The organism is Bacteroides sp. AF25-38AC (assembly GCF_003602995.1).
Taxonomy (GTDB): domain Bacteria; phylum Bacteroidota; class Bacteroidia; order Bacteroidales; family Bacteroidaceae; genus Bacteroides; species Bacteroides uniformis.
In genome coordinates this window covers 1-41,918 of the sequence record NZ_QTMD01000034.1, presented here as the reverse complement: position 1 = coordinate 41,918, position 41,918 = coordinate 1, and the positions used below count along the sequence as shown (strand labels likewise).

The 41,918-nt window shown below is 46.6% G+C and carries 35 protein-coding genes; 27 read left to right on the top strand and 8 right to left on the bottom strand.

The window, feature by feature from the left end; translation table 11 throughout:
- The first annotated feature begins 101 nt into the window (after nt 1-101).
- The 13 genes from DWY55_RS18370 to DWY55_RS18315 all read left to right on the top strand — a co-directional run bounded on the left by DWY55_RS18370 (nt 102) and on the right by DWY55_RS18315 (nt 19,243).
- Complete coding sequence (locus DWY55_RS18370) at nt 102-1,253, top strand: glycoside hydrolase family 172 protein (RefSeq protein ID WP_064774935.1); 1,152 nt, start codon at nt 102-104, stop codon at nt 1,251-1,253.
- Nucleotides 1,254-1,427: 174 nt separating this feature from the next.
- On the top strand, nt 1,428-4,433 hold the full coding sequence (locus DWY55_RS18365) for a SusC/RagA family TonB-linked outer membrane protein (RefSeq protein ID WP_057256704.1): 3,006 nt from the start codon (nt 1,428-1,430) through the stop codon (nt 4,431-4,433).
- 25 nt (nt 4,434-4,458) lie between these two features.
- Nucleotides 4,459-5,967, top strand: a complete 1,509-nt coding sequence (locus tag DWY55_RS18360; protein ID WP_227239046.1) for a RagB/SusD family nutrient uptake outer membrane protein — start codon at nt 4,459-4,461, stop codon at nt 5,965-5,967.
- Nucleotides 5,968-6,034: 67 nt separating this feature from the next.
- Nucleotides 6,035-7,366 carry a glucoamylase family protein gene (locus tag DWY55_RS18355; protein ID WP_057256703.1) on the top strand — a complete coding sequence of 444 codons (1,332 nt, stop codon included), beginning with the start codon at nt 6,035-6,037 and terminating at the stop codon, nt 7,364-7,366.
- 62 nt (nt 7,367-7,428) lie between these two features.
- The gene (locus DWY55_RS18350; protein WP_117879152.1) at nt 7,429-8,280 is read left to right on the top strand and encodes an endonuclease/exonuclease/phosphatase family protein; all 852 of its coding nucleotides are present in this window, start codon (nt 7,429-7,431) and stop codon (nt 8,278-8,280) included.
- 11 nt (nt 8,281-8,291) lie between these two features.
- Entirely contained in the window at nt 8,292-10,562 is a 2,271-nt protein-coding gene (locus tag DWY55_RS18345; protein ID WP_057256701.1) for a glycoside hydrolase family 3 N-terminal domain-containing protein, read from the top strand.
- A gap of 33 nt (nt 10,563-10,595) precedes the next feature.
- Nucleotides 10,596-12,161 (top strand): sulfatase, encoded by a 1,566-nt coding sequence (locus tag DWY55_RS18340; RefSeq protein WP_034532747.1) that lies wholly within the window; start codon nt 10,596-10,598, stop codon nt 12,159-12,161.
- Nucleotides 12,162-12,217: 56 nt separating this feature from the next.
- Nucleotides 12,218-13,951 (top strand): family 43 glycosylhydrolase, encoded by a 1,734-nt coding sequence (locus DWY55_RS18335; RefSeq protein WP_117680951.1) that lies wholly within the window; start codon nt 12,218-12,220, stop codon nt 13,949-13,951.
- 84 nt (nt 13,952-14,035) lie between these two features.
- On the top strand, nt 14,036-15,772 hold the full coding sequence (locus DWY55_RS18330) for a family 43 glycosylhydrolase (protein WP_117680950.1): 1,737 nt from the start codon (nt 14,036-14,038) through the stop codon (nt 15,770-15,772).
- 19 nt (nt 15,773-15,791) lie between these two features.
- Nucleotides 15,792-16,898 carry a sulfatase gene (locus tag DWY55_RS18325; RefSeq protein WP_243633677.1) on the top strand — a complete coding sequence of 369 codons (1,107 nt, stop codon included), beginning with the start codon at nt 15,792-15,794 and terminating at the stop codon, nt 16,896-16,898.
- A complete protein-coding gene (locus DWY55_RS22415; protein WP_243633676.1) occupies nt 16,849-17,454 on the top strand; it encodes a hypothetical protein in 606 nt (201 codons plus the stop codon). The genes DWY55_RS18325 and DWY55_RS22415 overlap by 50 nt, the downstream gene beginning before the upstream one ends.
- A 47-nt stretch (nt 17,455-17,501) precedes the next feature.
- Nucleotides 17,502-18,245, top strand: a complete 744-nt coding sequence (locus DWY55_RS18320) for a prolyl oligopeptidase family serine peptidase (RefSeq protein ID WP_373153247.1) — start codon at nt 17,502-17,504, stop codon at nt 18,243-18,245.
- Nucleotides 18,242-19,243: a metallophosphoesterase gene (locus DWY55_RS18315; protein ID WP_117680948.1), complete on the top strand. Its 1,002-nt coding sequence runs from the start codon at nt 18,242-18,244 to the stop codon at nt 19,241-19,243. The genes DWY55_RS18320 and DWY55_RS18315 overlap by 4 nt, the downstream gene beginning before the upstream one ends.
- Before the next feature lie 3 nt (nt 19,244-19,246).
- On the opposite strand, the gene DWY55_RS18310 is transcribed toward DWY55_RS18315, so the two are convergent.
- The 5 genes from DWY55_RS18310 to rpoN all read right to left on the bottom strand — a co-directional run bounded on the left by DWY55_RS18310 (nt 19,247) and on the right by rpoN (nt 24,551).
- Nucleotides 19,247-21,115 (bottom strand): 4-hydroxy-3-methylbut-2-en-1-yl diphosphate synthase, encoded by a 1,869-nt coding sequence (locus DWY55_RS18310; protein WP_117879153.1) that lies wholly within the window; start codon nt 21,113-21,115, stop codon nt 19,247-19,249.
- 114 nt (nt 21,116-21,229) lie between these two features.
- Nucleotides 21,230-21,739: a 5-(carboxyamino)imidazole ribonucleotide mutase gene (gene purE / locus DWY55_RS18305; RefSeq protein ID WP_117879154.1), complete on the bottom strand. Its 510-nt coding sequence runs from the start codon at nt 21,737-21,739 to the stop codon at nt 21,230-21,232.
- A gap of 116 nt (nt 21,740-21,855) precedes the next feature.
- The gene (gene gcvH, locus DWY55_RS18300) at nt 21,856-22,236 is read right to left on the bottom strand and encodes a glycine cleavage system protein GcvH (RefSeq protein ID WP_005834498.1); all 381 of its coding nucleotides are present in this window, start codon (nt 22,234-22,236) and stop codon (nt 21,856-21,858) included.
- Between the two features lie 68 nt (nt 22,237-22,304).
- Nucleotides 22,305-22,967: a hypothetical protein gene (locus tag DWY55_RS18295; protein ID WP_117879155.1), complete on the bottom strand. Its 663-nt coding sequence runs from the start codon at nt 22,965-22,967 to the stop codon at nt 22,305-22,307.
- A 93-nt stretch (nt 22,968-23,060) separates the two neighbouring features.
- Nucleotides 23,061-24,551, bottom strand: a complete 1,491-nt coding sequence (gene rpoN / locus DWY55_RS18290) for an RNA polymerase factor sigma-54 (protein WP_120178237.1) — start codon at nt 24,549-24,551, stop codon at nt 23,061-23,063.
- A 327-nt stretch (nt 24,552-24,878) separates the two neighbouring features.
- Between rpoN and DWY55_RS18285 the strand changes: the two genes are divergently transcribed.
- Nucleotides 24,879-26,252, top strand: coding sequence for an aminopeptidase P family protein (locus tag DWY55_RS18285; protein WP_005830557.1), 1,374 nt, complete (start codon nt 24,879-24,881; stop codon nt 26,250-26,252).
- 95 nt (nt 26,253-26,347) lie between these two features.
- On the opposite strand, the gene DWY55_RS18280 is transcribed toward DWY55_RS18285, so the two are convergent.
- Together DWY55_RS18280 and DWY55_RS18275 are read right to left on the bottom strand one after the other, a co-directional pair.
- Nucleotides 26,348-27,853 carry a sensor histidine kinase gene (locus DWY55_RS18280; protein WP_005830555.1) on the bottom strand — a complete coding sequence of 502 codons (1,506 nt, stop codon included), beginning with the start codon at nt 27,851-27,853 and terminating at the stop codon, nt 26,348-26,350.
- 42 nt (nt 27,854-27,895) lie between these two features.
- A complete protein-coding gene (locus DWY55_RS18275) occupies nt 27,896-29,569 on the bottom strand; it encodes a nucleoside kinase (protein WP_117680946.1) in 1,674 nt (557 codons plus the stop codon).
- 83 nt (nt 29,570-29,652) lie between these two features.
- On the opposite strand from DWY55_RS18275, the gene DWY55_RS18270 reads away from it, so the two are divergent.
- Nucleotides 29,653-31,350: a Na/Pi cotransporter family protein gene (locus DWY55_RS18270; RefSeq protein WP_005834507.1), complete on the top strand. Its 1,698-nt coding sequence runs from the start codon at nt 29,653-29,655 to the stop codon at nt 31,348-31,350.
- On the opposite strand, the gene rd is transcribed toward DWY55_RS18270, so the two are convergent.
- A complete protein-coding gene (gene rd, locus DWY55_RS18265) occupies nt 31,347-31,508 on the bottom strand; it encodes a rubredoxin (RefSeq protein ID WP_005830549.1) in 162 nt (53 codons plus the stop codon). The two genes, DWY55_RS18270 and rd, sit on opposite strands and share 4 nt — an antisense overlap.
- A 107-nt stretch (nt 31,509-31,615) precedes the next feature.
- Here rd and DWY55_RS18260 point away from each other — a divergent pair, with 107 nt between their 5' ends.
- The 12 genes from DWY55_RS18260 to DWY55_RS18205 all read left to right on the top strand — a co-directional run bounded on the left by DWY55_RS18260 (nt 31,616) and on the right by DWY55_RS18205 (nt 41,701).
- Nucleotides 31,616-32,782 carry a sensor histidine kinase gene (locus DWY55_RS18260; protein WP_098031790.1) on the top strand — a complete coding sequence of 389 codons (1,167 nt, stop codon included), beginning with the start codon at nt 31,616-31,618 and terminating at the stop codon, nt 32,780-32,782.
- Between the two features lie 90 nt (nt 32,783-32,872).
- Nucleotides 32,873-35,557, top strand: a complete 2,685-nt coding sequence (locus DWY55_RS18255; RefSeq protein WP_117704106.1) for a calcium-translocating P-type ATPase, PMCA-type — start codon at nt 32,873-32,875, stop codon at nt 35,555-35,557.
- A gap of 2 nt (nt 35,558-35,559) precedes the next feature.
- On the top strand, nt 35,560-36,180 hold the full coding sequence (locus DWY55_RS18250; protein WP_057259167.1) for an HAD family hydrolase: 621 nt from the start codon (nt 35,560-35,562) through the stop codon (nt 36,178-36,180).
- Nucleotides 36,164-37,105 carry a bifunctional riboflavin kinase/FAD synthetase gene (locus DWY55_RS18245; protein ID WP_117879156.1) on the top strand — a complete coding sequence of 314 codons (942 nt, stop codon included), beginning with the start codon at nt 36,164-36,166 and terminating at the stop codon, nt 37,103-37,105. Before DWY55_RS18250 ends, DWY55_RS18245 begins: the two co-directional genes overlap by 17 nt.
- A gap of 225 nt (nt 37,106-37,330) precedes the next feature.
- The gene (locus DWY55_RS18240) at nt 37,331-37,816 is read left to right on the top strand and encodes a DUF3836 domain-containing protein (protein ID WP_117704104.1); all 486 of its coding nucleotides are present in this window, start codon (nt 37,331-37,333) and stop codon (nt 37,814-37,816) included.
- Between the two features lie 181 nt (nt 37,817-37,997).
- Nucleotides 37,998-38,789 (top strand): CPBP family intramembrane glutamic endopeptidase, encoded by a 792-nt coding sequence (locus DWY55_RS18235; RefSeq protein ID WP_117879157.1) that lies wholly within the window; start codon nt 37,998-38,000, stop codon nt 38,787-38,789.
- On the top strand, nt 38,786-39,454 hold the full coding sequence (locus DWY55_RS18230; RefSeq protein ID WP_005830532.1) for a DUF2975 domain-containing protein: 669 nt from the start codon (nt 38,786-38,788) through the stop codon (nt 39,452-39,454). Before DWY55_RS18235 ends, DWY55_RS18230 begins: the two co-directional genes overlap by 4 nt.
- Nucleotides 39,455-39,477: 23 nt before the next feature.
- Nucleotides 39,478-40,083, top strand: a complete 606-nt coding sequence (locus DWY55_RS18225) for a DUF2975 domain-containing protein (RefSeq protein WP_005830530.1) — start codon at nt 39,478-39,480, stop codon at nt 40,081-40,083.
- A gap of 15 nt (nt 40,084-40,098) precedes the next feature.
- Nucleotides 40,099-40,740, top strand: a complete 642-nt coding sequence (locus DWY55_RS18220; RefSeq protein ID WP_005830526.1) for a DUF2975 domain-containing protein — start codon at nt 40,099-40,101, stop codon at nt 40,738-40,740.
- 35 nt (nt 40,741-40,775) lie between these two features.
- A complete protein-coding gene (locus DWY55_RS18215; protein WP_034525973.1) occupies nt 40,776-41,240 on the top strand; it encodes a DUF2975 domain-containing protein in 465 nt (154 codons plus the stop codon).
- A 20-nt stretch (nt 41,241-41,260) separates the two neighbouring features.
- Nucleotides 41,261-41,479 carry a hypothetical protein gene (locus DWY55_RS18210; RefSeq protein ID WP_005830523.1) on the top strand — a complete coding sequence of 73 codons (219 nt, stop codon included), beginning with the start codon at nt 41,261-41,263 and terminating at the stop codon, nt 41,477-41,479.
- Between the two features lie 18 nt (nt 41,480-41,497).
- A complete protein-coding gene (locus DWY55_RS18205; RefSeq protein ID WP_005830522.1) occupies nt 41,498-41,701 on the top strand; it encodes a helix-turn-helix domain-containing protein in 204 nt (67 codons plus the stop codon).
- Nucleotides 41,702-41,918 lie beyond the last annotated feature (217 nt).

Below are 41,918 nucleotides of genomic sequence, written 5' to 3'. Positions count from 1 at the left end.
TAAACAATGTGATGATGCACAAATGGCGTCATGAATGGAGAAAGAACAAGGGGAACAAAGCGGACCTTTGGGGAAATGAATAAATTGCTGGAGGATATGAAATGAAGACATTATTAGTTATATCTGTTTTATTAGCATTTACTCTTTTGGGGCATGCCCAAATATGGAAAGTGCCTGAAGGTCATGAAACGCGGTGGACAAGTTTTGAAAATCCTACCGGTGCCAAGGGAACGGCAGCTCAAGTCAATAAAGGTGCAAAAGGAAGTGCTTTCGGCAGAATCATGGCGGGAGACAGCTGTGTTTTGTTGTCTCAGCAAGGACCCGGGATCATTAACCGTATTTGGCTGACAGTCAGCAAACGTAACCCTAAGATGCTTCGTGCGTTGCGTATCAAGTTTTATTGGGATAATTCTGTTGTTCCGGCAGTGGATGTCCCATTGGGAGATTTTTTTGGGAATCCGCTGTCACGTACATCTCGTTTTGAGAACTGTTTCTTTTCTAATCCGGAGAAGCGTTCTTTTAACTGTTCTATTCCGATGCCTTACCGCACCGGTGCCAAAGTGGTGTTTGTGAATACCTCGGATGAGGACCTGACACACTTGTTTTATGATATTAACTTTACTAAATTGCCGGAATGGGATTCGGAGATGAGCTATTTTCATGCTGTCTGGCGTGAAGACAAATCCACCAAGTTGGGAGTGGATTATACTGTTCTTCCCCAACTATCGGGCAGGGGGCGCTTTTTGGGGGTAAGCTTGGGTATCTTTGCCAATAAGGCGTATGAAACTACTTGGTGGGGAGAAGGTGAAATCAAGTTCTACATTGACGGAGATAAGGAATTTCCCACATTGAGTGGTACGGGAGTTGAAGACTATATTGGTACGGCTTGGGGGCAGGGCGAGTATTCCCACCGTTATCAAGGTTGTCCGATTGCAAATGCGGACAGTTGTTGGTGGAGTATGTATCGTTTCCACGTGCAGGACCCGATTTATTTTCATCATGATATAAGAGTTACATTGCAGCAGATTGGAGGTGCTCCATATCAAAAGGTACTCGAACTGTACAAGGCGAAGGTTCCTCTTGTACCGGTTACTATAGATAGAAGCGGTAAACTGAAATTCTATCGTTTATTAGATGAAAATTCAGACCTACATATCACGGATAAAGACTTTCCGCCAGGATTTGTTAATTTCTACCGCCAAGATCATGTAACTTCAACAGCATATTTCTATTTGGATAGGCCTGCAGTCTGAATAATTTTTTAAATAACTTCCTAGTGTATATTATTGGAAATTAGTATTTTATACAATGCTGTAGTAGTTACGTTGTAGTGCTTGAGCAGGTTGTGGTAATCTTGTGATAGTTTGTTTTTTGACATACATCAATTGCTCCTATACTTTTGCAAAAGAATTTTAAATCAATACAAAATGAAGAAAAATTTATTAATTACATGTGTGATGTTGCTGTTTGCCGTTGTTTCGATGGCGCAGAACAAAATTACGGTTTCGGGTGTCGTTTCCGACAAGACGGGAATGACTGTTATTGGTGCTACAGTTTCGGTAAAGGGGGCTCCTCAGCAAGGAGTCGTTACTGGACTTGATGGTGATTATAAGATTACCAATGTTCCCAGTAACGCTGTCTTGCTTTATAGCTATATTGGTATGAAAGACCAAGAAATAGCAGTGAATGGTCGTACTACTATTAATGTAGTAATGCAAGAAGACAATATGTTGATCGATGAAGTTGTAGTTGTAGGCTATGGTGTACAGCGTAAATCAGACTTGACCGGTGCTGTTGGTTCTATCAAGAGCGATGATTTGAAAAAGATTTCTACACCTAATGTGGCTAACGCGTTGCAAGGTCGTGTGTCCGGTGTATTTATCTCTGCAAGCGGTGCTCCGGGTAGCTCTCCTGAAGTGCGCATTCGTGGTATCGGTACTACTAATAATAGCAATCCGCTCTATGTGGTTGATGGAATGTTTATGGACGATATATCATTCCTGAGTAACCATGATATTGAGTCCATGGAGGTATTGAAGGATGCTTCTGCTACTGCCATGTATGGTTCTCGCGGTGCTAACGGTGTAATCATTGTTACCACCAAGCAAGGTGCTGAAGGTAAAGCACAGGTGAACATTACTGCCAGTGAAGGATTTCAGTTCCAAAATAGCGGTAAATTTGAGATGTGTACGGCTTCTGAATATGCTATGCTGCAAAATGAAGCTAACTTGAATATTAATCCAGATGGCGGTCTTGTTTATGATGACCCGGCTTCTTTCGGAAAAGGGACCAATTGGTTCGATGAGATTTTCCGAGTAGCGTCTGTCCGTGATTATCAAGTTGCTGTTAGTGGCGGAACAGAAAAGGTACGTTATAATTTGAGTGCCGGATATTTCCAACAGGATGGTATCATAAAGGAAAATTCTTATGACCGTTTTACTTTGCGTGCCAATAATTCATATAAAATAAACAAACATTTGACTATCGGGCATAACTTATCGGCTTCTTTCAGTCATACAAAAAATGAAAATAAGGGAGTTGTAAAATCCGCTTATAAACTGAGCCCTATCATTACTCCTTATGATGAGAATGGTAATTTCTCCGATCCTCAGGTGGCATCTACTGCTAATCCGCTTGCTACCCTCCATTATATGAATAGTGATAATTGGAAAGATAGAATTGTGGGTAGTGCATTCTTGAATTGGGAAGTTATTAAAGGGTTGAATTTTAAGACCAGCTTGGGCATTGATTATATTAATGGTAGAAGTCGTAATTTTACTCCTAAGTATTATATCTCGGAGTATCAAAAGGTAGATGAGAACAGCTTGTCTAAAACATGGACTAGAGATTTTACTTGGCTGTGGGAGAATATCTTGACTTATGATTGGCAAATCAATGATAAAAATCGTCTGAATCTTTTGGGTGGTATTACTGCTCAAAAATACACTAATGAAAAGTTAGGCGGGTCAGGACGTAATTTCTTCTCAGAAGTGGAAGACTATTGGTATTTGGATCAGTCTTCAAGCGATACACGTGGACTTGAGAATAATGGAAAACATGAAGCCATGATGTCTTACTTGTTCCGTGCCAACTATGCTTTAATGGACAGATATTTGTTGACGGCTTCTATACGTGCCGATGGCTCTTCGAAGTTTGGACCGGATAACCGTTGGGGATATTTTCCGTCAGTAGCTGCCGGATGGAGGATTTCTGAAGAAGCTTTTATTAAAGATAATGTTGAATGGTTGAGTAACTTGAAGATTAGAGGTAGCTGGGGGCAAATTGGTAATGATAAGATTGGTAATGACAAATATTATGCATTGGCTAATGTAGACCCTACTTATGATGCTGTATTTGGTGGTGATTATTATTCTGGTGGTACTGTAACTTCTCTTTATAATACACAAATCCATTGGGAACGTTCAGAGCAGTTGGATCTTGGTTTTGATTTAGGCTTGTTCAATAATCGCTTTTCTTTAGAGTTTGACTATTACAGAAGAGATACAAAAGAAATGTTGGTAAATGTGGATGTTCCTGCTTCTGTAGGACTTGCCTCTGTAGAAACAAACGTGGGATCAGTACGTAACTCTGGACTTGATTTTACGGTGAAATGGGAAGACTCGTTTAAGGATTTTCGTTATGGCATCCGCTTGACTGGAACTACAATTAAGAATGAGGTGACTAATTTGGGAGGTAAACGTATCACCAGTGGGGATATAGGTTCCGGAAAAAGTGTTCATATGACAGAAGAAGGAATGCCAATCAAGTATTTTTATGGTTACAAGACTATTGGTATTTTCCAAAGTAATGAGGAGATTGAGCAGTATAATGCGATGGCTGCGGCTGCTTCCGGTGATGCGAAGAAGAAGTATCAGGCAAATGTAGCTCCGGGTGATCTGATTTATGCAGATACGGATGGCAATGGATATATAACTGCTGAAGACCGTACGGATTTAGGCTCTCCTACTCCGAAGTTTATCGGTGGTTTGGGCATAACTGCCGCTTGGAAAGGCTTTGATTTGTCAATTGATTTGCAGGGTAATTTTGGTAATAAGATTTATAATGCCAAACAAGCTGAAAGAAATGCTGGTGTTGATAACTGGGATCGTTCGTTCTTGGATAGATGGACTGAAAACAATAGGAATACTTCCATTCCGCGCATGACATTTGAGGGTAACAATTATTTTGTTTCCGACCGTTATGTTGAGAGTGGCAACTATGTGAAGTTACAGACTGTGGAATTTGGATATACATTCCCAAAAAACTTGATGCAAAAAGTGCATATCCAGAATTTGAGATTGTACTTCTCAGGTAATAACCTGCTTTATTTTACGAATTATAACGGATTTACTCCTGAAATCTTAGGGGGGCTTGACCGTGATATTTATCCGATTACCGCTACCTGCCGTTTTGGCTTGAATCTTACATTCTAATGGAAAATAAAAATAGGAAATGATTATGAAAAAGATATATTCACTTTTATTAGCTTCAGCATTGGTTTTTACCTCTTGTTCTGATTTTTTGGATACAAAGCCGCAAGGGAAATTGACGCAAGATATTTTCTTCGGGGAAGAAGAAGGTGCTTTGATGGGAATTAATGCTATATATTCTCAAATGAAAAGTTGGGACTTGATCGGCTTTTCTTGGTTTGGCATTATGGAGGTGCCGAGTGACAATTCTGATACAGGAAGTTCACCGGCAGATGGTAGTTATGCTCGCGTGAATTCATTGAATGATTTTACTTATGATGTTTATACTTCTGAATTGAACGGCTGGTGGACCGGAAATTATAAAGGAATCGGATTCTGTAACGTAGCATTGGATAACTTGGATGTGTTGAAAGATGAGCAGTTAAAGATTAGAAGCATTGCACAGGCACGTTTTTTCCGTGGTTTCTTTTACTTTAACTTGGTGAGAACTTACGGTGGCGTACCTTTGGTTACTAAAGTTCAGAATCCCGATGAATATGATCAGCCATGCGCTTCTGAAGAAGCTATTTATCAGCAGATTATTGATGACTTGTCCTATGCGGCAATGAATTTGCCAACCCGTGATGAATGGGGGATTGCTGAGAGAGGAAGAGTTACGAAAGGAACTGCAGAAGGCTTGTTGGCTAAAGTTTATTTGTTCCGTCAAGATTATGCAAGTGTAAAACAATATGCAGGGCAGGTAATAAGTAGGGGAGAATATAACCTGCATCACAATTACCGTGATTTGTTTAGCCCGGATTCTTATTATTCTGATGAAGTGATGCTGGCCGACCAGTATTTGTGGGGATCAGACAAGACGAGAGATAAGGCTTCCGAATATGTGAAGTGGCAAGGTGTCAGAGGTTTCAAAGGTTGGGGATTCTGTTCTCCGTCAGAATCTTTGGATAAGGCTTATGAATCAGGTGATCCGAGACGGGAGGCTACTATCATTTACGATGGCGAAAATATGGAAGGAGTTGGGGTTATAAACTTCAAGGACGAACCGGGAGTACAACCGCGTGCCAATAAAAAGACAATGTGGCCTACAACTTATTGGAATGCCAATAATTTTGCTAAACAAAATTGCCACTTGTATTTTCTGCGTTATGCGGATGTACTGTTAATGTATGCTGAGGCCTGCAATGAGTTGGCAAATGGTGAAAGCGACCCATTAGTAGATGACGCCCTGGCTAAATTGGAATTGGTCAGAGACCGTGCTCGTAAGTCCGGTGATGATCCCACTGTATTACCTAAAATAACAGAGAGGGATAAGGCAAAGTTGCGTGAAATCATATGGAATGAGCGCCGCATTGAATTAGCAATGGAAGGACACCGTTTCTTTGATTTGATTCGGGCTGATAAAGTTGTTCCCGGATATGCAGAAAAGATGCTGAAGGCCCATGGAAAGACAAACTTCAATATGAGCCAGCATTCCACATTCTACATTCCACAGAAGCAGATTGATATTTCTCAAGGAATATTGAAGCAAAATAAATAAGGTGTGTGAGGAGTAGCCTAAGGCTACTCCTACTTCTTATGTGATTAAAATGTTTAAAATAGGTATTATGAAAAATATATTTCTTTTTTTCTTGTTTTTTGGGGTTTGTTCGTGCTCGGTAAATGCCATAAATCCACCATCTGGTGTGACAGAAAAGCAACTCTCCGATGATGAACTCATGACCCTTGTCCAGAAGCAAACTTTCCGTTACTTTTGGGATTTTGCCCATCCCGAATCAGGATTGGCGCATGAACGGAGCAACGGAGGTGCCGAGACAGCTACCATCGGTGGCTCGGGTTTCGGAGTGATGGCTATCATTGTCGGTATAGAGCGTGGTTTTGTCACTCGCGAACAGGGCGCTGAACGTATGTTGAAGATAGTCCGCTTTCTGAGCGACAAGAATACCGACAGCTATCACGGCATGTGGGCACATTGGATGAACGGTAAAACCGGCAAGACCATTCCTTTCAGTCGTAAGGACGATGGAGCGGATATTGTAGAATCCGCTTTCATGTTCGAAGGCTTGTTGGCTGCCCATCAGTATTTTACAAAGGATAATCCAACGGAAAACCGTATCCGCGGGATAATCAATAATCTGTGGCGTCAAGCAGAATGGAACTTTTTTACTCAGGGACAAGATGTGATGTATTGGCATTGGTCGCCAAACAACGGATGGGCGATGAATCATCAGATTAAAGGTCATAACGAGTGTCACATTGTTTACATTTTGGGCGCGTCTTCCCCTACTTATCCGATTGCCGAGAGCGTTTATCATAAAGGCTGGGCCAATGCGAATACTTTTCTGAACGGTCGGGAGTATTACGGCATCAAGCTTCCTCTTGGAAACAACCACGGAAAGGGAGGTCCTCTCTTCTTCACTCATTATTCTTACATGGGGCTTGACCCACGTGGCTTGAAAGATCGTTATGCCGATTACGAGGAACAGATGAAGGCTCATACCTTGATTAACCGTGCCTACTGCATTGACAATCCGAAGGGTTACAAGGGTTACGGCGAAAAATGTTGGGGATTGACTGCCAGTGACGGTGACAAAGGTTATTCTGCCCATAGTCCCGGTAATGACCGTGGTGTGATTACACCTACCGCTGCTCTTTCCTCTATTCCATATGCACCTGAATATTCTTTGGAAGCCATGCGTTATTTCTATGAAGAGTTGGGTGACCGTCTTTGGGGTGAATATGGTTTCAAGGATGCGTTCAATTTGACGGAGAATTGGTTTGCACCTTCGTATCTTGCCATTGACCAAGGGCCGATTATTGTGATGATAGAGAACTATCGTACCGGTTTGATTTGGAAACTTTTCATGAGTCATCCCGATGTCCAGAAGGGTTTGAGGAGATTAGGCTTTACTTCTCCTTATTTGAACAAGGTCGATTAGGTTGTTTGATAGGATTCTTTGATTCTGATTAGGTTTTACATAGATTAAAAAGGTTTGTAACCATGAAAAACGTGTTTGTCAATAGTGTATTGGTTGTTTTCGCATTGCTTGTCGCCTCGTGCGGCAGGCAACCGGAAGCCAAAGTAGAGGTGATGTCGTTCAACATCCGTTTGGATCATGTGGCGGACAGTATGAACAATTGGAAATACCGCAAGGACCATGCGGCACAAATGATTGCTTATTATGCTCCGGACATTATAGGCATGCAAGAGGTGGTGAAGAACCAACTCGATGACTTGAAGGAGCGTCTTCCGCAATATACCGCTCTCGGTGTAGGTCGTGCAGATGGAGAAGAGAAAGGTGAGTATTGCTCTCTTTTCTATAAGACAGACCGTTTCGAACTATTGAAGAGTGGAAATTTTGGGCTGAGTGAAACTCCTGATTCCATCGGAAAGAAAGGCTGGGATGCGGCTTGCGAGCGTATTGTGACTTGGGCGGTACTGAAAGACAAGGTGAGTGGTAGGGAAATAGCTGCTTTCAATACTCATTTCGATCATGTAGGTAAAGTGGCACGTCGCGAAAGTGCCGTGCTGATACTTGAGAAGATAAAACAAATAGTGGGTGACCTTCCGGTAATTGTTACCGGAGACTTTAATGGAACGGTAGATTCCGAGCCGGTCACTGTATTGACGGAAGGTGGAATGAAGAATGCTTGCGTTACGGCGAAAGTCGCTTACGGACCGACATGGAGTTTCCATGACTTCGGGCGCATCCCGGTAGAGAAACGTAGGTTGATAGATTTTATTTTTATAAAAGGTGCTGTAGAGGTGGAGCGTTACCGAACCATTGATGATAAGCCGGACAACAGCTATCTCTCCGATCATGCTCCCGTAATGGCTATCTTAAAACTATAAAAGCATTTACTATGAAAAAGAAATTATTGATTGGAGCTGCCCTAATACTTTCTGTGGGTACGGCATGTACTTCAGGAGCCGGTGATTGGCAGAGTTACAGCGGTGACAAACGGATAGAAGAGCGTGTCGATTCTGTACTTGCCTTGATGACACTTGAAGAGAAAATAGGTCAGATGACCCAATATTCTGCCAAGAGCGATATTGTGACCGGTCCGCAAGTAAATACGGACATTGAACCTCTATTGAAGAAAGGATACATAGGCAGTCTTTTCCATGCCACTTCTTCTGCCGCCATCCGCAAGACACAAGAGACGGCACTAGCGGAATCCCGGTTGAAGATTCCAGTGCTTTTTGCTTTCGATGTGATACACGGTTTTAAAACGATATTCCCTATTCCTTTGGCCGAGTCGTGTGCCTGGGACGCTGAACTGGCAGAAAGAAGTGCGTCCATTGCCGCTGCCGAAGCTTCGGCAGTGGGTGTTAACTGGACTTTTGCCCCCATGGTGGACATTTCACGTGATGCACGTTGGGGACGGGTAATGGAAGGCTCTGGTGAGGATCCTTATCTGGGTTCATTGCTCTCTGCCGCACGTGTACGCGGTTTCCAGGGTGAGAAGCCCGAAGACTTGATGCGGCTGGACAAGATGCTGGCTTGCGCCAAACACTTCTGTGCATATGGTGCTGCTGAAGCTGGTCGTGATTATAATACGACTGATGTGTCCGAGCGCTCTTTGCGCGATATTTATTTCCCACCTTTCAAGGCTGCCAAAGATGCGGGTGTGGCTACTTTCATGACTGCCTTCAATGAGATTTCCGGTGTGCCTTGCACTTCCAGTAAGTTCCTTTATCAGGATGTGCTTCGCGATGAGTGGAGGTTCAACGGTTTTGTAGTGACGGATTATACGGCTATCAATGAGCTTGTTCCCCACGGCGTGGCACGCGACGAGGCTCATGCCGCCGAGTTGGCTGCCAATGCGGGCATCGAGATGGATATGACCGGAGGTGTGTTTCATGCACATCTGCTGCAAGCCGTGAAAGAGGGCAAGGTGAACGAAGAAACCATTGATAATGCCGTACGCCGCATTCTGGAGATGAAATTCCTTTTAGGCATTATGGACGATCCTTACCGCTATCTGAATGAGGAGCGTGAGAAGGCTACTATCATGAAACCCGAGTTCTTGGAAGCAGCGCGCGATGCTGCTCGTAAGTCGGTAGTATTGTTGAAGAATGAGAATGACTTTTTCCCGATACAACCCTCCGAACGTAAGACTGTAGCTTTGATAGGCCCTATGGTGAAAGAACGTAACAGTGTGAACGGTGGTTGGGGTGGACGGGGAGACCGTCAACGGAGTGTCACTCTTTTTGAAGGGTTGGAAAAAAAGTACGGAAACTCGAACGTACGTTTTCTTTATGCCGAAGGCTGCGATCTTCGTAAGCCTGGAACTGCAGGATTTGCACAAGCTGTGTCCGTGGCTCGTCAGGCAGATGTCATTCTGGTTGCTGCCGGTGAAGACCAGAACTGGAGTGCCGAGGCTGCTTGCCGCACGGACATCACCCTGCCTGCTTCGCAGCGCGACTTGCTGAAGGAACTTAAGAAAACGGGTAAGCCCATCGGATTGGTATTGATGAACGGTCGTCCGCTGGAACTTACTTGGGAGGACGAGAATATGGATGCTATTCTCGAAGCCTGGTATCCGGGCACGATGGGTGGTCATGCCATTGCCGATGTCATCGCAGGCGACTATAATCCTGCCGGAAAGCTGACAATGAGTTTTCCACGTTCGGTGGGGCAGCTCCCGCTTTACTATAACCACAAGAACACCGGACGACCGCTTCCTCCGGACAATCCGAAGATGGATTACAAGTCTTCTTATATTGACTGTCCCAATTCTCCGCTTTATCCTTTTGGATATGGCTTAAGTTATACTAGCTTTGAGGTGGATAACTTGAAGTTGGACAAGGAGGAGCTGAAAAAGGGGGAAACACTTACCGTTACAGTGGATGTAGCCAATATCGGTAAAGTCGGTGGTGAAGAGGTGGTACAGCTTTATATTCGCGACCTTGTGGGAAGTGTGACTCGTCCGGTGAAAGAATTGAAGGGTTTTCAAAAGCTGTATCTCAAGGCTGGCGAGAAGAAGTCGCTGACATTTGTGCTGACTGAAGAAGACCTTGCCTTTTGTGGTGCTGATATGAAGATGCAGGTGGAACCGGGGGAATTCCGGCTCTGGGTAGGAACATCGTCGGCAGATGAGCGGAATGAATCTGTTTTTACGTTGATATGATAAATTGAAAAATCTTATAAATCATTGAAGATGATGAATCATAAACTATCTTTAGGACTTGCCATGCTTCCATTGGTTCCTGCTGTTCAGGCTCAGGAACAAGGCAGGCAAGACGGTGAACGTCCTAACATTATTTTTATCATGAGTGATGACCATGCACAGCAGGCTATGAGTATCTATGGTCATCCTATAGGTAAAGTGGCACCTACTCCTAATATTGACCGTATCGGGCAGGAAGGAGCTGTGTTCTGGAATAATTATTGCTGTAATTCTATTTCAGGCCCCAGTCGCGCCGCGATACTTACTGGCAAGCATAGCCATAAGAACGGCTTCATGAAGAATTGGGCACTAGGTTTCGACGGCTCTCAGCAGACGTTGCCTAAACTGTTGCAACAAGGCGGCTATGAGACTGCCGTCATCGGTAAATGGCATCTTATTTCCAAGCCGACGGGATTTGACCATTGGATGATTCTCAATGACCAAGGCGAATACTGTAACCCACAGTTCATTACCGAGGGGGACACTACTATTCATAAAGGATATGTGACCGACCTCATTACTCAATATTGTGAGGAATGGATGGACAACGGTCGTGACAAGAACAAGCCGTTCTTCTTGATGATGCACCACAAAGCCATTCACCGCAATTGGGTACCTGCCGAACGGCATTATCGTTTGTATGAACACGCCAAGTTCCCGCTTCCCGATAATTATTACGATGCCTATGAGGGACGTTACGCAGCACAGATGCAGAAGATGAATATATACCGTGACATGTACGAAGGTCACGATTTGAAGATGGTTGCGGGTATCGATAGCGACAGCCTGCTCTTTGACCCTTGGCCGCACGCTTTCATGGGAACAATGACACCGGAAGAACGCCGCCGTTTCCTTGATGCTTACCGCGATCGAAATAATGAGTTCTATTCCAAGCCACGTTCATTTAAGGAAGTGGCTGAATGGAAATACCAACGTTACCTGCAAGACTACATGGCTTGTGTAGCAAGTGTGGACGAGAGTGTGGGCGAGATACTGGACTATCTCAAACGTACGGGGTTGGACAAGAATACGATTGTAGTCTATACCACCGATCAAGGCTTCTACTTGGGCGAACATGGCTGGTTTGACAAGCGTTTCATGTACGAAGAGTCTTTTGGTATGCCGATGGTGATGCGCTGGCCGGGACATATCAAACCGGGTACGCAAGTTACAGGTCTGACCCAGAACATCGACTTTGCTCCTACTTTCCTTGATATGTGCGGCATCTCCATTCCGCAGGACATGCAGGGCGTTTCGTTCAAGGAACTGGTGGAAAAAGGCAAGACACCGCGCGACTGGCGTAAGTCCTTGTACTATCACTATTATGAGTTTCCCGGCTTCCACAGCGTGCGTGCCCATTACGGTGTGAAGATGGAACGCTACAAGCTGATGCACTTCTACGTGGATGACAATTGGGAACTTTATGATCTCAAGACAGACCCTGAAGAGATGCACAATCTTTATGGGAAGAAGGGAATGGAGAAGATTACCACCGAACTGAAGGCTGAACTGGCACGCTTGCAAAAAGAATACGATGTGCCGCAGGAGTTATGCCGCTGAAAAGCTACCGGAAGACATATTGAACATTAATAACCTGATAATAAAGATAAAAGATAATGAGAAGACTGATTACTAATCTGCTGCTGGCATTATTATGCTTGGCGTCTCCCCTTTTGGCGCAGGACATGCGCATGGATACTTATTGTAATCCGCTGAATGTAGACTATACCTATATGATATACAATTCTTCGAAAGATATCTCCTACCGCTCGGGTGCCGACCCTGCCGTAGTAGAGTTTCGTGGAGAATATTATATGTTCGTTACCCGTACGCACGGCTACTGGCATTCTACGGATTTGCAAAACTGGAATTTTATCAATCCGGGGGAAAACTGGTATCCACAAGGTTGTAACGCTCCGGCGGCACATAACTACAAGGATTCAGTACTTTATGTCTGTGGCGATCCTTCGGGTGTGATGAGTGTGCTTTATACCGACAACCCCAAGTCGGGTAACTGGAAAGCCACTCCTGCCATCATCACCAACTTGCAAGACCCTGACCTTTTTCTTGATGATGACGGCAGTGCTTACATGTTCTGGGGCTCTTCCAACAAGTGGCCCATTCGCGGCATGAAGCTCAACAAGAACCATCGTTTCATACAAGAAGGCGAGAAGCTGGAACTTTTCAATCTCGACCCAGAGAAACATGGTTGGGAACGTTTTGGAGAAAATCATGCCGATACCGTGCTGGGCGGCTATATCGAAGGACCGTGGTTGACAAAGCACAACGGGAGGTATTACATGCAATATGCCGCTCCGGGCACTCAGTTCAATGTATATGCCGATGGTGTATATGTGGCCGACCATCCGATGGGACCTTATACCTATCAGAAACATAACCCCATTTCCTATAAGCCTGGCGGTTATATCAACGGTGCCGGTCATGGAAGTACGGTGCTCGGACCGGGTGGGCAATACTGGCATTTCGGTTCCATGGCTCTGCCCATTAATATGCACTGGGAACGCCGTCTCTGCATGTTCCCTACTTATTTTGACGAAGACGGCATCATGTATTGCGACACCCGTTTTGGTGATTATCCCCGTTATGCGCCTACTGTGCCTGGAAAGAAGGGTGAGTTCCGCGGCTGGATGCTTCTTTCTTACAACAAGCCTGCCAGATGTTCTTCGGCTGTAGAAGGTCATACTGCTGCCGGATTGACGGACGAGAATTGCAAGACTTATTGGCTGGCTTCTTCCAACGATGAAACACAGTGGGTGGAGATAGACCTTCAGGCACCTGCCACTGTAAACGCTATTCAGGTGAATTACAACGATTATAAGAGTGACATGTATGGCCGTTATCCCGGCCTACGCCACCGTTATACCATCGAAGGTTCCGTAGATGGCGTCAACTGGATACGTCTTGTCAACCGTAGCAACAGTTTCAAAGACACTCCGCACGATTATGTGGAACTGGAAATCCCTGCCCGGGTACGTTATGTACGTTACAAAAACATCCATGTTCCCACACCGCACCTTTCCATTTCTGCCATCCGTATTTTCGGTCTGGGCGAAGGTAAGGCGCCTGCTCAAGTGAAGACATTTGACCCTCGCCGTCACGAAGATCGCCGTGACATCACGCTGACTTGGAAACCGGTGAAAGGTGCACAAGGATACAACATCCTTTGGGGTATTGCGCCGGACAAGCTTTACAGTTCTTGGATGGTGTATGGTGACGAGTGTAGGCATCTGATGAAATGTCTTTCTACCGACCAGAAATATTATTTTGCTATCGAAGCTTTCAATGAAAACGGTGTATCTCAAATTTCTGTCGTTAAAGAAGTGAAATAATGTGTTGTAAAATGAGGGTGTGCCATCAACCGTTTTGACACACCCTTATTTGTCGTTTTATGTGTATTTTGTTTATTGTCAGCTATGGATAAAAAGTCGTATTGCATCGCTTGGTTGATGTTGTTGTTCGTCGGTTCATTACATGCACAATATCGTACTACTACCTACTGTAACCCTCTTAATCTGGACTATACTTATCCTTTTCACAATTCCCATTTGGGCAAGTCCTATCGTTCGGGTGCCGACCCTGCCGTAGTGGAGTTTCGGGGGGAGTATTATATGTTCGTTACCCGTTCCTGGGGTTATTGGCATTCCAAGGACTTGCTGAATTGGGACTTTATTACTCCCGAAAAATGGTATTTCGAAGGTTGCAATGCTCCTGCTGCCCATAATTATAAAGATTCCGTACTCTATGTTTGTGGGAATCCATCCGGAGCCATGAGCATACTGTATACCGATAATCCCAAACGGGGGGACTGGAAGGCAGTGCCATCGGTGCTCCACGACCTTCAGGATCCTGCCCTTTTCATTGATGATGATGAACGTGCTTATATGTATTGGGGGTCTTCCAACCGTTGGCCTATCCGTGGTAAGGAACTTGATATGAAGAATAAATTCCTGCCGATAGCGAAAAAGCCGGATTCACTGCTCTTTCTCCGTCCTGACATTCATGGGTGGGAACGTTTTGGCGAAAATCATACCAGTGACATCAAACCATTCATCGAGGGTGCGTGGATGACGAAACACAATGGGAAATATTATTTGCAATATGCCGCTCCGGGCACTCAGTTCAATGTGTATGGTGACGGTGTTTATGTAGGAAAATCTCCTTTGGGGCCTTTCGAGTATGCGGCTCATAATCCGTTTTGTTACAAGCCGGGAGGATTTGCTACCGGTGCCGGGCATGGAAGTACGGTTTGTGGTCCCGGAGGAATTTACTGGCATTTCGGTACGATTCATCTGTCCATTAATTATAAGTTTGAGCGTAGGCTTTGTATGTTTCCTACATTTTTTGACGAAGACGGTGCGATGTACTCCGACACTTACTTTGGCGATTATCCTCATTATTCTCCCGACCAGGTTTCGCGACAGACGACAAGCGGTGGTTTCCGGGGCTGGATGTTGCTTTCTTATGGCAAACCCGTGAAGGCTTCTTCGCAATTAGAAAGTTATCCGGTGGAAAATGTGACGGACGAGAACTTGAAAACCTTCTGGGTGGCCGAAAAAAATGACGATAAGCAATGGGTGGAGATAGACCTTGAAGAAGTGAGTGACGTGTATGCCTTGCAACTGAATTTCTTTGACTATGAGGAAACTGGATTTTGGGGACGTATGCCAAACCTCCGGCAACGCTATCTTGTAGAAGCTTCGGTGGATGGTGCCCGTTGGCGGGTATTGGTGGACTATCGCAACAGTTTCCGTGATGCCCCTCATAATTACATAGAACTGGATCAACCGATAGAAGCACGCTATATTCGTTATCGCCACCATTACGTGCCGGGCAAGAATCTGGCAATGGGGGATATTCGCGTGTTCGGTTTGGGACGTGGGAAAAAACCGGCTACGGTAAAAGGTTTTACGGTAGTGCGTGAAGCGGACGAACGTAATGCCCGCATTTCTTGGAAAGCGGTGAAGGGTGCGCAAGGCTATAATGTATTGTGGGGTGTTGCTCTTGATAAATTGTATAGTTCGTGGATGGTATATGGCGATAATTCATTAGACTTACGTGCCCTCACGGTGGGACAAAAATATTATTTTGCCATCGAGGCATTCAATGAAAATGGTATTTCGCAACGTGTCTTTCTTCGAGAGGCGCACTGATTGTATAAAATGAACAGTAATGAAACAGATAATACACTCTTTTTTATATGGTAGTGCCGTTTGGGCTGCTTGTACTGTATCGCAGGAGGTCAAGGCCGGTGGGATTCCTGTCTCTACCACAGAGGATGGAGATGCTGTTAGCCCAAACATTGTTTGTGTGGTATGTGAAGACATCGGTCCTTGGCTGCACTGTTTCGGTGACAGTGTGGCAGTGACTCCGACTATTGACGCCCTTGCGGCAGAGGGTATACGCTATACCAGCATTTATGGGACAGTGGGTGTTAGTGCTCCTTCGCGTGCGGCACTTATTACGGGAATGTATCCCACGCATATCAATGCCAACTATATGCATACGCAAGGGGGGCAGATTGCACGTCCACCGGCGGTAACCGGTTACGATATTGTGTTACCCGAGGGAATAAAGTGCTATACCGAGCTGTTACGTGCCGCTGGCTATTATTGTACGAACAACCCGAAAACCGACTATCAGTTTCTTCCGCCTTTGACCGCTTGGGACGAATGTGGCAGGCAGGCGCATTGGCGCAACCGTCCTAAAGGGATGCCTTTTTTCGCTATATTCAATACCCTTGCCTCGCATGAGCAAAAGGTGTGGGAAAGTGCGAAAGATACGCTTTACGTCTCTCCCGACGATGTGGTGTTGCCACCCTATTATCCTGAGGACAGCATTGTGCGCCGCGATATTGCTGTCATGTACAGCAATATTTACCGCGTGGATTGTTTTGTCCGCCAGATGATTGATGAATTGAAAGCGGCAGGCGAGTGGGATAATACCATTCTTATCTTTTATTCGGATAATGGTGGACCGCTTCCTCGGCAGAAACGTGAAATAACAGAGGTTGGTACCCATATTCCTCTCATTATCCGTTATCCGGACGGACGGTTGGCCGGCAGTATTGATGATGGACTTCGCAGTATCATTGACATTCCACCCACGATTCTTTCATTGGCGGGCATCAAGCCTCCTGCCTATATGGATGGCAAGGCGTTTGCAGGAAAATATGCTTCGCCATCGCGGCACTATGTTTTTGCTGCACGCGACCGTATGGATAAGTGCTATGACCAGCAGGGGGGGCGTGCGCGATTGCCGTTATCGTTATATCTGTAATTATACTCCCAATCAGCCCGGCTATCAGCCGGTAGGATTTCGTCTGAACATGCCGATGATGCGCTGTATGCTTCAACTCCATGAAGAAGGCGCGCTCGATGAGAATCAGGAAAGCTGGTTTGTTTGGCCCCGTCCGCGTGAAGAGTTCTATGATTTGGAGAAAGACCCTCATGAGATCTGCAATCTGATTAATGATCCGGCTTACCGGAAAGACATTAACCGTTTGCGGAAGGTGTATCGGCAGTGGGAAAGGAAATATTGGCAATGTCGTCCGCTGACAGAACCGGAAATAGTACAAACTATGTGGCCGGACGGTGTACAGCCGCTCGTGTCAGCTCCGCAGATTGTACAAAAGGGGGGGCAGGTTAAGCTGGAGTGTTCCACTCCTGGAGTCTCTTATGCCTATCAGTTGAATGGTCGGGGACGGAATGGAGAGAAACATTGGAATCTATATGTTGAGCCGTTTGTTGTCCATAAGGGAGACCGGGTGGCAGTGCAGGCTTTCCGGGTGGGATATAAGAAGAGTGAGATAGTAGACTTTTTAATTGAACATTAATTTTGTAGGATATGAAGAATACAGTTTGTACAGCCTTGATGCTGTTGATGTCTGTGTGTATGTATGCGCAGGAGTTGTATGGAGAGTATGAAAAGAAAGTGTATGTCTCTTCGCAGGGAGATTCGTTGAAGTACCGTTTGCTGCGTCCCGAAGCAGAAAAGGCAGGGAAGAAATATCCGTTGGTGCTTTTTCTGCATGGTGCGGGCGAACGAGGAGATGATAATCAGAAGCAATTGGTGCATGGTGGGCAGATGTGGCTCAATCCGGTGAACAGAGAGGAATATCCGGCTTTTGTATTGGCTCCCCAGTGTCCTAAGGAAGATTATTGGGCTTATGTGGGTCGTCCCAAGTCGTTTGTACCTGGAGAAATGCCCGAGGTACAGGAGCCTACGCGTATATTCCGCACATTGAAGGAGTTGCTGGATACCTATTTGGTTATGCCCCAGGTGGATAAAGACCGGATTTATGTGATGGGACTTTCCATGGGCGGTATGGGGACGTTTGATTTGGCGATACGTTATCCTGAAGTTTTTGCCGCAGCCGTTCCCATCTGTGGTATTGTGAATCCGGCAAGGCTTTCTGCCGCCAAAGACGTGAAGTTCCGTATTTATCACGGAGATGCCGATAACATTGTTCCGGTAGAAGGTTCGCGTCAGGCTTACAAGGCCTTGAAGGCTGCTGGTGCCGATGTTGAGTATATCGAATTCCCCGGAGTCAATCATGGCAGCTGGACACCGGCGTTCAATGATTCTGAGTTTATGGGTTGGCTGTTTAATCAGAAGAAAAAATGATGAGAATATTGTCTGTTATCGGAGCGTTCTTTTTAGGGGGCGCTTTTTTAACTTCTTGTACCACTTCCGGTCGGGTAAGTACTTTTGTGGTATTGCCGGATACGCAGACTTATCTGGAACAATGTCCGGAGGTCTTCGAGTCGCAAGTGGACTGGTTGGTTGCCAACCGTAAGAAAATAGATGCCGTGTTCCAAGTGGGAGATTTGACACAAGATAATTCTCCGGTGGAATGGGCGTATATGCAGAAAGCTTTTCATCGTATCAGCCAAGCGGGAATACCTTATTCTGTCGTGTGGGGAAATCATGATATTGGCAGTAAGCCCGGCAAGTTTTCGGACGTGCATAACACTGCAATGGCCAACAAGTATTTTCCTCTTTCCGATTATATGCAGAAGAACTATTGGGGAGGCAGTGCGGATGGAAAGACATTGGATAACTATTACATAAATTTCAGGTCGGGTGATACCGATTGGCTGGTCTTGAATCTGGAATTCGGACCTTCTGATGAGGCTCTGCAATGGGCCGATTCCATAGTGGGTATTCATCCGGATAAGCTTGTCATATTGAATACACACGCCTATTTGTATTGTGACAGTACGTTGCATGACGGGAAAGACTGGTGGCGTCCTCAAGGATATGGCATCGGCAAAGAGCTCGGGCGCACAGTGAACGATGGCGCTGGAATCTGGAAGAAATTGCTTCTCAGACATCGCAATGTGATAGCTGTCTTTTGTGGGCATGTCTTGAAAAGCGGAGTTGGCACGCTGGTCTCTATAGGGAAAGAGGGGAATAAAGTGTATCAGATGCTGGCAAACTATCAGCGTGGTGTGGAAGGCAGTAGATTGGGAGGTGAGGGCTACTTACGCATTGTAACTTTTAACCGGAAGACAAGGGAGATAGATGTGAAGACCTATTCGACTTGGAATAAAGCCTATCACCCCTCCGAACATCATAACTTTAAGTTCAGAGAGGTGGACTTTGACGAATATCTGCGCTGAGACTTAAGTCCTTTCAGCGTAATCTCCGTTACTTTTTATCAGTTCTATCAGCTTTTCTACCGCCTCTTCTTCGGGAATGTTCTTTTCGATGCACTCCTTCTTCTTGTAGAGGCTGATTTTGCCTCGTCCGGCGCCTACATAGCCATAATCAGCATCGGCCATTTCTCCGGGGCCGTTGACAATGCATCCCATGATTCCTATCTTGAGTCCTTTCAGATGGCCGGTGGCTGCCTTGATACGGGCAATGGTACTTTCCAGGTCGTAGAGGGTGCGTCCGCAGCCGGGACAAGAGATGTATTCGGTCTTGCTGGTACGTACACGTCCGGCTTGCAGGATACCGAAAGCAGTGGCATCCACTACTTTGCCGCTTATGGTTTCTCCTTGGTTGAAGAGAAGGATACCGTCACACAGACCGTCGAAGATGAGTGCTCCCATGTCTGCCGCCGCTTTGATTTGCAGATTCTCTAATTCATTTTCTGCGTAGTGTTCAAAGAAGACTACCGGATTTTTCAGGCCCTCCTTCATCATCTGGTGTACCAGAGCGCGTTGTTCTCCCAATCGGTTGGGATGATTGCTTTGCGAAACCAATACGACTTCCGGATGATACTTCAGGCAGGCGATGGCTTCGTCATTCAATCCCATATACGTGATGAAGAGGAATTTCAAGGAAGCGCCGCAGCTGCTTAGGAAAGGAAGCTGGTCTCCTTTAAAGGCAGGCCAGGCATTGTCCGGTTCCGTTCTGCCGTTACTGTGCTCCATCCAGACATCGGCATCGATGATACATTGCATGCCTTCCGGAAGTTGTTCGGGGATGGAACGTCCCGTATAGATATAGTCCGGCACGAATTGCGGATTGAAGTCCATGTCCCCGTCCAGGCGTGCGGCAATGACCACGGGCAGATTGTCTCCGCCGATATTGTGTACGGCGGCAGTCTCGCGGCGGGTGGGAGAGAGATAATTGAATTCCGGCACATCTGCTCCGGGGATATAAGGATGGTCGTGGCGCTGCACGATATAGTCCACCAATTTGCGGGCTACGGGGATTTCCGCCTCCGGAGCTTCGCTCAGGGAAACCCGGATGGTGTCACCCAAGCCGTCTGCCAGCAGGGCGCCGATGCCCAAGGCCGATTTGATGCGTCCGTCTTCTCCGTCTCCGGCTTCCGTTACACCGAGATGCAGCGGGAATCGCATACCTTCCTGCTCCATGACGGCTGCCAGCAAGCGTACTGTCTTTACCATGACCACTGTATTGGATGCCTTGATGGAAATGACTACATCCGTGAAATTCTCTTGCACGCAGATGCGCAGAAACTCCATACAAGATTCCACCATGCCTTCCGGTGTATCGCCATAGCGCGACATGATGCGGTCGGATAATGAACCGTGGTTTACGCCGATGCGGATGGCAGTATGGTTCTCTTTGCAGATATTAAGGAAGGGTACAAAGCGGTCGTGTATCTTCTGCAACTCCTGGGCATACTCTTCATCGGTATACTCCAAATGTTTGAAAGTACGTGCTGCATCCACATAGTTTCCCGGATTGATGCGGACTTTTTCTACATACTGTGCTGCTACGTCCGCTACCTTCGGATTGAAGTGAATGTCGGCGACAAGCGGCACCATATATCCGTCCTGGCGTAGGCCTATGTTGATATTCATCAGGTTTTCAGCCTCTTTGATGCCTTGGGCCGTGAGGCGTACATACTCTCCTCCGGCGTCGACAATACGTTTGGTTTGCGCCACACTGGCTTCTGTGTCCTGCGTAGCGGTGTTCGTCATACTTTGTATGCGGATAGGATTGGAGCCGCCCATAGGGGTGGCTCCGATGTTTACTTCTGATGTTTCCCGTCGGGAATAGTTAAATAGATCCACGATGATATTTACAGTTAAAGGATTAAAAGATTTACGATTGGACGATTTACGATGTACGATTGAAGATACCAAGAAGTAATTTCAATCGTACATCGTAAATCGTCCAATCGTAAATCAATTGGTTTTGTATTCGTACTTCACCTCCTTCAAGTCCTCATTTGCCTTGACTATTTTCTTTTTCAGCCCTTCTTTATAGGTGGCGAATGTTTCAGCCAATGAGGAATCGCTCAGTGCCAGCATCTGTACGGCAAGGATGGCAGCGTTCATGGCACCATTAATGGCAACGGTGGCTACCGGTATGCCCGGAGGCATCTGGATGATAGAGTAGAGGGCGTCTACGCCATCGAGTACAGACCCTTTTACGGGAACCCCGATTACCGGCAGTGTGGTATTGGCAGCAATGACGCCGGGCAGGGCGGCAGCCATACCGGCAGCGGCAATAATCACTTTAATGCCGCGTTGGCGGGCATTCTTGGCAAATTCCTCCACTGCTTCCGGTGTGCGGTGAGCAGAGAGAGCGTTCATTTCGAACGGTACATGCAGGTCATTGAGCAATTGTGCGGCCTTCTCCATAACGGGGAGGTCGGAAGTGCTGCCCATGATGATGCTAACGATTGGAGACATGAATCTTTAAATTATTAAAGGGTTAATTTTATAAGGGTTAGGGATTAACGATTAGGGGTTAGGGACTGCGCTATCATTCCGTCCGGTGCTAATCGCTAACCCCTAATCCTTTCATTTCATTCGTTTATCAGCGCTTTGTAGGCTTCGGCATCCAGCAGGCTGTCGAAGTCGGCATCAGCGGCGGGTTTGATTTTGATGAGCCAGCCTTCGCCGTATGGGTCCTGGTTTACCAGTTCCGGCTGGTCGGCAAGGGCTTCGTTTTGCTCCAGAATCTCACCGGTTACGGGCAGGAAGAGGTCTGATATGGTTTTTACTACTTCGATGGTACCGAACACTTCGTCGGCAGCCAATGTTTCACCTTCGGTCGGGATGTCGACAAACACAATGTCACCCAGTTGCTCTTGTGCATAATCGGTAATACCTACATAGGCTACATCACCTTCCAGGCGAATCCATTCGTGTTCTTTGGTGTACTTTACATTAGTCGGGAAATTCATGATCATTAGTTTTTAAGGGTTGATACTATGTAATTTAAAAGTTGAAAATTAAAAATTAAACAAGGCTCTTAAAAGAGGAAGATTCGGAACAGTATGTTGCTCAGCGGGTGGAGTACCAGCAACGAGCAGATAAGCCCTACGGCAAAGCCTCCCATAACTTCGCCCAGTGTGTGGTGTCGCAGGATGATGCGGGCGGTGCCCAGCACGCCAGCCACCGGTATAAAGAGGCATAGCCACCATACAGGATTGTAGCTGAACAAGGCGCTGAAAGCTACCAGTCCACCAATTACGGCTCCGGCGCCTGCCATGTGTTCGCTCAGTTTCCATTTTAAGTTGACAATGACGCAGATTATCATCACTACCAGGGCGGAGAGTATGATACCGGTCATGTACCACGGGATATTGAGCCGGTGCATCATGAGCAGGCAGAATACATAAGAAGTGATGGTCAGAATAAAGGGAATGTATCTCCTTTTTCGTTCCACCAGTTCTTCCGGACTGAAACCGTTGATTTTGCGGAAGATGAAGATAGTCAGTGTAGGCATCAGGATGGTGAAGCAATACACCACGCCCAATACTATCAACTTGTACTGCAACGGCATGATGCGCAGGTACGAGAATATAAACAGAACCAGAAATGCCAGGAAAGGGATGGAGAACGGTGTGAATACCGCCGAAATCACTTTCGCTGTTCTGATTAAAGTTTTATCTGCTATAATATGCTCTTCCACAACCTAATTTTATTTACGATTTGACTATTTACAATTTACTATTTGAATGCACTAATCTTTAAACCTTAATCCCTAATCGCTCATCCTTTTCTCTCATCTTCTCAGTCTTGCCACGGGGATATTCATCTGTTGGCGATACTTTGCCACCGTGCGGCGGGCTATGGGATAGCCTTTCTCCTTCAGCAGCTCGGTCAGTTCGTCATCGGTCAGAGGCTTTTTCTTGTCCTCGTTGTCAATGCACTCTTTGAGTATCTTGCGTATTTCGCGTACAGACATCTCTTCGCCGTCTTCGGTTGTGTAGCCGTCGTTGAAGAAGAATTTCAGCGGGTAGATGCCGTAGTTGGTCTGTACATACTTGCTGTTGCTCACACGGGAGATGGTCGAGATGTCCAACCCGGTACGTTCGGCAACATCTTTCAGAATCATGGGGCGGAGCAATGACTCGTCTCCTTCGAGGAAGAAAGGACGTTGCAGGTCTATGATGGCCTGCATGGTGGTCATCAGCGTATTCTGGCGTTGCTTCACGGCATCGATGAAACCTTGTGCGGCATCCATTTTTTGTTTGAGGAACATCATGGCTTCGCGGGATTCCTTAGACTGGTTGGCCCGGTTCTTGGTGTGTTCTTCCACCATCTCGGTGAAGTCGCGGCTCATGCGCAGTTCCGGCACGTTGCGGTTGTTCAGTGTCACGTTGATGGTACCGTCGTCATAAGTGTCTACCAGGAAGTCGGGCACAATCTGCTGCATGTTCTTGCCGATGGCTTCGCCGAGCGAGGCACCGGGACGGGGATTCAGCTTGCAGATTTCCTTAACGGCTTGTTGCAGGGTATCTTCGCTGATACCTAATTTCTGCATAATCTTGTCCCAATGCTTGCGGGTGAACTCTTCGTAGCACTGGGTAAGAATATCTTCTTCTATATAGTATTGTGGAGGCGAGGGCATGGACCGTTGCGCTTCCTTACGTCGAATCTGGATGAGCAGGCACTCTTGTAGGGTGCGGGCGCCCAGACCGGCGGGGTCGAAGTCTTGTATAATCTTCAATACTTCTTCCAGCTCTTCGGGAGAAGCGTCGATACCGGCGTAGATGGCGAGTTCGTCGCTGATACTGTCCAGCGATTTGCGCAGCAGGCCATCGTCGTCCAGCGAGCCGATGAGATATTCGGCCAGTTCGCGCTGGTGCGGAGTCAAGTCCTGTTCGCCGAGCTGCTGGCGCAAGGTTTCATAGAAGGAGGTGGCGTCGGAGAAAGGAATTTCTTCTGCCTGCTCCCCTTTGCTGCGGTTGTTCTCCTGCAGCTTGTAGTCGGGGATATCGTCTTCGTTCAGATAATCGCTTAAAGAATCATAGCTAGTGTCTCCACCATCTTCTGAGCCGGTTTCCGCATCGGGTGTGTCGGGGTATTCGTCGCCAGGAGTATCCTCCTTACCCTCTTCCAGTGCCGGATTTTCCAGAAGTTCGGCACGTACGCGGTCCTCTAGTTCCACGGCGGGAAGTTCCAGCAGCTTTACCACCAGAATTTGTTGCGGCGACAGCGTTTGTATCTGCTGTTGCGCTTGGGTCTGTACTTGTCGGGAGCCTTGTGCCATATTTTTATAAATTATTCAATGCACTCATTGTGCATCTTCTTTCAGATATTTACCGCAAAAATAGTGAATAGTTCGATAACACGAAACCTCTCTGATGATATTTAACAAGAAAAGAGAAAACAAACTTTTGCCAATAGCTTGGCAAACTTTTGCCATGCCTATGGCAAGACTTTGCCAACGCGGTGGCAAAACTTTGCCAAAGGCTTGAAAAACGTTGGCAAAATAGTCTTCTGATTATGAACTATATAGATTAATCTCCTTTTTGTATTATCTTCTTTCAAAGATTATCTATATCTTTGTCCTATAACTACTAAAACAAGGAATGTTATGTTTGCTAAAGAAACGTATGTGCAGCGCAGGGCCCAGCTGAAAAAAACGATAGGCTCCGGAGTGTTACTGTTTTTGGGTAACGATGAACAAGGTTTGAACTATGAGGACAATACTTTCCGTTACCGCCAGGATTCCACTTTTCTCTACTATTTTGGCTTGTCGTTTGCCGGGCTGTCAGCTCTCATCGACATAGATGAAGATAAAGAAATCATTTTTGGCGATGAGCTGACCATCGACCATATTGTCTGGATGGGTACCCAGCCCACCCTTCACGAAAAGGCTTCTGCTGTGGGAATTTCCGAAACCCGTCCTTTTGCCGACATCGTCGGTTATCTGCACAAGGCTGTACAGAAGGGACAGACCATCCATTATTTGCCCCCTTATCGTGCCGAGCATAAGTTGAAACTGATGGACTGGCTGGGTGTTCCTCCGGCACGTCAGGAAGGGTCTGTACCGTTTATCCGTGCGGTGGTGGCACAGCGCAACTACAAGTCGGCAGAAGAAATAGCGGAAATAGAAAAGGCATGCGACGTGACTGCTGACATGCACATCACCGCAATGAAGGTGCTTCGTCCGGGCATGTACGAATACGAGGTTGTGGCCGAAATGAACCGTATCGCCGAGATGAACAACTGCGAGCTGTCTTTTGCCACGATTGCTACTGTCAACGGCCAGACCCTGCATAACCACTATCACGGCAACCGGGTGCAACCGGGAGACCTCTTCTTGATTGATGCCGGCGCCGAGCTGCCTTCGGGTTACTGTGGTGACATGTCGTCTACCGTGCCGGCGGACAAGACTTTTACTCCACGCCAGCGTGCCGTTTACGAAATCCAGAACGCCATGCATCTGGAGTCTGTTAAAGCGCTTCGCCCGGGCATTCCCTATATGAAGGTGTACGAGCTTTCCGCCCAAGTGATGGTGGAGGGGCTGAAAGAGCTGGGGTTGATGAAGGGCAATGCCGAAGATGCCGTGCGCGAAGGGGCGCATGCCTTGTTTTATCCCCATGGACTGGGCCATATGATGGGGTTGGATGTGCACGATATGGAGAACCTGGGTGAGCTCTGGGTAGGCTATGACGGTCAGCCCAAGAGTACGCAGTTCGGCCGCAAGAGCCAGCGTCTTGCCATCCCTCTGGAACCGGGCTTTGTGCATACGGTTGAGCCGGGCATCTACTTCATCCCCGAGCTGATTGACTTATGGAAAGGAGAGAAGAAGTTCATGGACTTCATCAACTACGATAAGGTGGAAGAATACCGCAATTTCGGCGGCATCCGTAATGAGGAGGATTATCTGATTACCGAAACGGGAGCACGTCGCTTGGGCAAGAAAATTCCACTGACACCGGAAGAGGTGGAAGCGTTGCGTTGACAACCACATCCTTAATATACACAGAGAGTCGTTTGTCCCGATAATGCCGGTGGCAAGCGGCTCTCAAATTTAGGGGTCATACAGATTGTATTAGTTTATGCGTGCAGTTCCAGTACGAACCGTGCTCCCTTGTTGTAGCTGCTGTCTAGTGTCAAGCTGCCGTTCATCTTGGTGGCAATCAGTGAGCAGATGGGGAGTCCCAGGCCGTCGCCTTGCGTCAGGTCTTTCACTTCGGTGAAAGGCTTGAAGATGTTTTCGCGTTGCTCCTCGGGGATACCGCAACCGGTGTCGCTGATGATGAACTGGTGGGTGTGCGCACCGCGTTTCTTGAAGTCCAGCCATATTTTTCCTCCGGCAGGGGTGTACTCGGCGGCGTTTTCCAACAAATGCAGCAAGACGCGTTCCAGTTGCTCAGGGTTGATTTTCACATTCAATTTGGGGGCATTCACGGTCAGGGTGACATCTTCTTGTGTCATTCCTTTGATTTTGTCCATGATGCCTTCACAGAAAGTGGAGATATTCTTCTCCTGCACTTCGTAGGGTTCGGACAAGGTGGTTTCCAATTCGGACAGTTCCTGGATATGGTTGGAGAATGCATGCAGGGCTTTTACGCCCGGCAGTGAGGCGTCGAGCGTGTCCAGTGTCGGTTCCATTTGGGCGGAAATGTTCTGGATAAATTTGGTTTTCAGCTCATTGTGCTCATTAGCAATGCTGATGGCCTTCTTCTGTTTACGGGTGAGGATGATGAAACGCAGCAATACGATGGCGCCGAATACCAGTGCGGCGGCAAGGATGGCGGCGAGTATGCAAAGCCCGATGATGATGTACTGCTTGGCGCTTAGGGAATCATCTTTCTCCTGGATAGTGGCCAGGCTTTCATCGTATTTCTTCTTCAGGGCGTTCAGTTCCTCTTGGGCGGTAAGCGCCTTTACGGAGTCGGTCCATAGGATGTACTTGTCGTAGGTGCGTGCCACCAGTCCGGCATTGTTTGCCTTGCGGGCAATGCTGATGAGAGTCTTGTAGCATTCGTCTACTTTGGCGTAGTTCTTCTGTTCCTTATATTGCCCTATCAGGCGGTTGGTAGCCGCATCACCTTGTGTGTTCATACCGAAGGTGTAGTAATAGTTGGCCTGCGTATAAAGCAGGTCGTTGCTCAGAGAGTCGTTGTGAGAGGCTTTGGCGGTCTCTTCCAGTTTGGTCAGCTGTTCCTTGGCACGTGCGGGATTTTTCAGGTTGATGTACATCTGCAGGCGTTCCTTGTTGATGCGGAAACGTAGGTTGGGCATGGCCTTGCCCGTTTTCTGTTCGCCGGTTGCCACCACTTGCTCGGCACCGCGCAGCAGTTCAAAAGCTTCTTTATAGTAATTCTCCCGATGGTAGAGGGCGCTGGCATTGACGCCGCATTCCACTGCCTGGGCATACTTGTCTTGCGTGGCAAAGGCATTGTAGGCTTGCAGGAATAGATAGCGGGCTTTGATATATTCTTTTTTCGTAAGATTTTCTTGTGCTTGTTTCATCAATTCGTCTGCACGGTTTTGCGCATGGAGTTGAGTAAAGATGCAGAAAGTCGCTAAGAGAAGTATCGAAATAATTTTTTTCATGTGTACGTTTGTTTTATTTGCTCACAAAGTTAGAATAAAAACTTAGTATTTGAAGCTACTGCCTCCTAAAAATTCTCTCAATAAGGATGTCGGTGGAATTTCTTTGTCCTGCACGGGGGTGAAATATTTGATGAATTTCAGCAACCGGTAGGCTTCTGCGTATTCCGGACAGTTCCGTGGAACACTGGTAAGGATGGGCTCTGCGTGGCAGCGGAGCACGGCGAATTCGAACAAGAGGGCGGAGTTGAACATAACGTCGGCATTTTCCTGGTAGGGGAATATCCATTTGTCCTCGCCGGCACGTACACTGGGCCAGCGTGAAATGGTCTCTTGTGCCGAGTAGCCGCGGTAGTTGAAGTCGCGGATGATGCGGCGCAGCAGGCGGTTGTCCGTGGTGGGAATCCAGTTGTGGTCGTCCAGCGAGATGGTGGTCAGGGCGGATACATAAATCTTGTATTTGCTGGCGGCGGGAATCTGTGGTGTCAGTTCAGGGTTCAGGGCATGGATTCCTTCCAGGATGAGGATGGTATGCTCGTCGATGCGCAGCTTGTCTCCCTTGTACTCTTTCTTCCCGAGGTTGAAGTTGAAGCGGGGCAGCTCCACTTCTTCGCCCCGGAGCAATGCTTGTAATTGGGTGTTGAAGAGCTCAAGGTCGAGGGCATAGAGCGATTCGTAATCGTAATTGCCGTTCTCATCGCGCGGGGTGTCTTCACGGTCTACGAAGTAGTTGTCCAGCGAGATGGGATAGGGACGCAGGCCGTTGGTCATCAACTGCACGCTGAGCCGCTTGCTGAAAGTCGTCTTTCCGGAGGACGATGGACCGGAGATGAGTACGAGCTTCACCCGGTTGCCGTTTTCGCCGCGGTGGTAGATGTCGTCAGCTATTTGGGCTATCTTTTTCTCCTGCAGGGCTTCGGCTACGTTGATGAGGTCGGTGGCATGGCCTGTCTCGCAAGCCAGGTTGAAGTCGCCTACGTTGCCCAGTCCCATAATGTAGTTCCAGCGCAGGTGTTCCTTGAATACGTCGAGCATTTTCTCTTGTTTCACCACTTCTTCCAGGACATCGGGGTTTGCCCGGTTGGGGATGCGTAGCAGCAGGCCGTCGTAATACTTCACGATATCGAACAGCCAGATGTATCCGGTACTGGGCAACAGGTTGCCGTAGTAGTAGTCTACGGTGTCGCCCAGTGTGTAGTAATAGGTATATAGCGAGCCGGAAGTTTCCAGCAGCTTCACTTTGTCGTTCATGCCCCGTTCGTTGAAGATGCGTACAGCCTCGGTGGTGTGGCATTCTACACGGTGGTAGGGGATGTTCTCGGCAATGATTTCCTGCATCCGCTTCTTGATGGCTGCCACATCTTCCAGCTCTATGGGGCGGCCGATGCGCAGGTTGCAGAAGTAACCTTTGGATACCGGATGCTCTACGAACAGTTTTCCTTCCGGAAACAGCTCGCTGACAGCTTTGTAAAGAATGAAGCAGAGGGAACGGACATAGGTGCGCATACCTGAGGAGTCGCGTATGTCGAGAAATTCTACATCCTTATTGTTGTATACACGGAAATTCAGCCCTTCGGAACGGTTGTTGACCTTTGCACTGACTACCTGATAGGGGAAATTTAGATTAAAACCGTAATAAATATCCAAAAGTGAGCTCCCTATAGGGAATTCTTTAGAAATATTATTATTTTTGCAACAAATTTGTAACATGTGTTTCATGATGTCTCGTTTTTAGTGGGTTGACACGTTAAATATAGGACATTATAACACGTGAAGGAATGAAACACCTTAAATAATTAAAGATGGAATATTCTTTTTATGATTTTTTAAAGCTACTCGGCTCATTGGCACTGTTTCTTTACGGAATGAAGATTATGAGTGAGGGGCTTCAAAAATTTGCCGGTGACAGACTGCGGAAGATATTGACCGCAATGACAACCAACAGAGTGACCGGTGTGTTAACGGGCGTGCTGATTACAGCACTTGTACAATCTTCTTCTGCAACTACGGTGATGGTTGTGAGTTTTGTCAATGCAGGGTTGTTAACGCTTTCACAGTCCATAGGTGTCATAATGGGTGCCAATATCGGTACGACTGTTACAGCATGGATTATTTCAGCTTTAGGCTTCAAGGTGGACATTGCCGCCTTTGCTCTTCCTCTTCTTGCTTTCGGCATTCCTCTCCTCTTCTCTCAAAAAAGTAACCGCAAGTCTGTCGGTGAATTTATTTTCGGTTTCTCATTCTTGTTCATGGGGCTTTCCTATTTGAAAAACAATGCTCCTGACTTGAGCCAAAATCCTGATATGCTGTCATTTGTGCAGGACTATACCGACATGGGCTTTATCTCCATACTTCTTTTTGTGGGTATCGGTACGGTGTTGACCATGATTGTGCAGGCATCTGCGGCAACTATGGCCATTACGCTTATTATGTGCGCTAACGGCTGGATTAGCTTCGAGCTGGGAGCGGCGCTGGTGCTGGGTGAGAATATAGGTACAACCATCACTGCCAATCTTGCGGCGCTGACGGGAAATACGCAGGCGAGGAGGGCTGCCCTGGCTCACTTGGTGTTCAACGTATTCGGTGTGATATGGGTGTTGTGTCTTTTCACCCCCTTTACCGAGGCTGTGTCATGGTTCGTAGAGAACGTGATGGGTACTAAAGATCCGGCTGTGGCCGTATCCTTCAAGCTTTCGGCATTCCATACTTGCTTCAATATCTGCAACGTGCTGATATTGATATGGTTCGTGAAGTTTATCGAACGTACGGTCTGTGCCATTATTCCAATGAAGGAGCAGGACGAGGAATATCGCTTGCGTTTTATCTCGGGCGGTATGCTTTCTACGGCAGAGCTGTCCATCCTGCAGGCAAGCAAGGAAATACATCTTTTTGCCGAACGTACCCGCCGTATGTTCGGAATGGTGCAGGACTTGCTGCATACGGAGAAGGATGATGATTTCAACAAAGTGTTCAGCCGTGTGGAGAAGTACGAGAATATCAGTGACAGCATGGAGCTGGAGATTGCCAATTATCTGAATCAAGTGTCCGAAGGGCGCCTGAGTTCGGAAAGTAAGTTGCAAATACGTGCCATGCTGCGTGAAGTGACGGAGATAGAGAGCATCGGCGACAGCTGCTATAACCTGGCACGTACCATCAACCGCAAGCGCCAGACCAATCAGGATTTCACCGAGAAGCAGTACGAGCATATCCATTTCATGATGAAGCTGACGGATGATGCCTTGGAGCAGATGATTGTCGTGGTGGAACATCCGGAGCATGCAGGCGCGGATGTGAACAAGTCCTTTAATTTGGAGAACGAAATCAATAATTACCGCAATCAGCTGAAGAACCAGAATATCTTGGATGTGAACAACAAAGAATATGATTACCAGATGGGTGTTTACTATATGGACATCATTGCGGAATGTGAAAAGCTGGGCGACTATGTGGTGAATGTAGTGGAAGCCAGCAGCGATATAAAAGAAAAGAAAGCGTCTTAGGACGCTTTCTCAAATTCTTCTTTGCCTACTCCACACAAGGGGCAAACCCAATCTTCGGGAAGGTCTTCGAAAGATGTTCCCGGTTCTATTCCATTTTCAGGGTCGCCCAATTCAGGGTCATAGACATAATCGCATACAGTGCAAATGTACTTTTCCATAAATTTCTTTTTTAGGTTTATTCTCCTATAATAACGTTTAAAAGCCCTTTTTGTTCTATTGTTGAACAAAAATAGTTTATTTTTGTTCTCTATTAAAACAACATTTTATGAAAATGACCGACAAGCTGTTCAGGGCGATTATGCGGAATCTGCACGCCTATGTACTGCTGATAAACCGCGACTTCACTGTATTCTACACCAATTACTACGATATTACCGGAGCTGTAAAGCCTGCCGAAACTGGACGGGTGGGAGATATTCTGCGCTGTAACAATGCCTTGTCGGCAGCAGGAGGTTGCGGCACTCACGATTTGTGTGAGCACTGCCCCGTGCGGAATGCCATAGAGAATGCCTTTGTGGTGCAAAAGAACTTCACGGATTTGGCAGCTATTCTGAATCTTAGGGATAGCGAAGGCAGAACTACGGAATGCAATGCTTATGTTTCCGGCGAGTATATGGAGATTGAGGACCGCGACTGCATGGTGATTACCGTGCATGACATTACCCGGCTGAAACAAGTGGAAGCTGAATTGAAACTGGCACGTGAGAAGGCAGAGAATGCCGACCGCTCCAAATCGGTGTTCCTGGCGAATATGAGCCATGAAATCCGTACCCCGCTGAACGCAATTGTCGGATTCTCGGAATTGCTGGCCTCTGCATCGACAGACGAAGAGAAGACACAGTTCCTGGAAATTGTGCAAAGTAACAATGAAATGCTGCAACAGCTGATTGCTGATATTCTGGACCTCTCGAAGATAGAAGCCGGAACATTGGAATTTGTGTTCTCGGATGTGGACATCAACCAGATGATGTCCGATTTGGAACAACAGTTCCGTATGCGGGTGGCCGAGCTGGGTAGTGGAGTGCAGATTGTCCGGGAGGCTTCTGAGAAGGAATATACCATGCATACAGACAGAAACCGGCTTGCACAAGTGATATCCAATTTTATGACGAATGCCCTGAAGTTCACCCAGGAAGGCAGTATTACCCTCGGATTCAGACTCTATGAGGAAGGTCTCTATTTCTACGTAAAAGACACGGGAACCGGTATTCCCCAGGAAAAGTTGCCACATGTTTTTGAACGTTTCGTCAAGCTGAAGCAGGAAAAGAACGGTACCGGACTGGGACTCTCCATTTGCCAGACCATTGTCCGCAAATTGGGGGGCGAAATAGGCGTGGAATCGGAAGAAGGGGCAGGTTCGACTTTCTGGTTCACATTGCCGTGGGAGCCTGCAACCAGACCGAAACTGGTGAGGGAAAAAGAGAATCAATGACAGTCAATTAATCACTAATCATTATATAGGTATTGTTTTCCCGGATTATTATTGTATTTTTGCGTTCCAAAATTAAACCTAAAGACTTGCATGACTGCAATAAAGGATGATTATTATCATGTCGGACTGACCGACGAACAAGTGCGGAAGAGCCGCGACGAACATGGAGTAAATTTATTGACGCCTCCTAAACGGCCTTCCTTATGGAAATTGTATCTGGAGAAGTTTGAGGACCCCGTAGTAAGGGTATTGCTGGTTGCCGCTCTGTTTTCTTTGATTATTTCCATTGTAGAGAATGAATATGCCGAGACTATCGGCATTATAGTAGCCATTCTGCTGGCTACCGGTATCGGTTTCTTCTTTGAGTATGATGCCGGAAAGAAGTTTGACCTGCTGAATGCAGTGAACGAAGAAACTTTGGTGAAAGTAATTCGTAACGGACATGTGCAGGAGATTCCCCGTAAAGATGTAGTGGTGGGTGATATAGTGGTGCTGGAAACCGGTGAAGAGGTTCCGGCGGACGGTGAATTGCTGGAAGCCATTTCCCTGCAAGTGAACGAATCGAATCTGACCGGTGAGCCGGTAGTGACGAAAACTACCGTAGAAGCTGACTTTGACGAAGAGGCTACGTATGCTTCCAACCGCATTTTGCGCGGTACAACGGTGGTGGACGGACATGGCACCATGCGTGTGGAGGCTGTGGGCGATGCTACGGAAATCGGTAAAGTGGCACGTCAAAGTACCGAACAGAATACGGAACCTACTCCGCTGAATATTCAGTTGACCAAATTGGCCAATCTGATTGGAAAGATTGGCTTTTCCGTAGCGGGTCTGGCTTTTCTCATTTTCTTTGTAAAGGATGTGGTACTGGTCTATGATTTTTCTTCATTCCATACCTTCCGTGATTGGCTGCCGGCCTTGCAGGCTACTTTGCAATACTTTATGATGGCAGTTACCCTGATTGTGGTGGCTGTGCCCGAAGGATTGCCGATGAGCGTGACACTCAGTCTGGCGTTGAACATGCGGCGTATGCTCTCCACCAACAATCTGGTGCGCAAGATGCATGCATGCGAGACGATGGGAGCCATTACAGTGATTTGTACCGACAAGACCGGGACATTGACCCAAAATCTGATGCAGGTGCATGAACCCAACTTCTATAGTTTGAAGAATAACGGGCAGCTGGGGAATGATGACCTCAGCAAGCTGGTAATGGAAGGTATCAGTGCTAACTCCACTGCTTTCCTGGAAGAAGAGGTGACTGGAGAGAAGCCGAAAGGGGTGGGTAATCCCACGGAGGTGGCACTGCTGCTTTGGCTGAGCAGTCAGGGATGCGACTACCTGGCACTGCGTGAGAAAGCTACGGTTATCGACCAGCTGACTTTCTCTACGGAAAGGAAATTCATGGCTACCCTGGTGCAATCTCCCCTGATTGGGAAGAAGGTGCTGTATGTGAAGGGAGCTCCCGAGATTGTTTTGGGTAAATGCAAGGATGTCATGTTGGACGGCAAGCGTGTGGATGCGGTGGAATACCGTTCTACAGTGGAGGCTCAGTTGCTCAACTATCAGAATATGGCTATGCGTACACTTGGCTTTGCATTCAAGATTGTGGATGATGCGGAAGCGTCTGATTGTGTGTCATTGGTTGCTGAAAATGACTTGTCGTTCCTCGGTGTGGTTGCCATCAGTGACCCTATCCGTCCGGATGTGCCTGCGGCCGTTGCCAAATGCCAGTCGGCAGGTATCGGAGTGAAGATTGTGACGGGAGATACACCGGGTACGGCTACCGAGATAGCACGCCAGATTGGTCTGTGGAAACCGGAGGATACGGAAAAGAACCGCATTACGGGAGCTGCATTTGCCGAATTGACGGATGAGGAGGCATTGGACCGTGTGATGGACTTGAAGATAATGTCGCGTGCACGCCCCACAGACAAACAGCGTCTGGTGCAACTGTTGCAGCAGAAAGGTGCGGTAGTGGCTGTGACGGGTGACGGCACGAATGATGCTCCTGCGCTGAACCATGCGCAAGTGGGACTTTCGATGGGTACCGGAACCTCCGTTGCCAAGGAGGCCAGCGACATCACGCTGCTGGATGACTCCTTCAACAGTATAGGCACGGCCGTGATGTGGGGACGTTCTTTATATAAAAATATACAGCGTTTCATTGTTTTTCAGCTGACTATCAATTTTGTGGCTTTGTTTATCGTTCTTCTGGGCTCACTGGTGGGTACGACGCTTCCTTTGACCGTCACGCAGATGTTGTGGGTGAACCTGATTATGGATACGTTTGCGGCCCTGGCCCTGGCGTCCATTCCACCCAGTGAGAGCGTGATGAAGGAAAAGCCGCGTAAGAGTACGGATTTCATTATAACCAAGTCCATGAGGTATTACATTCTGGGAATGGGGACTGCCTTCCTGGTGTTACTTATGGGAATGCTCTTCTGGTTTAACAGTGAGGAGGGAGGGATGACTACCTATCGGCTGACTGTGTTCTTCACATTCTTTGTTATGCTTCAGTTCTGGAACTTGTTCAATGCGCGTGTGTTCGGCACTTCGGACTCGGCGTTCAAGGGCATTTCCAAATCTTATGGCATGGAGCTGATTATACTTGCCATTTTGGGCGGACAGATACTGATTGTACAGTTTGGTGGAGCTGTGTTCCGCACAGTGCCGCTCGATTTTATGACTTGGATGACGATTGTCGTTTCTACCTCGTTTGTTTTGTGGATAGGTGAACTGGTTCGCCTTATCCGACGTTTAACACAGAAATAGTGATGAAAAGAAGAGGAATCAAGAACCTTATTATTGATTTTGGCGGAGTTCTGATTGATTTGGACCGCCAGCGCTGTTTAGAGAATTTCAGAAAGCTGGGATTGCCGGACGTGGAAGTCATGTTGGACCTCTATCACCAGCAGGATTTCTTCCAGAAATATGAAAAAGGGTTGATTACCAGTGCGGAGTTCCGGGAAGTGATTCGTGGAAAGATAGGGAAACCGGTGACTGATGCCCAGATAGATGACGCCTGGAACAGTTTCTTGGTGAGTATTCCTACCTTTAAATTGGATTTACTGTTGGAACTGCGCAAAAAATATGTGGTCTATCTGCTGAGCAACACCAATGAAATCCATTGGCAATGGTCGTGCCTGCACGCGTTTCGCTACAAGACTTTCCGTGCGGAGGACTTTTTTGAACATATCTATCTCTCTTATGAGATGAAGATGGCAAAACCGGATGCCGATATATTTCAGAAAGTACTGGATGAGACCGGTATTCTTCCCAACGAGACTCTTTTCATTGACGATTCTGAGGCCAATTGCCGGACAGCGGAGGCGTTGGGTATTTCTACCTATACGCCAAAGGCCCACGAGGATTGGAGACATGCAGTTGTTTTGTGAAACATCGGACATTGGTTCCCGTCCAAGTGTAGCCACTATCGGTTTCTTTGACGGAGTACATCGGGGACACCGCTACCTGATAGAGCAAGTGCGTGCGGTAGCTGCCGGGCGTGGGCTTGCTTCGTCGGTCGTGACTTTTTCGGTACATCCGCGTAAAGTGATGCAGGCCGATTATCATCCGAAGTTATTGACCACCTGTGATGAGAAAGTTTCCCTACTAGCCAAGACTGGGGTGGATTATTGCATGATGCTTGATTTCACTCCTGAAATAGCCCGGCTTTCGGCACGGGAATTCATGTTCATACTGAAGGAACGCTATCAGATACAAGCTTTGGTAGTGGGGTACGACCATCGTTTCGGGCATAACCGCAGCGAGGGTTTTGAGGACTATGTGCACTATGGTCGCGAATTGGGTATGGAGGTGCTTCTTGCGCGCGCGTATGCTTATAGTAAGGAAGCATCGGTAACGGAGGTTACTGTCAGCTCCTCGGCTATTCGCGGTCTGTTGCTGGAGGGAAACGTTTCGGAAGCTGCCGAGTATCTGGGATATGATTTCTTTTTGGACGGTACGGTTGTCGGCGGCTATCAGGTGGGGCGTAAGATAGGTTTTCCTACGGCTAATCTCCGTGTTTCCGATTCTGACAAGCTGATTCCCTGCGATGGTGTGTATGCCGTCCGTGTCTGTGTTGAAGGCAAGGAGTACGGCGGTATGCTAAGCATTGGCTACCGACCTACGTTGGAGAACGGCCCCGATCGCAGTATTGAGGTCCATATATTCCGGTTTGATGCTGACATTTATCAGCAGCCGATGCGTCTTTCCTTTGTGCGCCGCACCCGTCCTGAACTGAAATTCGACAGTATAGAAGAACTTATTGCCCAGCTTCACCGTGACGAGGTGGAGATTAAATCCATTCTTGCTTTATAAACATAAGGCAATAAGGTCATTTATCCCCTTGCAGTTCTATGTATTTTCCCGTTTGAAGTGTTTGCTTTCTGTATATTTATCGTAAAACGCGTTTTTTTTATTGTTTTTCGATAAATATTTTCTGTTTTTCTTTGTCATACCAAAAAAAGGTCTTTTATTTGCATATCGAAAAACGATAAATGATTATCGAAAAACAAAATAAAGAACTAATAAAACAATAACGGTATGAAAACTTTAGTAATGACAACAATCTTTGTAGTGACAGTAGTGATAAATGCTTTTGGTGGTAATATCCAGGAAAACTTTGCCTATAATGAAGTGATGAACGGAAATCAGGTGGAGTCCCAGATTGTATATAAAGTAGAGAACGGTAAGTTTCTGCAGAACCATTTGAAATACAATTTCATCTATGATACCCAAGGGCGTACGATACAGAAGGAAGCGTTGAAATGGAACGAGATTGAGCAGGCGTTTGAACGCTTCTATTGCTTGAACTACAATTATACAGAAACCGGTACGGATGTGGAATATGCCTTGTGGGACAACAAGACGCATGCCTACTCCGATGTGAAAGAAAAAGCAGTTTATCTGCAGGCGGGAGATGACATCAACTACTTGAGTTACAAATGGAGTAAGAAGGACAACGACTGGAATCTGTTGGTGGAACATGCCACTGCAGAGGAAGACGTATTGCTCCTGGCAGTGAAATAAATGAAGAACAAATATAGAAATGAGGGAGGGGCTTAGGTTATGAGAAGAGCATTTATGAGTATTACACTATTGGTATTGTCACTTTCTACAGTGATGGTGCTGCTGATGGGACTTGTTGCCACAGCTTGACGGATTGACAGAGAAAATGTGTATCTTTGCGAACTTTTAGACGAATAGAACAATGAAAACGGCAATAAAACTAGTATTGATTTACTTTTTGATGCAGCTTATAGGAGCACTGTTTGCAGGACCTTTCTGTCTGCTGTATACGTATTTCGCTTATGGAACTTTCGACATGGACAAGGCTGGTCAGATTGCTGTGGCGCCTACCATGCTGCTGGGCTTTGTTTTCATGGGACTGTACTTGTGGCGCAAGAACTACCTGACGGGAGACAAGCATCTGTATTCTCCGGTGTCAGTCCCTTATCTGGCATGGAGCCTGCTTGCCGGAATGACTTCCATATGTATAATAGGTCTTCTGATGTCCGAACTTACTTTTTTGCCCAATTTGTTGGACCAGACATTTGATATACTGCAATCCGGTTGGCTGGGTATTCTCTGTATTTCTGTTTTGGGACCCGTACTGGAAGAACTGCTTTTCCGTGGTGCCATTACCAAGGAGCTGCTTCGCAGATATAGCCCGGCAAAGGCTATCTTGTTTTCCGGGTTGATATTCGGTATCTTTCATCTGAATCCGGTTCAGATAATAGGTGCTTGCCTCATCGGTTTCTTGCTTGCCTGGCTTTATTATAAGACACGGAGTCTTATGGCATGTATTCTGATACATATCATGAATAACGGCTTGTCTGTCTATCTGAGCCTGAAACATCCTGAAATGGAGGATGTGACACATCTGCTGAGTAACCCGTATGTACTGGTTTGGGCAGTGGTTTTCATATTGTTGCTTCTACTCTCCTTGAAACAACTGAATAAATATAATATATCTGATACTAATACAACAACTGAATTATGAAAAGAAGATTGAACATTCTCTGCCTGGTGGTAATGCTTGTACTGAGTTACTCGGTATTGGAGCAGGGGTACTATATCTTTCTGGGAGCCAAGATGGGGGCGCAGACCGGACTGGAGCTGGGAAAGAAAGGGAGTGACATTGCTGCCTACAAGGAACTGATGAACCTGAAGGTTGTCAACCTGATACCTTCTTCCATGGAGTCGTTTGATTTCTTCAGGGATTCCGTCTACAATGAGAAAAGCAGGAGTTATGTGCCTGCAGCCTACTCTTCGTTGATGGTCAGCGTAGATTCTCATGATTCTGTCGGGAAAGTGGTGGCAAAGTATTTGCTGATATATCTGCATTTGGGCTTTTCCCTTTGGGCGGTAGTATTGTTTATCCGCTTGATAATCTCTATCAACAAGTCCGACATCTTCAACTGGCGGAATGTACGTCGGCTGCGTCGATTGGGAATGGCACTGGTTGTCAGCTTCTGCTGTACCTTTGCGTCATCATATCTTGATTTTATAGGTATCGATACCGTATTCTCGCTGCATGGTTACGAGCTGAGCCTCTCAGAATTGGTGAGCACTACCACGCTGGTACTTGGGCTTTGTTCGCTGATTGTAGGTGAAGTGTTTGCCATTGGATTGAAAATGAAGGAAGAGCAGGATTTGACGATTTAATAATAAGAAGAACGGACAGAGATATGAATAAAATCAGAGTATGTGCCTTCCTGGCTTTGGTAGTGTTTATTGGTAGTGTTGTAACGGATATGTTTAGTGGATTTATGGACGGCTGGAATGAGGCGGGCGACCAGAAGGATTTTCATGCCTTACCCTCCGTGTCACTTTTGGTGCGGGCAGATGATACGCTGCCTGCTGATACTTTGATTAGTGCGGCACAGGATACGCCCATGTATTGCAATACAAGTGAGGTATCGGTGCAAGGTTTCCGTAGTACGAAGTGGCGGTGGGTATCGTTCTTGCTGTTTCCTGCGGGACTGTTTGCGCTTTACGGGTTCTATAGTGTGGCGCGGCTGGTGCTTACTGCCACGAAAGGCGAGGTGTTTGTGCACAAGAATGTGCGTCGGATGCGCATCTTTGTCTATGCGCTGATTTCGGTGAGTCTTTTATTCGAGTTGCAGCAATGGGGCATCTATCATGACTTGGCTTCTCAAGTGCGGCTGGAGGGATACGAGGTGTTGCCTTATTCTTTCAAGTATGCTTGGTTCAATTATATGCTGTTGGCATTGTTCACCGAGATATTCGCCATCGGCGTGAAGATAAAGGAAGAGCAGGATTTAACGGTTTAATGTGGGGGGAGGATTATGAAAAAGATAAGTATATTGGGTATCCTGGCTATATTGGTCATTGTTGCAGAGTTTACCTATGCGATGATAGCAGGCTGGGTGGATATGAAGAATAGTTTTCTTGAGGGTTACAATAGTGTAAATGTGCATTCGGGAACTCCACAGCCGGAGTATTCCGGTTTATTTGATAAGGTATATGTGGATGTTAGACCTTTGGAAACGACAGCAGTCGATTCCTTGACGAATCGTTTTGCCGATAAGTCAGTACCTTATCAGGTAAAGAGAATAGGCACTGTGATTGTCCCCACTGTCTGGAGTTCCATAGTGAACTTCTTTGCCATGTTTGCCATCATTCCTTTCTTTGTAGGAATCTATTGTCTGATACGTTTGCTGGTATCCATCTCAAAGCGGGAAGTGTTTACTTCGGATAATGTAGCCCGGTTGCGTTTCTTTACTTATTCGTTTGCTGCATTGTACGGCTTGATGACTTTGCACGATTGGCTGAATCATCTTGAAGCAGTGAAGCAAGTGGCTCTGCTGGGCTATGAAGTGGTTGCATCGCATGATACGGATTTCACATCCCTGGTTATTATAATTCTTTTCACCGAGATATTTGCCGCCGGGGTGAAGATAAAGGAAGAACAGGACTTGACTATTTAAAAGTGAGAGGAGGGATTATGACACTTATGACACTTATGAAACAAAAGGAACCAAAGGAACCAAAGAGACGGATAGCGCTTATTATGAATGTGCTGTTTTATTTCTGTGGACTATGTATTGGTGGCGGCATTGTTCGTAATCTGACATTGTGCTATGAGTTGGGAAAGGATGATACTGCTAATTTTATCTGGCACATATTACCCGAATCAGTAACAATGCTGGTGATGACAATATGTGGCTTGTGTATTTTTCTCATTCTCCGCAATGTGAAGAAAGAGGAAGTGTTTGTTTATCAGAATTCATCTTTGATACAAACCATTGGGGTGCTGATAGCATTGAATGGGCTTTTTCAGGTAACTCTCTCCTGGGTTACTCCCGAAGGAGTACCGACTGATACTTCTTATCGGATATTCGTGTTATTGGGAGTTTTCATCATCTTTATGGGCTATCTTTTTAAGATGGGAGTTCGTATGCGTGAGGAACAAGAGTTGACGATTTAAATAAAAGTGAAGAGCGCGATATGAAGAAAAGTGTGAAATATGGTCTGTATTTCGTTGTCGGACTTGTGGCGGTTTTATTGTTGGCAAGTATTGTCTATTTTCTCCTCTTGTTTCCGGCCTTTGACGGGAAGTGGAAAGTCTATATTGTAATGCCGTGGATGTATCTGTGCATATATGGTTATTACCGGTTGACGAAACGGTACACTGACTGGTGGTGTGAGTGGGAAAAGAATAATTGATAAATAGAACACAATTATATGATTATAGTAAACCTTGACATAATGATGGCCCGAAGAAAGATATCTTTGGGCGAACTGGCGGAGAAGATTGATATTACGCCTGCCAATCTCTCTATTCTCAAAACCGGAAAGGCTAAGGCCATCCGTTTCTCTACACTGGAAGCAATCTGTAAGGAACTTGATTGCCAGCCGGGGGATATACTGGAGTTTAAGGAGGGATAAATAGGGAGAAGAAGGCGCAAGTAGAGGTTGAAATGCTTACCGCCTTAAGAAACTCCGTTTACGTACTACAGTAAACACCTTTACATACTACGGTAAACGCCTTTACATACTATGGTAAACGTCGTTACTTCATAATGTAAAAACCGTTACATTCTGGAGTAATGTCTTTTCCTGATTTAGCTAGACGCTTTTTCTTTTTATAACCGATATCAGTAGA

Excerpts from the sequence above, each read along its gene's own strand:
- rpoN (WP_120178237.1), bottom strand. The coding sequence starts at position 24,551 with ATGGCACAAGGCTCCCGACAAGTACAGACCCAAGCGCAACAGCAGATA.
- DWY55_RS18280 (WP_005830555.1), bottom strand. The coding sequence starts at position 27,853 with ATGAAAAAAATTATTTCGATACTTCTCTTAGCGACTTTCTGCATCTTT.
- DWY55_RS18340 (WP_034532747.1), top strand. The coding sequence starts at position 10,596 with ATGAATCATAAACTATCTTTAGGACTTGCCATGCTTCCATTGGTTCCT.
- DWY55_RS18315 (WP_117680948.1), top strand. The coding sequence starts at position 18,242 with ATGATGAGAATATTGTCTGTTATCGGAGCGTTCTTTTTAGGGGGCGCT.
- DWY55_RS18330 (WP_117680950.1), top strand. The coding sequence starts at position 14,036 with ATGGATAAAAAGTCGTATTGCATCGCTTGGTTGATGTTGTTGTTCGTC.
- DWY55_RS18275 (WP_117680946.1), bottom strand. The coding sequence starts at position 29,569 with ATGAAACACATGTTACAAATTTGTTGCAAAAATAATAATATTTCTAAA.
- rd (WP_005830549.1), bottom strand. The coding sequence starts at position 31,508 with ATGGAAAAGTACATTTGCACTGTATGCGATTATGTCTATGACCCTGAA.
- DWY55_RS18360 (WP_227239046.1), top strand. The coding sequence starts at position 4,459 with ATGAAAAAGATATATTCACTTTTATTAGCTTCAGCATTGGTTTTTACC.
- DWY55_RS18220 (WP_005830526.1), top strand. The coding sequence starts at position 40,099 with ATGAAAAAGATAAGTATATTGGGTATCCTGGCTATATTGGTCATTGTT.
- DWY55_RS18285 (WP_005830557.1), top strand. The coding sequence starts at position 24,879 with ATGTTTGCTAAAGAAACGTATGTGCAGCGCAGGGCCCAGCTGAAAAAA.
- DWY55_RS18255 (WP_117704106.1), top strand. The coding sequence starts at position 32,873 with ATGACTGCAATAAAGGATGATTATTATCATGTCGGACTGACCGACGAA.
- DWY55_RS18270 (WP_005834507.1), top strand. The coding sequence starts at position 29,653 with ATGGAATATTCTTTTTATGATTTTTTAAAGCTACTCGGCTCATTGGCA.
- DWY55_RS18215 (WP_034525973.1), top strand. The coding sequence starts at position 40,776 with ATGAAACAAAAGGAACCAAAGGAACCAAAGAGACGGATAGCGCTTATT.
- DWY55_RS18240 (WP_117704104.1), top strand. The coding sequence starts at position 37,331 with ATGAAAACTTTAGTAATGACAACAATCTTTGTAGTGACAGTAGTGATA.
- DWY55_RS18230 (WP_005830532.1), top strand. The coding sequence starts at position 38,786 with ATGAAAAGAAGATTGAACATTCTCTGCCTGGTGGTAATGCTTGTACTG.
- DWY55_RS18235 (WP_117879157.1), top strand. The coding sequence starts at position 37,998 with ATGAAAACGGCAATAAAACTAGTATTGATTTACTTTTTGATGCAGCTT.
- DWY55_RS18225 (WP_005830530.1), top strand. The coding sequence starts at position 39,478 with ATGAATAAAATCAGAGTATGTGCCTTCCTGGCTTTGGTAGTGTTTATT.
- DWY55_RS18260 (WP_098031790.1), top strand. The coding sequence starts at position 31,616 with ATGAAAATGACCGACAAGCTGTTCAGGGCGATTATGCGGAATCTGCAC.
- DWY55_RS18365 (WP_057256704.1), top strand. The coding sequence starts at position 1,428 with ATGAAGAAAAATTTATTAATTACATGTGTGATGTTGCTGTTTGCCGTT.
- DWY55_RS18245 (WP_117879156.1), top strand. The coding sequence starts at position 36,164 with ATGCAGTTGTTTTGTGAAACATCGGACATTGGTTCCCGTCCAAGTGTA.
- DWY55_RS18325 (WP_243633677.1), top strand. The coding sequence starts at position 15,792 with ATGAAACAGATAATACACTCTTTTTTATATGGTAGTGCCGTTTGGGCT.
- DWY55_RS18335 (WP_117680951.1), top strand. The coding sequence starts at position 12,218 with ATGAGAAGACTGATTACTAATCTGCTGCTGGCATTATTATGCTTGGCG.
- DWY55_RS18350 (WP_117879152.1), top strand. The coding sequence starts at position 7,429 with ATGAAAAACGTGTTTGTCAATAGTGTATTGGTTGTTTTCGCATTGCTT.
- DWY55_RS18205 (WP_005830522.1), top strand. The coding sequence starts at position 41,498 with ATGATTATAGTAAACCTTGACATAATGATGGCCCGAAGAAAGATATCT.
- purE (WP_117879154.1), bottom strand. The coding sequence starts at position 21,739 with ATGTCTCCAATCGTTAGCATCATCATGGGCAGCACTTCCGACCTCCCC.
- DWY55_RS18250 (WP_057259167.1), top strand. The coding sequence starts at position 35,560 with ATGAAAAGAAGAGGAATCAAGAACCTTATTATTGATTTTGGCGGAGTT.
- DWY55_RS18210 (WP_005830523.1), top strand. The coding sequence starts at position 41,261 with ATGAAGAAAAGTGTGAAATATGGTCTGTATTTCGTTGTCGGACTTGTG.
- DWY55_RS22415 (WP_243633676.1), top strand. The coding sequence starts at position 16,849 with ATGACCAGCAGGGGGGGCGTGCGCGATTGCCGTTATCGTTATATCTGT.
- DWY55_RS18345 (WP_057256701.1), top strand. The coding sequence starts at position 8,292 with ATGAAAAAGAAATTATTGATTGGAGCTGCCCTAATACTTTCTGTGGGT.
- DWY55_RS18320 (WP_373153247.1), top strand. The coding sequence starts at position 17,502 with ATGTCTGTGTGTATGTATGCGCAGGAGTTGTATGGAGAGTATGAAAAG.
- gcvH (WP_005834498.1), bottom strand. The coding sequence starts at position 22,236 with ATGAATTTCCCGACTAATGTAAAGTACACCAAAGAACACGAATGGATT.
- DWY55_RS18355 (WP_057256703.1), top strand. The coding sequence starts at position 6,035 with ATGAAAAATATATTTCTTTTTTTCTTGTTTTTTGGGGTTTGTTCGTGC.
- DWY55_RS18370 (WP_064774935.1), top strand. The coding sequence starts at position 102 with ATGAAGACATTATTAGTTATATCTGTTTTATTAGCATTTACTCTTTTG.